General features: G+C 61.9%; 44 protein-coding genes and 1 riboswitch (1 of these 45 running past the window's edge). Of the genes, 19 read left to right on the top strand and 25 right to left on the bottom strand.

Features of this window, described 5'->3' with window-relative positions; genetic code table 11:
- Positions 1-739, top strand: the 3' portion of a protein-coding gene (locus P3T22_RS28865; protein ID WP_429326803.1) for a hypothetical protein. The gene continues 233 nt to the left of window position 1, outside the view; 739 of the gene's 972 nt are visible here — the last part of the coding sequence; its start codon lies beyond the left edge, outside the window; the stop codon is at positions 737-739.
- A 586-nt stretch (positions 740-1,325) separates the two neighbouring features.
- Here P3T22_RS28865 and P3T22_RS28860 read toward each other — a convergent pair.
- The 5 genes from P3T22_RS28860 to P3T22_RS28840 form a co-directional block, all read right to left on the bottom strand.
- Complete coding sequence (locus P3T22_RS28860) at positions 1,326-2,648, bottom strand: tyrosine-type recombinase/integrase (RefSeq protein WP_429326802.1); 1,323 nt, start codon at positions 2,646-2,648, stop codon at positions 1,326-1,328.
- A 254-nt stretch (positions 2,649-2,902) separates the two neighbouring features.
- Positions 2,903-4,501, bottom strand: coding sequence for a methyl-accepting chemotaxis protein (locus P3T22_RS28855; RefSeq protein ID WP_429326801.1), 1,599 nt, complete (start codon positions 4,499-4,501; stop codon positions 2,903-2,905).
- Positions 4,502-5,142: 641 nt separating this feature from the next.
- A complete protein-coding gene (locus P3T22_RS28850) occupies positions 5,143-6,273 on the bottom strand; it encodes an acyl-CoA dehydrogenase family protein (RefSeq protein ID WP_063496726.1) in 1,131 nt (376 codons plus the stop codon).
- A gap of 12 nt (positions 6,274-6,285) precedes the next feature.
- Complete coding sequence (locus tag P3T22_RS28845; RefSeq protein WP_063496725.1) at positions 6,286-7,494, bottom strand: acyl-CoA dehydrogenase family protein; 1,209 nt, start codon at positions 7,492-7,494, stop codon at positions 6,286-6,288.
- Positions 7,495-7,600: 106 nt separating this feature from the next.
- Complete coding sequence (locus P3T22_RS28840; RefSeq protein WP_063496724.1) at positions 7,601-9,721, bottom strand: 3-hydroxyacyl-CoA dehydrogenase NAD-binding domain-containing protein; 2,121 nt, start codon at positions 9,719-9,721, stop codon at positions 7,601-7,603.
- 156 nt (positions 9,722-9,877) lie between these two features.
- Here P3T22_RS28840 and P3T22_RS28835 point away from each other — a divergent pair, with 156 nt between their 5' ends.
- Positions 9,878-10,786 (top strand): LysR family transcriptional regulator, encoded by a 909-nt coding sequence (locus tag P3T22_RS28835; RefSeq protein ID WP_063496723.1) that lies wholly within the window; start codon positions 9,878-9,880, stop codon positions 10,784-10,786.
- A gap of 150 nt (positions 10,787-10,936) precedes the next feature.
- A complete protein-coding gene (locus tag P3T22_RS28830) occupies positions 10,937-11,317 on the top strand; it encodes a DUF5594 family protein (protein WP_429326800.1) in 381 nt (126 codons plus the stop codon).
- A gap of 60 nt (positions 11,318-11,377) precedes the next feature.
- Here P3T22_RS28830 and P3T22_RS28825 read toward each other — a convergent pair whose 3' ends face one another.
- The 5 genes from P3T22_RS28825 to P3T22_RS28805 all read right to left on the bottom strand — a co-directional run bounded on the left by P3T22_RS28825 (position 11,378) and on the right by P3T22_RS28805 (position 17,865).
- Positions 11,378-12,958, bottom strand: a complete 1,581-nt coding sequence (locus P3T22_RS28825; protein WP_063496721.1) for a methyl-accepting chemotaxis protein — start codon at positions 12,956-12,958, stop codon at positions 11,378-11,380.
- A gap of 21 nt (positions 12,959-12,979) precedes the next feature.
- Complete coding sequence (locus tag P3T22_RS28820) at positions 12,980-14,779, bottom strand: methyl-accepting chemotaxis protein (protein ID WP_429326799.1); 1,800 nt, start codon at positions 14,777-14,779, stop codon at positions 12,980-12,982.
- Between the two features lie 347 nt (positions 14,780-15,126).
- Positions 15,127-15,960: an alpha/beta fold hydrolase gene (locus P3T22_RS28815; RefSeq protein ID WP_063496719.1), complete on the bottom strand. Its 834-nt coding sequence runs from the start codon at positions 15,958-15,960 to the stop codon at positions 15,127-15,129.
- Between the two features lie 8 nt (positions 15,961-15,968).
- Positions 15,969-17,570 (bottom strand): benzoate-CoA ligase family protein, encoded by a 1,602-nt coding sequence (locus tag P3T22_RS28810; protein ID WP_429326798.1) that lies wholly within the window; start codon positions 17,568-17,570, stop codon positions 15,969-15,971.
- A 94-nt stretch (positions 17,571-17,664) separates the two neighbouring features.
- Positions 17,665-17,865 (bottom strand): hypothetical protein, encoded by a 201-nt coding sequence (locus P3T22_RS28805; protein WP_429326814.1) that lies wholly within the window; start codon positions 17,863-17,865, stop codon positions 17,665-17,667.
- 197 nt (positions 17,866-18,062) lie between these two features.
- Here P3T22_RS28805 and P3T22_RS28800 point away from each other — a divergent pair, with 197 nt between their 5' ends.
- The 4 genes from P3T22_RS28800 to boxA all read left to right on the top strand — a co-directional run bounded on the left by P3T22_RS28800 (position 18,063) and on the right by boxA (position 23,697).
- Positions 18,063-19,082 (top strand): helix-turn-helix transcriptional regulator, encoded by a 1,020-nt coding sequence (locus P3T22_RS28800; RefSeq protein ID WP_429326797.1) that lies wholly within the window; start codon positions 18,063-18,065, stop codon positions 19,080-19,082.
- Between the two features lie 117 nt (positions 19,083-19,199).
- The gene (gene boxC, locus P3T22_RS28795) at positions 19,200-20,870 is read left to right on the top strand and encodes a 2,3-epoxybenzoyl-CoA dihydrolase (protein ID WP_063496715.1); all 1,671 of its coding nucleotides are present in this window, start codon (positions 19,200-19,202) and stop codon (positions 20,868-20,870) included.
- A gap of 96 nt (positions 20,871-20,966) precedes the next feature.
- On the top strand, positions 20,967-22,394 hold the full coding sequence (gene boxB / locus P3T22_RS28790; RefSeq protein ID WP_429326796.1) for a benzoyl-CoA 2,3-epoxidase subunit BoxB: 1,428 nt from the start codon (positions 20,967-20,969) through the stop codon (positions 22,392-22,394).
- Between the two features lie 58 nt (positions 22,395-22,452).
- Complete coding sequence (boxA, locus tag P3T22_RS28785; RefSeq protein WP_429326795.1) at positions 22,453-23,697, top strand: benzoyl-CoA 2,3-epoxidase subunit BoxA; 1,245 nt, start codon at positions 22,453-22,455, stop codon at positions 23,695-23,697.
- Positions 23,698-23,751: 54 nt separating this feature from the next.
- Here boxA and P3T22_RS28780 read toward each other — a convergent pair whose 3' ends face one another.
- The 3 genes from P3T22_RS28780 to P3T22_RS28770 form a co-directional block, all read right to left on the bottom strand.
- Positions 23,752-24,147 carry a type II toxin-antitoxin system VapC family toxin gene (locus P3T22_RS28780; RefSeq protein ID WP_429326794.1) on the bottom strand — a complete coding sequence of 132 codons (396 nt, stop codon included), beginning with the start codon at positions 24,145-24,147 and terminating at the stop codon, positions 23,752-23,754.
- Positions 24,144-24,380 carry a type II toxin-antitoxin system Phd/YefM family antitoxin gene (locus tag P3T22_RS28775; RefSeq protein ID WP_063496711.1) on the bottom strand — a complete coding sequence of 79 codons (237 nt, stop codon included), beginning with the start codon at positions 24,378-24,380 and terminating at the stop codon, positions 24,144-24,146. The genes P3T22_RS28780 and P3T22_RS28775 overlap by 4 nt, the downstream gene beginning before the upstream one ends.
- A gap of 64 nt (positions 24,381-24,444) precedes the next feature.
- A complete protein-coding gene (locus P3T22_RS28770) occupies positions 24,445-25,203 on the bottom strand; it encodes a TetR/AcrR family transcriptional regulator (protein WP_082855083.1) in 759 nt (252 codons plus the stop codon).
- 301 nt (positions 25,204-25,504) lie between these two features.
- Here P3T22_RS28770 and P3T22_RS28765 point away from each other — a divergent pair, with 301 nt between their 5' ends.
- From P3T22_RS28765 to P3T22_RS28720, 10 genes are all read left to right on the top strand, one after another.
- Positions 25,505-26,785, top strand: coding sequence for a Zn-dependent hydrolase (locus tag P3T22_RS28765; RefSeq protein WP_063496710.1), 1,281 nt, complete (start codon positions 25,505-25,507; stop codon positions 26,783-26,785).
- A gap of 136 nt (positions 26,786-26,921) precedes the next feature.
- Complete coding sequence (locus P3T22_RS28760) at positions 26,922-28,271, top strand: NAD(P)-dependent oxidoreductase (RefSeq protein WP_429326793.1); 1,350 nt, start codon at positions 26,922-26,924, stop codon at positions 28,269-28,271.
- Positions 28,272-28,337: 66 nt separating this feature from the next.
- A complete protein-coding gene (gene preA / locus P3T22_RS28755) occupies positions 28,338-29,672 on the top strand; it encodes an NAD-dependent dihydropyrimidine dehydrogenase subunit PreA (RefSeq protein WP_429326792.1) in 1,335 nt (444 codons plus the stop codon).
- A gap of 123 nt (positions 29,673-29,795) precedes the next feature.
- A complete protein-coding gene (locus P3T22_RS28750) occupies positions 29,796-31,307 on the top strand; it encodes an NCS1 family nucleobase:cation symporter-1 (RefSeq protein ID WP_063496707.1) in 1,512 nt (503 codons plus the stop codon).
- 107 nt (positions 31,308-31,414) lie between these two features.
- Complete coding sequence (gene hydA, locus P3T22_RS28745) at positions 31,415-32,866, top strand: dihydropyrimidinase (RefSeq protein ID WP_063496706.1); 1,452 nt, start codon at positions 31,415-31,417, stop codon at positions 32,864-32,866.
- A gap of 429 nt (positions 32,867-33,295) precedes the next feature.
- Positions 33,296-35,104 (top strand): S8 family serine peptidase, encoded by a 1,809-nt coding sequence (locus tag P3T22_RS28740; RefSeq protein ID WP_158515279.1) that lies wholly within the window; start codon positions 33,296-33,298, stop codon positions 35,102-35,104.
- Positions 35,105-35,130: 26 nt separating this feature from the next.
- Positions 35,131-35,619, top strand: coding sequence for a hypothetical protein (locus P3T22_RS28735; protein ID WP_063496704.1), 489 nt, complete (start codon positions 35,131-35,133; stop codon positions 35,617-35,619).
- Positions 35,620-35,995: 376 nt separating this feature from the next.
- Entirely contained in the window at positions 35,996-36,778 is a 783-nt protein-coding gene (locus tag P3T22_RS28730; protein ID WP_429326791.1) for an amino acid ABC transporter substrate-binding protein, read from the top strand.
- 22 nt (positions 36,779-36,800) lie between these two features.
- The gene (locus P3T22_RS28725) at positions 36,801-37,478 is read left to right on the top strand and encodes an amino acid ABC transporter permease (RefSeq protein ID WP_063496702.1); all 678 of its coding nucleotides are present in this window, start codon (positions 36,801-36,803) and stop codon (positions 37,476-37,478) included.
- Positions 37,478-38,251: an amino acid ABC transporter ATP-binding protein gene (locus P3T22_RS28720; protein ID WP_429326790.1), complete on the top strand. Its 774-nt coding sequence runs from the start codon at positions 37,478-37,480 to the stop codon at positions 38,249-38,251. Before P3T22_RS28725 ends, P3T22_RS28720 begins: the two co-directional genes overlap by 1 nt.
- 222 nt (positions 38,252-38,473) lie before the next feature.
- Here P3T22_RS28720 and leuA read toward each other — a convergent pair whose 3' ends face one another.
- The 3 genes from leuA to P3T22_RS28705 form a co-directional block, all read right to left on the bottom strand.
- A complete protein-coding gene (gene leuA / locus P3T22_RS28715) occupies positions 38,474-40,192 on the bottom strand; it encodes a 2-isopropylmalate synthase (RefSeq protein ID WP_063498012.1) in 1,719 nt (572 codons plus the stop codon).
- Between the two features lie 321 nt (positions 40,193-40,513).
- Positions 40,514-41,392 carry a class I SAM-dependent methyltransferase gene (locus tag P3T22_RS28710; protein ID WP_429326789.1) on the bottom strand — a complete coding sequence of 293 codons (879 nt, stop codon included), beginning with the start codon at positions 41,390-41,392 and terminating at the stop codon, positions 40,514-40,516.
- Between the two features lie 165 nt (positions 41,393-41,557).
- Positions 41,558-42,193, bottom strand: coding sequence for a cadmium resistance transporter (locus P3T22_RS28705; RefSeq protein WP_429326788.1), 636 nt, complete (start codon positions 42,191-42,193; stop codon positions 41,558-41,560).
- A 316-nt stretch (positions 42,194-42,509) separates the two neighbouring features.
- Here P3T22_RS28705 and P3T22_RS28700 point away from each other — a divergent pair, with 316 nt between their 5' ends.
- Entirely contained in the window at positions 42,510-43,136 is a 627-nt protein-coding gene (locus P3T22_RS28700; RefSeq protein WP_429326787.1) for a hypothetical protein, read from the top strand.
- 97 nt (positions 43,137-43,233) lie between these two features.
- Here the strand turns inward: P3T22_RS28700 and P3T22_RS28695 are convergent, their stop codons facing one another.
- The 3 genes from P3T22_RS28695 to P3T22_RS28685 all read right to left on the bottom strand — a co-directional run bounded on the left by P3T22_RS28695 (position 43,234) and on the right by P3T22_RS28685 (position 47,184).
- Positions 43,234-45,105, bottom strand: a complete 1,872-nt coding sequence (locus P3T22_RS28695; protein ID WP_429326786.1) for a glycosyl transferase family 1 — start codon at positions 45,103-45,105, stop codon at positions 43,234-43,236.
- Positions 45,106-45,372: 267 nt separating this feature from the next.
- Positions 45,373-46,653, bottom strand: a complete 1,281-nt coding sequence (locus P3T22_RS28690) for a DUF3443 domain-containing protein (RefSeq protein ID WP_063496696.1) — start codon at positions 46,651-46,653, stop codon at positions 45,373-45,375.
- A gap of 66 nt (positions 46,654-46,719) precedes the next feature.
- On the bottom strand, positions 46,720-47,184 hold the full coding sequence (locus P3T22_RS28685; RefSeq protein ID WP_082855081.1) for a DUF2844 domain-containing protein: 465 nt from the start codon (positions 47,182-47,184) through the stop codon (positions 46,720-46,722).
- 458 nt (positions 47,185-47,642) lie between these two features.
- Between P3T22_RS28685 and bamC the strand changes: the two genes are divergently transcribed.
- Positions 47,643-48,875 carry an outer membrane protein assembly factor BamC gene (bamC, locus tag P3T22_RS28680; RefSeq protein WP_063496694.1) on the top strand — a complete coding sequence of 411 codons (1,233 nt, stop codon included), beginning with the start codon at positions 47,643-47,645 and terminating at the stop codon, positions 48,873-48,875.
- Between the two features lie 854 nt (positions 48,876-49,729).
- On the opposite strand, the gene P3T22_RS28675 is transcribed toward bamC, so the two are convergent.
- The 6 genes from P3T22_RS28675 to P3T22_RS28650 form a co-directional block, all read right to left on the bottom strand.
- Positions 49,730-50,656: a DMT family transporter gene (locus P3T22_RS28675; protein WP_063498011.1), complete on the bottom strand. Its 927-nt coding sequence runs from the start codon at positions 50,654-50,656 to the stop codon at positions 49,730-49,732.
- A gap of 382 nt (positions 50,657-51,038) precedes the next feature.
- The gene (locus P3T22_RS28670) at positions 51,039-52,637 is read right to left on the bottom strand and encodes an L-lactate permease (RefSeq protein ID WP_429326785.1); all 1,599 of its coding nucleotides are present in this window, start codon (positions 52,635-52,637) and stop codon (positions 51,039-51,041) included.
- A 420-nt stretch (positions 52,638-53,057) separates the two neighbouring features.
- Positions 53,058-53,582 (bottom strand): hypothetical protein, encoded by a 525-nt coding sequence (locus P3T22_RS28665; RefSeq protein WP_429326784.1) that lies wholly within the window; start codon positions 53,580-53,582, stop codon positions 53,058-53,060.
- Positions 53,583-53,823: 241 nt separating this feature from the next.
- Positions 53,824-54,036: a glycine zipper 2TM domain-containing protein gene (locus P3T22_RS28660; protein WP_429326783.1), complete on the bottom strand. Its 213-nt coding sequence runs from the start codon at positions 54,034-54,036 to the stop codon at positions 53,824-53,826.
- 282 nt (positions 54,037-54,318) lie between these two features.
- Positions 54,319-56,250 carry a phosphomethylpyrimidine synthase ThiC gene (thiC, locus tag P3T22_RS28655; RefSeq protein ID WP_429326782.1) on the bottom strand — a complete coding sequence of 644 codons (1,932 nt, stop codon included), beginning with the start codon at positions 56,248-56,250 and terminating at the stop codon, positions 54,319-54,321.
- A 276-nt stretch (positions 56,251-56,526) separates the two neighbouring features.
- Positions 56,527-56,645: riboswitch (TPP riboswitch) on the bottom strand.
- A gap of 154 nt (positions 56,646-56,799) precedes the next feature.
- Complete coding sequence (locus P3T22_RS28650) at positions 56,800-57,210, bottom strand: GreA/GreB family elongation factor (RefSeq protein WP_063496688.1); 411 nt, start codon at positions 57,208-57,210, stop codon at positions 56,800-56,802.
- Positions 57,211-57,671: the final 461 nt, after the last annotated feature.

The following is a 57,671-nucleotide window of genomic DNA, read 5'->3' as shown; positions in this document are numbered from 1 at the left end:
CTTCGCCGGCAAGGCGCTCGAAGATTTACAGTCGCTCGTTTCGAAGCGTTACTCTGGTCGTGAATTTGGCCGGCTGGCTCAACGCGGACCGGTGCCGGGTGGCGACACGTCACAGATGCTCGTAACAAACATCGTGCGCGGATCCGTGGGTTTTGTGCTTGAGGAATCGGGCAACGATGTGCAGCTAGTCGAAACGCCGCTGAAGGAAGCAGTCGACGAGGTGACTGACATTCTTTCGCGGGTTGGTGCCGACGATGAGGCCGTGTTTGAGGAAGCGGCCTCTGAACTGGATGAGCGTCTTCTGGTCACGCTTCGGCAATTCTTCCAACGTCTCGACGACTTCGGTGCGACGATGCGTGTCGTCGATGGCACGCGGGATTTCCTGCTCGATCGCCATGCGGTGTCGCGTGCACGCGAGCGTACTCAGGCCATGGAAATCGTGGAGCGCGACGTCGAAATGACGGGCACGCTCTTCGTATTGCCCGAGTCGAAACGGTTCGATCTCATCACCATGGTCGAAGGCCAGCAGGCGATCCTAAAGGGAACCCTCAGCGCATCCGTTTTCCGTCAGATTCATGGCCAAGGCAACGACGAGCAGCAGCCAGTAGACCCGCGCGCCATCACTCGGACACCGTGGGTCGTCGAAATTAAGACCCGTGAGCTGCGCGAGCGGAACCGAGCGCCAAGGCAGGTACATACCCTGCAGCGGCTTGTGCGACCGGAACCGGGTGATAACTGAAGACTCGAAGCCGCCCATGAGGCGGTTTTTTCATTTCTCAGCCGGGAACAATTGAAGTAGGGGCGACCGTATGCCGACCCCAAGCGCGCTACTGCTGCCGACGCTGTTTTGTGGCCACGTCGGGGGTGAAGGAGGAAGTAGCCGTGTAATCTTCAGGCCTTCGGCGGTGTGCTTATCGGCGGTCTCGGCGGCGGAGTGTTTTTACGGCGGTTGATGGTGCCGTCGCGCAGGGCTATCGTCGAAAATGGCAGGTCAACTAAACGCCATTTCGAAAGCGCATGAAGTGCTGTTCGTCGTCGGCATCGGCCGAACCGCAGTCTTACGAGCGAAAACACCGGTATCCATATAACGCTGCCGGAGAACATCCCAAATGCATAAACCTCACTGCCTATCCGGTCTGAGCACCTGTGTTGCGCTGCTGCGGCAGAACAAGCTGGCCATCGCTACGGTGTCGAGAGCGGGACTGGCCGAGAGGGTGGGTCGAACGGCGGCTCACGTTCGATTACTGCCTTTCACTTTGTGGACGATGAAGCCGCCCAAGACCTGATCCGATTGTGGCCGTCAAATCGCGTTCAGACTTTAGGTCTTATGCCGCACACAAGTTGGCTTCTGGCCGCAGCGGCACAACGTTCGACGGATTGTCCACCAGGAGTTCTAGGCGTGCGCCGAGCACGCGCCATGCGTCTGCTTGCTCCTGCTGGCGGACGGCACGCTGGTATGTGCGCTTGATCTTGTTCTGTTCCAGATGGTTCAGGCACTTTTCGATTACATCGCCATGGACACCGAGTTCGCCCATGAGCGTCGCGCCCGTACGGCGCAGGTCATGCGGCGTCCAGCGCCCGCCTGGCAAGACAAGCGCGTCGATGTGCAGGCTGCGATGCTTCAACGGCGTGCCACTGGCCGCGCCCTGACGGTCATAGATCTGCTTCGTAATGGACTTCGAAGATACAGATCCGTTCTTGCGAGCTGCCGGGAAAAGCCACACCTCGTCGTAGTTCAGTTCGAGCAGCGCGCGGAGGTGGGTTTTGGCAAATTCGCTCAGGTAGATTGTGTGCTCCTTGGCATTTTTTGAGTGGCTGGCCGGAATAATCCAGGTGCCCGCCACCAGATCGATGTCGGCACGGCGTGCCTGGGTCAGTTCGCCAATCCGTGCGAGTGTTGCGAGCATTACCCACACAGCATGCTGCGTCGTTTTCAGGAGGTTCGCGTCCGCAAGTTTCGCCGGCAGGCTGCGGATTTCGGCCTCGGAGAGGACGCGTTCGCGCTCCTGCTCCTGACCGCCAACATGTTTTTTCTCGATGCCGGACGTCGGGTCTGCCGCGACTATCTCGCGCACCAGAGCAAAGCCGAACATCTGGCGCAGTTCGGCAAGCAGCCGGTTCGCGAGGCGTGCAGCGCCACGCGCCTTGACCGCGTCAAGCACGGACATGATGTCGGCGCGCCGGATTGTGTCGGCGTGACGGTCGCCGAGCTTCGGCAGTACATCCTTTTCGAGCCCGCGCTTGGTTTCTGCACCCTGGTCCTTACGGCGCACGAGATCGAGCGAGCTCCATTCGGTGAACAGCTGACGTACAGTCAGACGCTGCTGTTCGGCTTCGTGGCGCTTACGCTCGGCAGCCAGACGCTGTGCCTCTTCGGTACGATGATCGATGCCTTGACGTGCTTTCGCACGAATCGCGGTCGCCTCAAAGCGGGCATCCTCAAGCGACAGATGGCCATCATCGGTGCGGGCGCCATAGCGGCGCGCCAGCGTCACCGTTGTCTCCTTGCCGTTGGCGGTGTATTTGACCTGCCATGCCTTTGAGCCGTCGGTTGCGATCCGGAGCCGCAGGCCATCGCCATCGGCCAGATGATAGGCCGCCTTCTTCGGCTTCGCGCTTTCAATTCCCCGTACTGTGAGCTTTCCCATGTCGCTTCCCGTTACCGTCCGTTACCGGAATATCACCAGATTCAGCCGATCCTGACCGGACGTATCCGTGCAAACTGACTTCCGTACAGCCTTGATTATACAAGCTTTCCGGATATTTATGTAGGACTCCGGATCGTTATAAATCTTTATGGGGTGCAGGTGGTCGGAGGTTCAAATCCTCTCGCCCCGACCAAAGAAATCAAGGCCTTACAAGCAATGCTTGTGAGGCCTTTTTCTATTTCTGCGTCCGTATCCTACTCATGCACGACCGCGTCCGCTTCCTGCATATCGCCGATTCTGAAGACCGCCACTGAATCGCGCAGACCGCTTGCCCGGCTGGCCATGGATCGCGCTGCGGTGGAAACCTGTTCGACAAGTGCCGCATTCTGCTGGGTGACCTTATCCATTTCGGCAACGGCGTGGTTGACCTGCTCGATGCCCGTCGTTTGCGCGGTCGATGCGTGCGCGATCTTGCCCATGATGCCGGTGAGCTGATGCACCGATCGCATGACCTGGTCAATCGTCGCACCTGCCTCGGCAACGAGGTGGGCGCCGGCTACGACGTGCCCGGCCGACTGCTCGATCAATGTCTTGATTTCCTTGGCCGCTCCCGCGCTACGCTGAGCCAGCGTGCGCACCTCGCTCGCGACCACCGCAAATCCGCGTCCCTGGGCACCAGCGCGGGCCGCTTCGACGGCGGCGTTCAGCGCAAGGATGTTCGTCTGGAACGCGATGCCTTCGATCACGCTGATGATCTGCCCGACTTTCGACGAACTCGTGGAGATGTCCTTCATGGTCGTGACGACGCGTTCGACCACTTGGCCACCCTGGACGGCAGTGTCGGAAGCCATGTTTGCAATCGCGCTAGCTTGCGTGGCGTCCTCGCTGTTCTGCCTGACCGTGGAGGTCAATTCCGCCATGCTGGCAGCCGTCTGTTGCAGCGAGGCGGCTTGCTGCTCGGTACGTTGCGAAAGATCGGCGTTGCCTTCGGCCGTCTCGTCGGCACGCACTGCGATCGACTCTGCTGAAGTCTTGATTTGCGTGACGATGGATGTCAGTTGCACGCGCATCGTTTCGAGCGAGGCCATCAGGCTATGTGTGTCGCCTTTGTTCAGCTTGACTGCCACCGCAAGATTGCCGGCGGCGATCTCCCGTGCCATGCGCTGTGCCTCGGCGGGCTCCGCACCAAGCTGCCTGAGTATGCCGCGCGTAATCAGAAACGCCGCCGTCAAGCCGATCAGCAGCGCGGTTGCCACCGAGGCGGCGGTGACCACCTGCAAGGTCGCGTAGGTGGAAGCGGCGCCATTCGCTGCGGCCCGACTGCGGGTTTGTTCCAGCGTAAGCAGTTCGTCGAGGGTGGTCAGCCAGACGACCTGTTTCGGACGCACTTCGCTCACGAGGACCTTCACTGCCGCGTCCTGATCGGTCGACAGTGCCCAACTCCGTGCTTCCTTTTCGACGAGCGGCAAGGTTGCGGCTTCTTCCTGCCTTAGCATGGCGAATAGCCGGCGCTCGTCGTCGGTCGTCAGGGACGACGCGTTGAACAGGCGCCCAAGCGCCTGATAGTTCTCTGTATAAACCGCTTCTTGCCTGGCAATGGACGCCTGTTCGTTCGCGACGTCTTTCTCGTCCGTCAACAAAGCCACGTTGCGGATCGCAATGGCGATGCCGCTGACCGCGCCACGCAGGTTCGTAGCAAGTGCCGTCTCGGCGTCGTGGACTTTGACGATGTCGTCGAGTTTGCCGCGGATACTGGCTACGCCGCTCATCCCCATAGCGGAAATGGCCGTGAGCAATAGGAGTACGGTGCCGAAACCAAGCGCCAGTCGCGCGGAGACTTTAATTTGGGCCATGGCAGTTCTTTTTCTGGTCGATGGGCTGCGCGCCGATTGACGTATTTGAATGCGCGCGCTGGCCGGTTTATTGTTTGTGCCGGCAATGCTAGTGCACTCTCAGTAGCGGAAAAAACTATTTTTTTGGCGTTTGCAGCACGTAAATTCGGGCGATACGGGTTTAACCTGGCGCGATTGATATCTTCGGCATGGGACTTTAGTCCGATGCACGCCGCGCCGAATCTTCGTATGATTTGCAAACCGTATATCGAACGGGGTCGAGAGCGACGTGGAGATACTCATTTCCAGGTATGTTCCATCGCTGCGCTTTGCACTAACGTCATGGCAGACCGCATCGTTCAACGACCGACGAGAAAAATGAACGTACGGGTGGCACCCAAGGCGTGAATCTGCATATCGCGCGTCTACGTACTCCTTGCTCTAAAGCAGCGACCCCGCATGCGCGCTATGGCTGCGGGCACGTGATTTTCAGGCAACGCTGGACTTCCCGCGTCTTCTGGCACGGCGAAAGGGGATCTTGTACCGTGGATCTGGAGTTCGTTGGGACCGCCTGGGCGGCGAAAGAGCGGCTGCGGCTAAGCGGGTACGCGACGTGTTTCCCCACAACCCGGCAATCAGATCCACGGCCTTGAATCCAGCGCTCAACCCCTCCCGAGCGCGATATACCGCTCGAGGTGATGATCCTCGTCGCCCAGTTGATGGTCGATCATCACGAGGCGCTTCGCATAGTGAGCCAACGGCAACTCCCACGTCATGCCGATACCGCCATGCAGCTGAATACATTCCTCGGCGACTAGCGCCCCGATCCGGCCGATACTGTACTTCGCCGCCGAAACCGCCCGTTCCCGCACGGTGCGCTCAGCCCCAAGCGCCGCCGCAGCGTTGATCACCGCCGATCGCGCCTGCTCGATCTCGAGCAGCAGATCCGCCATCCGGTGCTGCAACGCCTGGAAGCTGCCGATCGGCATGCCAAACTGTTTGCGTGTACGCAGGTACTCAAGCGTGTAGTCCTTAGCGACATCCATCGCGCCGACCGCTTCGGAGCACAAGGCAAGCACGCCGCAACTGATCGCGTATTCGAGCGTCGCAAAACCTTCGCCGGGTGTGCCGAGCAATGCGTCGTCGCCCAGCGTGACGTTGTCGAACGCGACCTCGGCCGCGCGGCCGCCGTCGATCTTGCGATAGCCGCGCACGTTGACACCGGCGGCGTCGCGAGGGACGAGAAAGAGCGCGATGCCGGCTTCGTCATCGTCGGCGCCGTCCGTGCGCGCGGAGACGAGAAAGAGAGACGCGTTCTCGCCCTGCTGAACGACCGCTTTCGCGCCATTCAGCTTCCACGCGTTGCCGTTGCGTTCTGCACGCGTCGTCACGCGCGATAGTTCGTAGTGGCCGTCCGGCTCGCCATGCGCAAGCGCAACGAGCCGGGATCCGTCGATCAAATCGCCAAGCGCGGTCTTTTGCGTTTCATTGCCGCCACGCGCGATCGCCTGACCGACGATTAGCGTATCGAGAAACGGCTCGACCACGAGGCCGCGGCCCAGACTCTCGAAGACGACAGCGATATCGAAGCCGCCGCCGCCAAAGCCACCCTCGGCTTCATCGAACAAGGCGCCGATAATGCCGAGTTCCGCGAAACGATTCCACTGGTCGGCGCTGAAGCCCTCAGGCGAGCACGCGATCCGGTCGCGCGTTTCGAAGCCGTATTGCTCAGTGACAAAACGGTTGAGCGTATCCGCCAGCATGCGGCGATCTTCGGTGTGCTGGAAATTCATGGCGTGTGCCCCTTACAGTCCCAGGATCATTTTGGAAATGATGTTCTTCTGGATTTCATTGGAGCCGCCGAAGATCGACAGCTTGCGGTTGTTGAAGTAAAGCGCGGCAGCGCTCGCGGCTTCGTCGGGGCCGACTGGTGTGCCCTCGAAGCCATCGTGCAAGGCTTCCTCGACGAACGGCTGCGCATACGGTCCCATCGCGCGGCGTGTGAGCGAGGAGATTTCCTGGCGGATCTCAGTGCCGCGAATTTTCAGCATCGAACTCTCGGCGCCCGGTACGCCGCCGCCGGCCACCGCCGCGATCACGCGCAGGTTGGTGGTCTTCATGTTCTCCAGATCGATCTCGACGCGCGCCATGCGTGCGGCAAACGACGGATCATCCGCCAGTGGCCGGCCGTTGCGCTGCTGTTTCGCGGCGATCTTGCGCAGCCGATTGAAAGCGGCCACCGAGAAGCCGACGCCCGCGATATTGGTACGCTCATACGTGAGCAGGTATTTGGCGTAGGTCCAGCCCTTGTTCTCTTCGCCGACGAGGTTCTCGACGGGCACGCGTACGTCCGTGAAGAACACTTCGTTGACTTCGTGCTCGCCATCGAGCGTGATGATCGGGCGCACGTCGACGCCTGGCGTATTCATGTCGATCAGCAGGAAACTGATGCCTTCCTGCTTGCGCACGTCGGTGGCGGTGCGCACGAGGCAGAAGATCATGTTCGCGTAGTGGCCGAGCGTGGTCCAGGTCTTCTGGCCGTTGACGACGTAGTGCTCGCCTTGCGCGTCGCTGCCGCGTACCGCGGTGGTCTTGACCGAGGCGAGGTCCGAGCCCGCGCCCGGTTCCGAGTAGCCTTGGCACCACCAGTCCGAGCCGTCGAGAATGCGCGGCAACCAGTGGCGTTTTTGCGCCTCGTTGCCGTATTTGATCAACACCGGGCCGAGCATGTTGACGCCGAACGGCACGATACGCGGTGCGCCTGCCAATGCGCATTCATTCTCGAAGATAAATTTCTGCACGGCGTTCCAGCCCGGGCCGCCGTACTCCTTCGGCCAATGATTGGCGAGCCAGCCTTGCGCGTTGAGTATCGCTTGCCACTCGGCCATGTCGTCGCGCGTGAGGCGGCGGCCGCCATGGACCTTGCCGGCGAGACGCTGCGGGATCTTGTCGCGCAAAAAGCGCTGCACGTCGGTGCGAAATGCCTCTTCTTCAGGTGTGAAGTTCAGATTCATAGCGGGTTCTTTCCTCGATATTTATCGGACCGGCGGACCGGCGGACCGGCGGACCGGGGGCGATCAGGCCGCCACCGGTCGGGCATGTTCCAAATGACGTGCCGTCTCAAGCCGACTGGTTGAGGCTCGCGAAATCGGCGCCGCGCTCCACCAGTTCGACCAGCAGCGGCGACGCTTGCCAGAACAGCGGATCTTCTTTGGCGAACTCGCGGATGTCCGCGAGAACCGTGGCGAGGCCTACCGTATCGGCGTATTTCATCGGACCGCCGCGGTGACGCGGAAAGCCGTAGCCATAGAGGAAGGTTACGTCGACATCGAGCGGCCGCAGTGCGATGCCTTCATGCACGACGTTGGCCCCTTCGTTGATCATCGCGGCCATGTAGCGGCGCATGATTTCATCGTCGGTGAACGTGCGTGGCGTAATGCCGGCGCGTTCGCGCTCGGCGTCGATGATGGCCTCGACCTCAGCGTCCGGCACGCCGGCGCGCGAACCTTCGGGGTACAGATAAAATCCACGACCGGTTTTCTGGCCGAACCAGCCGCGTTCGCAAAGCCGATCGGCGATCTGCACATAGCGCGCCTGAGGGTTCCGCGTGGCCGCGCGCCGCTTGCGCGTGGCCCAGCCAATGTCGCCACCCGCGAGATCGGCCACCTGGAACGGACCCATTGGGAAGCCGAACGCACGCACGGCCGAATCGATCTGATAGGGTGACGCGCCGTCTTCCATCATCGCGTCCGCCGCGCTGCGATACACCGCCAGCACGCGATTGCCGATGAAGCCGTCGCACACGCCGGCACGCACCGGCGTCTTGCGCAGTTTCTTCGCGAGTTCGAACGCGGTGGCGACCACGTCCGCGCTGACCTGCTTCGGCACCACCACTTCCAGCAGCTTCATGATGTTGGCGGGGGAGAAGAAGTGCAGGCCGATCACGTCCGCGGGGCGCGAAATGCTGGCCGCGATCGCGTCGATGTCAAGATACGACGTGTTGGTGGCCAGCACTGCGCCGGCCTGGCAGACGCGATCGAGTTCGGCGAACACGGCTTTTTTCACCGCCAGGTCCTCGAATACCGCTTCGATCACCAGATCGGCGTCGGCGAGGGCGTCGTACGAGGTGCTGCCCTGCCAGCGCGTCATCACGTCGGCTTTTTTCTCCGCACTCATGCGGCCTTTGGCGATCAGACCGTCGTAGACCTTTTCGATGTGCGCGCGGCCGCGCGCGAGCGACGCGTCGTCGCGTTCGATCATCGTCACCGGCAAGCCTGCGTCGAGCACCGCGACGGCGATACCCGCACCCATCAGGCCGCCGCCCACCACGCCGATCCTGTTCAGCGCGCGTGGTTTTTCCTCGCGTGTTTCCGGCGCCTTGAGCACTTCGCGCTCGGCAAAGAACGCGTGAATCAGCCCGGCACGCTGCGGGCTGTCGATGCATTCCAGGAACAGTTTGCGTTCGAGCCGCAGGCCGTCTTCGAAAGGCTGTTCGACGGCGGCTTCCACGGCATCGACGATTTTGAGCGGGGAGAACAGGCCGCGCGATTTCTTCGCCGTTTCCGCGCGTGCGGTGGTGACGGCGGCGAGGCTCGCGGCGCGGTCGCCTAGCGCAGTGGCGTCGCGCGTGCGCCGCACTGGCGCGTGAGCGGCCAGCAGTTCGTGCACATAGGCGAGTCCTTCAGCGAGGATGTCGTCGCTGCTGCCGAGCCGGTCGACGAGGCCGAGCGCGAGCGCTTCTTTCGCGCTGGCATGGCGGCCGCTCAGGATCAGGTCGAGGGCGGCCTGCGCGCCGATCAGGCGCGGCGCACGCTGCGTGCCGCCTGCGCCCGGCAGCAGGCCGAGTTGCACTTCGGGCAAACCGAGCTTCGCGCCATTCACGGCGAGGCGGTAGTGCGCCGCGAGGGCCACTTCCAGGCCGCCGCCGAGCGCGGCGCCGTGAATGGCGGCCACCACCGGCTTCGCACACGCTTCGATGCGGTTGCAGACATCCGGCAGCGACGGCGGCACCGGCGGCTTGCCGAACTCGCGAAGGTCCGCACCTGCGATGAAGTTGCGCCCGGCGCCGACGATCAGCACGGCCTCGACGGCCTTGTCGGCATCCGCGGCTTCAATGGCGGCGAGCAGGCCGCGCCGCACGTCGGCGGACAAGGCGTTGACTGGCGCGTGGTCGATCGTGACTAGCAGGACTTTGCCGCGCAATTCGCGCGTCACAACGTCGGCGGAAGAGGTGAGGGTCATCGTGTCGTCTCCTGACGGTTGGTTACCGGGCCAGATCGAGGCAGATCGGGGCATACCGGGTCTGGCGAATTCTGCGATTGTCGGTTGGTCAAGGTTTATTGACAATTACATAGACCGTTGACAGACTGTCAAAACTATTTTGACAAAGGCCGTGTCATGGACGTCAATTCGCTGACCTTGCTGGTCGATATCCTCGATGCGGGCAACCTGAGCGAAGCCGCGCGGCGGCTGAAAATGAGCCGCGCGAACGTGAGCTACCACCTGAACCAGCTGGAGCGCTCCATCGGGCTGCAACTGGTGAGGCGCACCACGCGCCGGGTCGAGGCGACCGAAATCGGTCTGCAGTTATACGAGCACGGCCGCACGATCCAGAACGCGCTGCTGGCCGCGCGCGAGTCGGTCACCACGCTCGGACAGAGCTTGCAGGGGCGAGTGCGATTGAGTGTGCCGAGTGGCTATGGGCAACTGGTGATGTCGGATTGGCTGATCGCATTCAAGCGTCTTTATCCGGGCATCGTGCTGGATGTGATGTTCGAGAATCGCGTGGAGGATCTGATGCGCGACGAGGTCGACATCGCGGTGCGGGTGATGTCCGAGCCGCCGCAGAATCTCGTCGCGCGCGACATGGGGCCGGTGCGCTATGTTGCCTGTGCTTCGCCGGATTTTGCCGAAAGCCGCGGCATGCCGGTGCGGCTTGATGATCTGCGCACGGCGCCGTTGATTACGGCGGCGGTGGTCGGCAAGCAGTTGCGCGTGGCGGCTTATCTGCGCGACGAGCGCCACGAAGTGCTGCTGGAACCGACGATTATTTCCGAGAACTTTCTATTCTTGCGCCAGGCGGTGCTGGCCGGCCTGGGTGTCGGTCTGGTGCCCGATTACGTGGTGCAGGACGACTTGCGTCGTGGGGATGTGGTGACGGCGCTCGATGAATGGCGGTTAAGCATTTTCGGTACGAACATGTACCTGCTCTATATGCCGAATCGGCATCACACGCGCGCGGCGGCGAGTTTTATCGAGTTCATTCTGGAGCAGGTGAGGGGAAGTGGAAGAGGGGGCTCTGCTTGAGTTGCGAGCAAGCGGTTTTCCTTTGAGGAACGTGCGCATGACGCACGGAACCCTGCCGAACGGAATCCGCACACGCCGCGCCTTCCGCGACCGCGGCCAGCCCCACATGCTACGATGCTTCGCTCGTTGTGATGCCCGTCGGAGACCTGGATGCGCCAAGAGAGTGCCACTCGTTTCGATGAACAGTTTGCACCTCGCATCGCCGAGGCGCTCGCCGCGTGTTTCGGCACCACTGTGCACGCCGAAGTGCTGCCTTACGGCGGCCACGGCCACCCCACTCGCGTGCGGATCCACGCAGCGCCGATCGAAGGCCTCGGCCACTACCCGCATCCGTTGAATCTGTTTCTCACCTGGGACAGCGACGAGATCGAACGTCTGATGGGGGCGGAAGGGCAGGCGCGCTTCGCCGGCTATCTGGCCGCGTTGCCGCGCAAGCTCGAAGCCTGGCGCCATGTGCGCGAACTGGATTTTGTCTCGCACACCCAAGCCGAGCCGATGGCATTGATCGGCGGACTCGATTTTGAATCTTAAGCGGCGGTTCCAGGCGGCGTCGAAAAAATCACCCAACGCCGATCCGGCAGAAGATCACGATCAATCCGCCGCGCCAATCCGGAAGAAACGCACGCTTTGCACCAGACCCGATGCCTTGCTCTGCACCGCATCGGCCGCCGCGGCCGCCTGCTCGACCAACGCCGCGTTGCTCTGCGTCACCTGATCCATTTGCGTGACCGCATCGTTCACTTCCGCAATGCCCGCTGCCTGATCGACGCTGGCCGTCGCGATCGCCTCGACGATGCGCGTCACGCTGCCCGCGCTTTGCACCACGCCGTCCATCGTCTGACTCGCGTGATTGATTAACTGCGTGCCGGCGTCGATCGTGGCAGCCGACTCGCGAATCAGCGTCTTGATCTCTCGCGCGGCGTCGGCCGAGCGCTGGGCCAGGCTGCGCACTTCGCTCGCGACCACCGCGAAACCGCGCCCTTGTGTGCCGGCGCGCGCCGCTTCAACGGCGGCATTGAGCGCCAGAATATTGGTCTGCGCGGCGATCGCTTCGACCACCGCGATGATGTCGACGATACGCCTGGACGACGCGTGGATCTGGCCCATTGTGCGCACCGCGTCGGTCATCACGACGCCGCCGTCGCGTGCCGCTTGCGCAGCGGTTTGCGCGAGCGTGGTGGCCTCGCGTGCGTTGCTGGCATTGCGCTGAACCGAGTCGGTGAAATGCTGCATCGACGCGGCGGTTTCTTCGAGCGACGCGGCCTGTTGTTCGGTGCGTGCCGACAGATCGAGGTTGCCCGCGGCGATTTCCTGCGTTGCTGAAGAGATGGTGTTCGCGCCTTCACGAATCTCGCCGACGAAATGCCGCAAGCGCTGATTCATTTCGTTGAGTGCGGCCAGCAACTGACCGGTTTCGTCGCGGCTCACCACGGCGACATCGGTGCGCAGATCGCCTGCCGCAACCGCTTGCGCGACGCCCACCGCCTGCCTGACCGGCAACGTGATGCTGCGGCTCAGGAACCAGATCGCGAAGCTGCCCACGCCAAGCGAGCCGATCACGACCGACAGAAGCAGCACGCAGGCGAGCGTGTACGCGCGTTCTGCGGCCTCGCCCGTGCGCACGTTGGAGTCTTGCGCCTGCTGCATCACCGCGGCGACGATGCCGTCGATCGCGGCGGTCGGCGCGCGGTCGATCCCTTTGACCAGACCGTCGACAACGTGTGCCGTATTCGGATCGGCCGCGTCATAGTGCTTGAGCGCGTCGAGGTAACTGTCTTGCAGCGAGGCGTGCGTGGCGAGCGCCTTGTCGACGCCGTCAACGTTAGCGCCCAGTGCACTCAATTGATCTTTCAATCGCTGCAGGGCAGCCTGCGTCGCACCGCTCTCCTTGCTGAAGGCGTCGCGGTATTTGGCGAACGCAGCCGGATCAGCGCCGCGCAGCAACAGGTCTTTCCATTCCTGCACCTGCTTCTTGAATTCGACCTGCGCGACGCGTGCGATGTCGGCTGCCTGCGCATACTGGCTGAGCGTTTGCGCGGACCGAATTTGCAACGCATGCGTGTTCGACAATGCGTGCCAGCCTTCCAGGCCCACCACCATTGTCGCGGCGAGCAGCACGGCGCCGAGCAGCGCCAACTTAACAGCGATCTTCAGATTGCGATAAAACGTCACTGCGATTTCCTTTGGCGTACTTTAGTCCAGCTTGAACTGCGTGACGGCACTGGCAAGACTCACGGCCTGGCTTTGCAACGCGGCGGCGGCCGCCGTGGATTCCTCGACCAGTGCGGCGTTTTGCTGAACCATTTCGTCGAGCTGGCTGACCGCGCGGTTGACTTCCTGAATCCCACGCGTTTGCTCGTTGGCGGCCTGGGTGATTTCGGAAATGATGGTCGTCACGTTGGCGACGTTGCTGACGATCTCCGTCATCGTCTCGCCGGCCTGGCGCACCTGGCCCGAACCGGACGTCACGCTCGCCACGGTCGCTTCGATCAGCGCCTTGATTTCCTTCGCCGCCTGGGCGCTGCGTTGCGCGAGGCTGCGCACCTCGCCGGCCACCACCGCGAAGCCGCGGCCCTGTTCGCCGGCGCGCGCCGCTTCAACCGCCGCGTTCAACGCGAGGATGTTGGTCTGGAACGCAATGCCGTCGATCACGCCGATGATGTCGGATATCTTCACCGACGCCTGTTCGATCTCGCCCATCGTCGTGATCACGTCGGAGATTGCCACGCCGCCGCGCGAAGCGACCTGCGACGCGGACACGGCGCTATCGTCGGCCTGCTTCGCGGCGCTGGCCGACTGTGTGACCGTCGAAGTGATTTCCTCCATCGACGCAGCGGTCTGTTGCAGGCTGGCCGCGGCGGATTCGGTGCGGCCCGACAGATCGACGTTGCCCGCGGCGATTTCATTCGCGGCCACGCGCACCGATTCGCTGGTATCGCGAATCTGACGCATCACGTGGCTGAGTTTGTCGATGAAGGTATTGAACGAGCGCGCGATCTGCGCGACTTCGTCGTTGCCGGCGGCCGGCAGGCGCTGTGTCAGATCGCCTTCGCCCGAGCCGATCGCGTCCATCGCATCGCGTACTTTCGACAGGCGCTGGAACGACACGGCGGTGACCGCGGCTACGATGGCGGCGGCGATCGCGGCGATCACGAGCAAGGCGATGACCGAAGCGGTCAACAGCGATCGCATGCCCGCCGTCGCTTCCGATTTGTCGAGCGCGACGACTGCGTACCAATCGGTGCCGGGGATAGCCTCGGCGCGCAGCAGCTTCGTGCTGCCGTTCAGGTCGACTTCGACAGGGTGCTCGGCGCTGAAGAGCGCGGCCAGCTTGTCGCTGGTGAGAGCGGGGGCGAGCTCCGACACCGGCTTCAAGGTCAGCTTCGCATCCGGGTGCGCGACGATATGGCCGCTCGCGTCGATCAACATGCCGAAGCTCGCGGGGGTCGGATGAATCGCCTTGACGTTGGCAATCACGCTGTCCATCGCGACGTCGCCGGACACCACGCCTTTCACTACGCCATCGCGCACCACGGGCGCGGCGAACGCGACCACCAGCTTGCCCGTGCCCACATCCACATACGGCGGTGTCACCACCGGCTTGCCCGCTGCGGCGGCCTGCCTGTACCAGGGGCGGCCGGTCGGATCGTAGTCGGGCGGAATGCCGGTCGGGTCGGAGAACTTCGCGGTCTTGTCCGCGTAGCCGACGTACACGTTGGTGAACTTGCCGGCTGCGGCGATCTGCTTCAACGCGGCGGACGGGTCGGGTTGCAGCACCGCGTCCTGCAACGAGTTAATCATCTGACTATTGGCGGCGATCCAGTCGTCGATACCGTCTACATGACCGCTTTCGACTGCGTTCAAACTGCTTTCGATGGCATCGGCGTTATACGAGTTGGCGACGGCATAGTTGAGAACCGCGTTAGCAGCGAGCGCGACCACAACGATGGCGACGCACAGGGCGACGATGCGCGCGCGAATGGAGGAGAACATGTCGGGAGTCTTTCGGAGTAAGCAGTGAGCCGTAGTCGGTGAGGCGGGGGCCTCATACGCGGTATACGGCGTGGGCAGTTGGGACTTGAGCGGGTAATGCTTTCAGTTTCTGACGGCGGCCGGCAACGCCGCTTGTGGCGGCGCGCCGCGATGCTACACATTTTTTCGCGCGATGCGGGGTTTTCAATGGATGCCGAAACATCGCCCTGGAAATGGGTTGCGGGGCGCTGTATTCGTATGACAATAGCGGTGAGTATGACGCGCTACGACGCGAATGCATGAAAAAAACGGCCGCTGCTTTTTATCGCAGCGGCCGCTTCTTTTCGCACGGGCTGAATTGAACCTTGTTATCGTCGTTGCCGCGAGATAAACGCCGCGATTGCCTCGTTCAACGCGTCCGGCGCATCGCGATGAGGCGAGTGCCCACACGCATCGAGTTTGACCAGTTGCGCGTGCGGTACGCGCTCGCCGATCGTATCGATCTGCGCCATCGTGCCGTAGTTGTCGTCGTGGCCTTGCACCGCGAGCAAAGCTTGCTTGATGGCGGCCAGTTCATCGACGATGCGCCATTCCCTGAACGCCGCATTCAACCAGATATCGTTCCAGCCATAGAACGCGGAATCGACGTCCGAGTGATAGCGGCTGAGCTTGCTGCGCAGATCGGTGGTTTCGTAGAGCGCTTTGGTCTGCGCGATGCTTTCCACCGAGAGGTCTTCGACGAATATATGCGGTGCGATTACCACCGCGCCGGCCAATGCATCCGGATGCAGCGCTGCGTAGAGCAGCGCGATCGAGCCGCCGTCGCTATGCCCGATCACCCACATGCGCTTGCGCGCCTGCATATCGATATCGAGTACGCCGAACAAAGCAGGCAGGATATCGCGCGCTTGTGCGGTCATGAAATCGACTGGCCACTTGACGGCGTGTTCACGCGGTGTGGACAGTCCATACCCAGGCCGTGAATAGACAAGGCCACGCATGCCGAGACGCTCGCATAAGGCTTGCGGCCAGTCGCGCCACATCGCAACCGAGCCGAGTCCTTCATGCAGGAAAACGGCGATCGGTGCATTGCCTGCCGCTTCGTTCACCCAGCGGTATTCAATGCGCAACGGCCCATGCGACGCCGTGGCGGGCAGCTCTGCGAAGTCGCTGACAAAGGCCGTGGTTGCGGGGTTCTGCATGGATCACCTTATGACTGTTCGCGCAGTTTGAAGCGTTGAATCTTGCCGGTAGCGGTTTTTGGCAAATCGTCGACGAACACGATATCGCGCGGATACTTGTGCGGCGCGAGCCGTTCCTTGACGAAAGCCTTCAACTTATCCGCGAGTATCTCAGACGGCGCGAATTCGCGCTTCAACACCACGAAGGCGCGGATCTTGACGAGGCCGCCGTGATCGACGCCAACCACTGCGGCTTCCAGCACCGCTTCGTGCTGCACCAGGACCATTTCCACCTCGACGGGCGATACGTACTGACCGCTCACTTTCAACATGTCGTCGCTGCGGCCCGCATACACGTAGCAGCCGTTCGCGAGGCGTTGGTATTTATCGCCGCTGCGAATCCACTCGCCAAGGAAGGTCGCGCGCGACTTCTCCCGATTGCTCCAATACATCAACGCCGCGCTCGGCCCTTTGATAAATAGATCACCGACTTCGCCATCGGGCACCGCATGCCCGGCTTCGTCGCGCAGTTCCACTTCATAGCCGGGCACGGGGCGCCCCGTGGTGCCGTATTCGACTTCGCCCGCGCGATTCGACAGGAAGATATGCAGCATTTCGGTCGATCCGATACCGTCGAGAATCTCGCAGCCGAAATGTGCTGTAAAGCGCTCGCCGATTTCGCGCGGCAGCGCTTCGCCCGCCGACGTGCATATGCGCATCGCGACGTCGGCGCGTGGGGGCAGGTTGGGCGAGACGAGCATGCCCGCGTAGAGCGTCGGCACGCCGTAGAAAATGGTCGGGCGATGCCGCACGAGGCGCGTGAAAATGGCGTCAGCGGTGGGGCGCTCCGCCATCAATACGACCGTAGCGCCGACCGAAAGCGGGAACGTCAGGCCATTACCCAGACCATACGCAAAGAACAATTTGGCCGCCGAGAAAACCACATCGCTTTCGACGATGCCGAGAACCGGCTTTGCGTACAACTCCGCAGTCCAGTACAGATTCGCATGTGTGTGGACCGTGCCTTTCGGTTTGCCGGTCGAGCCTGACGAATACAGCCAGAACGCAATATCGTCGCAACCTGTCGCGCATGCTTTGACAGCCGGCGCGGCCGCGTCGATCAGATCTTTGAGTCGCGGTGCGGCTAAAGGCTCACTTGCGTCGCTTTCGGGCGGCTGTGAGACGATCAACTGGCAACCGTCGTGTTCGGCCGTATCCATCGCCTGCGTGACATTCGAGAGCAACGCATCCGATGCGATCACGGCGCGCGCGTGGCTGTGCGTCAGCATGTACACGTAGTCGGCTGCGGTGAGCAGCGTGTTCGCGACGACCGGCACGACGCCCGCATAGAGCGCACCGAGAAAGGCGATCGGCAGTTCGACGGTATCGAGCATCACCAGCAGCACGCGTTCTTCCGGATGCACGCCGCGTGTGCGCAGTGCGCTTGCGAAGCGCCGGGCCCGATCTTCGAGTTCGCCGTAAGAGGTGGCGCCGGTGTCGTCGATATACGCGGTCTTACCGGCGCGCGATTCATTCAGCCGAAACAGGTAGGCCGCGAAATTAAATGCCGCAGGCGGCGGTTCGACCGTCGCGGCGGGCTGACGCGCAGCCGGTTCCAGCAGGGCATCCATATGTCTCCTCCATCGGGTGAGGCGGTCCGGCGGTTATGTGCTTATGATCCGCTCGATGCGTACTGTCTGATTGCTCGATGCTTGTCTCGTGCCGCTACGCTGCGGGCAAATGCGTGATTTGCGTCAATGCGTCGATTGCAGTGTTCGATGCCTGAATCGCAGAGCGCCTGTGATAGAAACCCAATGCACGCAGGCCGCCGAGTGCTTCGCCGGTAATCGGGTCGGTCAGCGTCGTGCCTCCACCGCCGCCCGCGACCCACTGGCCTGCGACGTAGTTTTTCAATCGTTCGCGCATGGCGGGTCTCAGGCGAGCCTCCAGATCAGCGGGCGCACGCACGTTAACTCGTGCGTATCGTCTCGCCGTTTCCGAGACGCTGCCGAAAAACCTCGACAGCGTTGGTTATTGGATCAATATTTGGCGAAAATTAACTGTTCAACAAGTGCCCTGTCAAGCACTATAGTACATGTAATGTATTCAAGGGGCAGTTAAACATGAACCAAAATTACTCTTCCGCGCCGCCGGACGATCCAGCCGATGAGGACGCAAGCCGCGCGGGTCGGGCCAGGCGCGGGGCCGGCAAAGGGGCTAACCCAGAGGCCGACCCAGCGGCGGAGCGCGGCGGCGAGCGCGAGGAGCGCGATCCTTTTCTGACGGCGATGGGCGATCGCGTGCGCCTGCTGCGCGCGCGCCGCGGCATGACGCGCAAGGCGCTGGCGGCCGAAACCGGTTTGTCGGAGCGTCATCTGGCGAATCTGGAATCGGGCGTGGGCAATGCGTCGGTGCTGGTGCTGCGGCAGATCGCGGCGACGCTGAACTGCCCGCTGGCCGAAGTGATCGGCGACGAGACCACGGCTTCCGCCGAATGGCTGCTGATCCGCGAATTGCTGCAGGGGCGCGACCAGGCGGCGCTGCAGCGCGCCCGCGTGGCGCTTGCCGAGATGTTCGCGCAAGCGCCGCGCGACCCGCACCGCAAGGACCGGATCGCGCTGATCGGCTTGCGCGGGGCCGGCAAGTCGACCTTTGGACGGATGCTGGCGCAGGAGCGCAAGGTGCCGTTCGTCGAACTCACGCGTGTGATCGAGCAACTTGCCGGCTGCCCGCCATCGGAGATTCATTCCCTCTATGGCGCGAGCGCGTACCGGCGTTATGAACACCGGGCGCTCGAGGCGGTGATTCAGGAGCACGAGCGCGCGGTGATCGCGTCGCCGGGCGGGCTGGTGTCGGAGGCGGGCACCTTTAACGCGCTGCTGTCGCACTGCTTCACCGTGTGGCTGCAAGCCACGCCGGAAGAGCATATGCGCCGTGTCGTCGCGCAAGGCGATCTGCGCCCGATGTCCGGCAACAAGGAAGCGATGGATGACCTCAAGCGCATCCTGGCGGGGCGCGGCGAACTGTATGGCCGTGCCGACATGATCTTCGACACCAGCGAAAAAACCTTGGCCGACGCCTACTTGCAACTGCGCGACCGGCTTGCCGCAAGGCTCGCGGCCGAGTCGCCGGACGATGTCTGACGTGGTGTGGGATTCCAGGGTTTACTAGTCAACATGCATTAAAGTGCTTTACATGGGTATTGCGGTGCACTATTGTTCAAAAAACAAGTTTTGCATCGTCCAGTCAGGAGACGCCCCATGTCCACGCCAGAAACCGCAATCGCGCCAGTCGACTACCGCACCGATCCCTCGAAGTACAAGCATTGGAAGCTGAGTTTCAACGGTCCCGTCGCGACCCTCGGTATCGACATCGCCGAGGACGGCGGCATCCGTGACGGCTACAAGCTGAAGCTGAATTCATACGACCTCGGCGTCGATATCGAGCTGCACGACGCGATACAGCGCATCCGCTTCGAGCATCCCGAAGTCAAAACAGTGGTGCTGACGAGCCTGAAAGACCGCGTGTTCTGCTCAGGCGCGAACATCTTCATGCTGGGCCTGTCCACGCATGCCTGGAAGGTCAACTTCTGCAAGTTCACCAACGAAACGCGCAACGGTCTCGAAGATTCGTCGCGTCATTCGGGTCTGAAGTTTCTCGCTGCCGTGAACGGTGCGTGCGCCGGTGGCGGTTATGAACTCGCGCTCGCCTGCGACGAAATCTATCTGGTGGATGACCGCTCGTCGTCGGTATCGCTGCCGGAAGTGCCGCTGCTGGGCGTGCTGCCGGGCACGGGCGGCCTGACGCGCGTCACGGATAAACGCAAGGTGCGTCACGATCGTGCGGACATTTTCTGCACGGTGGTCGAAGGCATTCGCGGTGAGCGGGCGAAAGCATGGCGTCTCGTGGATGAAGTCGTGAAGCCGAATCAGTTCGACCAAACGATTCAGGCACGCGCGCTCGAACTCGCGGAACAAAGCGATCGTCCGGCGGACGCGCAAGGCGTGGTGCTCACGCGGATCGAACGCACCGACCGCGAAGACGGCCTGACTTATAAAACGCTCGACATCACGATCGATCGTGCGAAGCGGATCGCCACCTTCACGGCGAAAGCCCCGCAAGCCGGACAACCCACGGAGATCGACGCGATCGTCGCTGCCGGCACGAACTGGTGGCCGCTGCAGTTCGCACGCGAACTCGACGACGCGATCCTGTCGATGCGCACTAACGAACTCAACATCGGCACCTGGGTCTTCAAGACTGAAGGTGATGCCCGTAACGTGCTCGCTGCCGATGCCACGCTGATGCAGCACAAGGACCACTGGTTCGTGCGCGAAACCATCGGCCTGCTGCGCCGCACCTTGGCGCGTATCGACGTGTCGTCGCGGTCGCTGTTCGCGTTGATCGAACCGGGCTCGTGCTTTGCAGGCACCTTCGCGGAACTCGCGTTCGCCGCCGACCGGAGTTATATGGCGGCACTGCCGGGCAACGAAGACGAAGAACCGGCGATCACGCTGTCGGAAGTCAACTTCGGTCTCTATCCGATGGTCACGCATCAATCGCGGCTTGCCCGTCGCTTCTATGAAGAGGTCGAGCCGCTCGACGCGGTGCGCTCGAAGATCGGCGAGGCGCTCAAGCCTGTTGAAGCCGAGCGTCTTGGCCTCGTGACCGCGTCGCCCGACGATATCGATTGGGCCGACGAAATCCGCATCGCGCTCGAAGAGCGCGCGGCGATGTCGCCGGATGCCTTGACCGGTCTGGAAGCGAATCTGCGCTTCAACGGCCCGGAAACGATGGAGACCCGTATTTTCGGGCGTCTCACCGCCTGGCAGAACTGGATTTTCAATCGGCCGAACGCAGTGGGCGAGAAGGGCGCGCTCAAGGTGTATGGCAAGGGCAGCAAGGCGCAATTCGACGTCTCGCGCGTTTGATTCTTTCCGACGCGACGCAACGTAACTGAAAAAACGCCGCCTGCCTGATACGCGCCTCTCATCCGCAAGCTCTGTATTCCGACCAGGGAACCGACCATGTCATCGATCAACTACAGCGAAAAGATTCCGAACAACGTCAATCTCGCGGACGACCGCGCACTGCAACGCGCACTCGAACAGTGGCAGCCGAATTTTCTGTCGTGGTGGGGCGATATGGGCCCGGAAGGCTCGCACGGCTATGACGTGTATCTGCGCACGGCGGTGAGCGTCGACGCCGGCGGTTGGGCGCACTTCGATCACGTGAAGATGCCGGACTATCGCTGGGGCATTTTCCTCACGCCCGGCGAGCAGGACCGCAAGATTCACTTCGGCGAGCACAAGGGCGAGGCGGCATGGCAGGACGTGCCCGGCGAGCATCGCGCGAATCTGCGTCGCATCATCGTGACACAAGGCGATACGGAGCCAGCTTCGGTCGAGCAGCAGCGGCATCTGGGTTTGACCGCACCGTCGATGTACGACTTGCGCAACCTGTTTCAGGTGAACGTGGAAGAAGGCCGCCACCTTTGGGCGATGGTGTATCTGCTGCATCGCTACTTCGGCCGCGATGGACGTGAAGAAGCCGAAGCACTGCTCGGCCGCCGTTCGGGCGACGCAGACAATCCGCGCATTCTCGGTGCCTTCAACGAGAAAACGCCGGACTGGCTCGCGTTCTACATGTTCACGTACTTTACCGACCGCGACGGCAAGTTCCAGTTGTCGGCACTCGCCGAGTCGGGTTTCGATCCGCTGGCGCGCACCACCAGGTTCATGCTGACCGAAGAAGCGCATCACATGTTCGTCGGCGAATCGGGGGTGTCGCGCGTGATCCAGCGCACCGCGCAAGTGATGAACGAGCTGGGTACGGACGACGTCGCGAAGATTCGCGCGGCCGGCGTGATCGATCTGCCGACCATCCAGCGTTATCTGAATTTCCATTACTCGGTGACGATCGACCTGTTCGGCGCCGATCATTCTTCGAATGCGGCCACGTTCTATAGCTCGGGCCTGAAGGGCCGCTATGAAGAGAACAAGCGCGACGACGATCATCAACTGAACGGTCAAAGCTACAAGCTGCTCGACGTGCAGGACGGCAAACTCGTCGAGCGCGAAGTGCCGATGCTCAACGCCATGAATGAAGTGCTGCGCGACGACTACATTAAAGATTCGGTGGCGGGCGTTGGCCGCTGGAACAAGGTGCTCGAAAAGGCCGGCATCGATTTCCGCATGACGGTGCCGCATAAGGCGTTCAACCGGCAGATCGGCACGTTTGCCGGCACCCGTATATCGCCGGATGGCCGTGTGATCAGCGAGACCGAATGGGCCGCGAATGAAGCGAAGTGGCTCGCCTCGCCGGAAGACCGCGCGTATGTCGCTTCGCTGATGGGCCGCGTGACCGAGCCCGGCAAGTTCGCGAACTGGATTGCGCCGCCGGCAATGGGCGTGAACCGTCAGTCGGTCGATTTCGAATACGTGCGCTTTAACTGAGTACGGCGATTAACAACGTGCGGCGTCGTATTCGCACGAATATAGGGTGGAGGAAGTCATGAACGGCCCAGTATCGATCGAAGTTCTCAGGCAGCATCTGATCGATCCGGAAATCTGCATTCGCTGCAATACCTGCGAAGAGACTTGCCCGGTCGATGCGATCACGCACGACGAGAACAATTACGTGGTCAAGGCGGATGTCTGCAATGGCTGCATGGCGTGCGTGCCGCCGTGTCCGACCGGCGCGATCGATAACTGGCGCACCGTGTTGAAGGCCGATGCGTATTCCATCGACGAGCAGTTCAAATGGGACGTGCTGCCTGAGCAGAACACGATGGCCGTGCCGGCTGCTGAAGATGAATCGGTCGCGGCGGGAGCGTCAGTCGATGCGCCGACGGATGCAAGCGGTATTGAAGTCGATACCGTGCGCGGGTCGGTGGTCCCGCCATGGTCCGCGGCGAAACCGTACGTGAATCTTTATACGCACAAGGCGCCGACTACCGCGACGGTGGTCGGCAACTACCGGCTCACCGACGGATCGACCGATAGCGACATCCATCACATCGTGCTCGATTTCGGTTCGATGCCTTTCCCTGTGCTGGAGGGCCAGTCGATCGGTATCCTGCCGCCGGGAGCGGCCGCGGACGGCCGCACGCATCACGCGCGGCAGTACTCCATCGCGAGCCCGCGCGACGGCGAACGGCCCGGCTATAACAACGTGTCTCTCACCGTGAAGCGCGTTTCCCGGCAGCACGGCGACGCGCTCGATGGGATTTGCTCGAATTATCTGTGCGATCTGAAGAAGGGCGACGTGGTGAGCGTAATCGGACCGTTCGGCGGCACCTTCCTGATGCCGAATCATCCGAACTCGCATCTGCTGATGATTTGCACCGGCACCGGTTCAGCGCCGATGCGCGCGATGACCGAGTATCGCAGGCGGCGTCGTCTGAAAGGCGCAACCGGCAAGCTGATGCTGTTCTTCGGCGCGCGTACGAAAGAAGAGTTGCCGTACTTCGGGCCGCTGACGAATCTGCCGAAGGATTTCATCGACACGAATCTGGCGTTTTCGCGCACGCCGGGGCAGCCCAGGCGCTATGTGCAGGACGCGATGCGCGAGCGCGCGGCCGACGTCGCGCACATGCTCAAGGACGACAACACGCATATCTACGTGTGCGGGTTGAAGGGTATGGAAGACGGCGTGCTGCAGGCGCTGAAGGATATCGGCGAACAGCACCAGCTCGACTGGGAAGCGTTGTGGACGAAGTTGAAGCGGGAAGGGCGGTTGCATCTGGAGACGTATTGATCGGCTAGCGTCCGGCCGAGAGTGGGCCCGCATGCTTTGCGGGCCAAGCGGCTTTTACCAGATCGTTTTAACGTGCCGATACGCGCGAATTTTTTCGTCTTTTGTCACTAGCGGTACGGCAAACTTGCGTGCGGTTGCCACGATCATCCTGTCGGCTGGGTCCTTATGGAACTCACCGGGAAGATCGACGGACTTCGTTGCGATTTCCACATCGACAGGTATAAAGCGTACAGCTTCGATTGCCGAGACGGTGGCGAGCCAACTGCTGACATCCATCGAGAGTAGGAGCCTCTCTCGCTCCACCAGCATGGCTATTTCCCATGCGGAAATAGCCGACACAACGATTTCCCCGCCGGCCATTTCGTGCGCGATGGCAGTTTTTGCTTTCTTGCTTAACGTCGAATCGCCGGTGACCCACCAGACCAGAGTATGGGTGTCCAGAACGATCACTGCGCCGCCTCCCAGTCGTCTTCTCCAACGGGAGTGGTAGGGTTGTCGTAACGCACGACTGAGCCGCGTAGCACGTCTAGTGGACTGCGTTCTACGCCGCGATAGGGCCGCACTTCAAGCGCTGGCTTGCCGTGGTCGGTGACAATCAAGCTTTCGCCGGACGCCTCCACTTGCCGGAACAATTCGAGCGCCTTGGCCTTGAATTCAGACTTCGATACCAGATTGCCTTGCATGATAGCTCCTATAGTCATGTGCCTATAGTCACTATTGTACTCAAAAATGACTAGATGGATATAGTCATTGATCGACTGATCCTTTGCCTTGCGCCGGCGACACCGCCCCACACGCCCGAATCACCAACTGCACGACTTCCTCCGTCGTCGCTTCGAACGCTTTCTGCGTCAGCGCGCGCTTGCCTTTGAGCGCGCGAATCTGCGCGTCGAAGTCGGCGTAGTGCTGGGTAGTCGCCCAGATCATGTACATCAGAGTTTGTGCGTTGACCGGCGCCAGCAGCCCGCGTGCGATCCAGTCGTCGATGACCTTCACCCTGCTGTCCAGCCACGGCTTCACGCGCCCCGTGAGAATGTCCTCCATATGCTCCGCGCCGTGGATGATCTCGCTCGCCCATACCTTCGAACCTAATGGCCGGCGGCGCGACAACTCCATTTTCGCGCGTACGTATCCGCCGATCGCTTCGACAGGATCGTCGCTGCATTCGAACGTATCCGCCGCGCGGTGCCAGTCTTCGAACAGGTCTTCCAGCACACGCCGGTACAACGCGAGTTTTGTCGGGAAGTAGTAATGCAGGTTAGCTTTCGGTAAGCCTGCGCGTTCCGCGATCATCGCCGTGCTGGTTCCGTCGAGTCCTCGCTCGGCGAAAACCGCTTCGGCGCACGCCAATAAATGCGCTTCATTCGACTCGCGAATATGCGCCTTGCGCCGCCGCAAAGGTGCGCGCGTTTCGTCCAGTGTCTCGTCGTTTTCCGTGATGTCGGCAGCCACGCTGTTGTCTCTCATGTTGGCCTTCATCGGCATGTGTGCCGCGTCGCGCTTCATTCTAGTCGTTTGAGCGCGGATGGACACGCGCAATCGAGGCCGTCGAAAAATCCGTGCTGCAGTGCAATGGCACGCTTCTCGCTATGTTTCCCACCGTACGAAAGGTGTTGATTTGGCGGGCTTAATCGTCTACAACCTGTCCAACTGGACAGGATTGAGAGAGCGGGCGATGCCCTAGGGTTTGCCCTCTGTATAAGAGGCAGTCGAAGGGATCGAGTGTGCACCGCCGCCGTGCGGCCACGCCCCAAACCCGCCGCCCATGCACCAGTTTCATGTCGATTCACCGAAAGGAGCGAGACGAATGAACGCGGTATCCGAAGCGCTGAAGCAGGCAGAACCCGCTACGTCGATCAGGGTCGACGGCAAGCGGCTGTGGGACAGCTTGATGACGATGGCGAAGATCGGCGCGACGCCCAAAGGCGGTGTCTGCCGGCTGGCGCTGACCGACCTCGACAAGCAGGGGCGCGACCTGATCGTCAGTTGGGCGAAGGAAGCGGGTTGCACGGTCAGTGTCGATCAGATGGGCAATGTGTTCATGCGCCGCGCCGGGCGCAATCCCGATGCGCTGCCGGTCATGACCGGCTCGCACGCGGACTCGCAGCCGACCGGCGGCCGTTTCGACGGCATCTACGGCGTGCTCGGAGGACTCGAAGTGATCCGCAGTCTGAACGATCACGGCATCGAGACCGAGCATCCGGTCGAAGTGGTGATCTGGACCAACGAAGAAGGCTCGCGCTTCGCGCCCGCTATGGTTGCCTCGGGGGTGTTCGCCGGTGTCTTCACGCTGGACTATGGCCTCTCGCGCAAAGACGTGGACGGCAAGACCATCGGCGAGGAGCTCAAACGCATCGGCTATGCGGGCGATCTGCCTTGCGGTGGCCGTCCGTTGCATGCCGCGTTCGAATTGCACATCGAACAAGGGCCGATTCTCGAAGCCGAGCAAAAAACCATTGGCGTGGTGACCGATGCGCAAGGTCAGCGCTGGTACGAAATCACGCTGACGGGGCAAGAGGCGCATGCGGGTCCGACGCCGATGCCGCGCCGTCGCGATGCTTTGCTCGGAGCCGCGCGCGTGGTCGATCTGGTCAATCGCATCGGGCTGGATAACGCGCCATTCGGCTGCGCGACGGTCGGCATGATGCAGGTCTATCCGAACTCGCGCAATGTGATTCCGGGCCGCGTGTTCTTCACCGTTGACTTCCGTCATCCCGACGACGCGGTGCTCGCGAAGATGGATGCCGCGTTGCGGCAAGGCGTGGCGGATATCGCGGGCGGCATCGGTCTGGAAACCGAACTCGAGCAGATCTTTTACTACGCGCCGGTCGCTTTCGACGAAGCCTGCGTGAAGTCCGTGCGCGCCGCGGCCGAACGCTTCGGCTATTCGCATCGCAACATGGTGTCCGGTGCGGGACACGACGCCTGCTATCTGTCGCAAGTCGCGCCGACTTCAATGGTGTTCGTGCCGTGCGTCGACGGGATCAGTCACAACGAGATCGAGGACGCCACCTTCGAATGGATCGAAGCGGGCGCTAACGTCTTGCTGCACGCCATGCTCGGAAGAGCGTGCGAGCCGGTTTCATAACGCTTTCGCAGTAGCGGTTGCGGTTTGTGGTTGATTCACCAGCCTCACCGTAGTGCCCATAAAACATGCCGCCCCGGCTCCGCTTCAGCGCAGCCGGTGGGACCGGCTACGTCCTCACATCGAAGAAGGAACGTGTATGGCCATCAAGCAAACCGGCGATATTGCGGCTCAGCGCCTATCGGCCGATCAACTCTCGTGCGAGTTCTCCGATATCGCGCCGTTGCTCGACGCGAGTGCCGCGGCCGCGGCGGCGAGCCGCTGTCATTACTGTTACGACGCGCCGTGCGTGAACGCGTGTCCGACGCAGATCGACATTCCCAGTTTCATTCGCAAGATCAGCAACGGCAATCTGAAGGGAGCGGCCGTCGACATTCTGTCGGCGAATCCGATGGGCGGCATGTGCGCGCGCGTTTGCCCGACCGAGATTCTGTGCGAGGGTGCTTGCGTGCGCAACCATCAGGACGCGAAGCCGGTGGCGATCGGCGCGTTGCAACGTCATGCGACCGATTGGGCGATGGCGCGCGGCGAGGTGCTGTTCAAGCGCGCGGCTGAAACGGGGCGGCATGTCGCCGTGGTCGGGGCGGGACCGGCCGGACTTGCGTGTGCGCATCGGCTTGCGTTGGCGGGCCATAACGTGACCGTTTACGACGCCCACGAGAAAGCCGGCGGTCTGAACGAATACGGCATTGCTGCCTATAAAACCGTTGACGATTTTGCGCAGCGAGAAGTGGCGTGGCTGTGCTCGATCGGCGGCATCGAGATCAGGCACGGCGTAGCGCTGGGACGTGACGTGGATCTCGATGCGCTGCGCAAGCAATACGATGCGGTCTTCCTCGCGATCGGTCTCACGGGCGTGCGCGCATTGGCGATGGAGGGCGAGGACCTGAGTGGCGTGATGAACGCAGTGGATTTCATCGAACAGGTGCGCACCGCGGCTGACTTCGGCACGGTGCCGGTGGGCCGCCGGGTCGTCGTGATCGGCGGCGGCAATACGGCAGTGGATGCCGCCGTGCAAAGCCACAAGCTCGGCGCGACCTCGGTGACGATGGTGTATCGCCGCGGCGTCGAGTCGATGAGCGCGACGTGGGCCGAGCGCGATTTCGCGCAGACCAACGGCGTCACACTTGTCACGTACGCAACGCCGGTGCGTTTGATCGGAGCAGGCGGCGTGGTGACAGGTGTCGAATTCGAACGCAAGTCAAGCGATGGCGATCAGGAGCGCTTCGTGGTCGGGGCCGACATGGTGCTCAAGGCAATCGGCCAGACGCTGGTGCCGGTCGGTATCGAGCGCGAACTGTTGACGCTGGACGGCAGCCGTATCGCGGTCGATGCAAACGGACAAACCTCGCTGCCAGGCGTATGGGCGGGTGGCGATTGCGCGGCGACGGGTGGGATCGATCTGACGGTACAAGCGGTGCAGGACGGCAAGATCGCCGCCGCGGCGATTGACGCCCAGTTTGCCCGCACAGCCGTCAAAGCCGCCTGAGCCACTCAAGTCACTTAAGCCACGCATCCCATCAGACAAAAAACAGCAGTCCCCAAGGAGCCGAACATGGCCGATTTGCGCTGTACGATTGCCGGCATTACGTCGCCGAATCCTTTCTGGCTCGCCTCCGCGCCGCCGACCGACAAAGCCTATAACGTGAACCGCGCGTTCGAAGCGGGCTGGGGCGGGGTCGTGTGGAAGACGCTGGGCCTCGACCCACATGTAGTGAACGTCAGTTCGCGCTATGGCGCAGTGCAATGGAACGGCCAGCGCATCGCGGGCCTGAACAACATCGAACTGATCACCGACCGTCCGCTGGACGTCAACCTGAAAGAAATCGCCCAGGTCAAACGCGACTGGCCAGACCGCGCGATGATCGTCTCGCTCATGGTGCCGTGCAACGAGCGCGACTGGAAGTGGATTTTGCCGCTCGTCGAAGACACCGGCGCCGATGCGGTCGAACTGAATTTCGGCTGCCCGCACGGCATGAGCGAGCGCGGCATGGGTGCGGCGGTGGGGCAGGTGCCCGAGTACGTCGAGATGGTCACGCGCTGGGTCAAGGAGGGCTCGAAGCTGCCGTGCCTCGTCAAACTCACGCCGAATATCAGCGACATCCGCCTCGGTTCGCGCGCGGCCTATAAAGGCGGCGCGGACGGCGTGTCGCTGATCAACACGATCAACTCGATCGTCGCGGTCGATCTCGATGCGATGTCGCCGTTGCCGATGGTCGACGGCAAAGGCACGCACGGCGGCTATTGCGGACCGGCGGTCAAGCCGATCGCATTGAACATGGTGGCCGAAATCGCCCGCGACGTGGAAACGCCGAATCTGCCGATCTCCGGTATCGGCGGCATTTCGACATGGCGCGATGCGGCCGAATTCATGGTGCTCGGCGCGGGCAGCGTGCAGGTCTGCACGGCGGCGATGCACTATGGATTCCGCATCGTCTCCGATCTCGCGGACGGTCTTTCGAACTGGATGGACGAAAAAGGCTATGCGACGCTCGACGACATTCGCGGCCGCGCCGTGCCGAACGTCACCGACTGGAAGTACCTGAACCTCAAATACGACATCAAGGCGCGCATCGATCAGGACAAATGCATCCAGTGCGGCCTCTGCCATATCGCCTGTGAAGACACGGCTCACCAGGCGATCATGAAAGAAAAAGATGGCGTCCGGCATTTTGAAGTGATGGACTCCGAGTGTGTCGGCTGTAATCTGTGCATGCATGTGTGCCCGGTCGAGCAGTGCATCACGATGGAGCGTGTGGACAGCGGCGAGTACGCGAACTGGACCACGCATCCGAACAACCCTGCGCGGGTGAATGCCGGTGAAAGCGACACGTCGGACGCGGCTGAAACCGCAGAGCACGCCCATGCCCATGCAGCAAAAGCAGCCTGAAACATGAGCTACCTGTAGGAAACGAAACAAAGCGAAGCGCTTGTACTGAACCTGTAGTTTTCCCCAAGGCCTGACGCGCCGCCAGAAGCCGCGCAGGCCTCAACGATCAGTGGAGATCTTTCGATGAAGCAGACAGTGCAATCCGTCGATCCGCAGTTTGCGGCCGGCGCGCAGGGCAGCAGTCTTTATAACGATGACCTTGCGCCGACCGGCGTCGCACAGCGCACGTGGCGGTGGTATCACTTTGCCGCGCTCTGGGTCGGCATGGTGATGAACATCGCGTCGTACATGCTCGCGGCCGGCTTGACGGAGGAGGGCATGTCGCCGTGGCAGGCAGTGGCGACCGTGCTGCTCGGCAATCTGATCGTGCTGGTGCCGATGCTGCTGATCGGGCATGCGGGCGCGAAGCACGGCATTCCGTATGCAGTGCTGGTGCGCTCCTCCTTCGGCACACAAGGCGCGAAACTGCCGGCGATGCTGCGGGCGATCGTCGCGTGTGGCTGGTACGGCATTCAGACATGGCTTGGCGGCAGCGCGATCTACACGCTGCTGAACATTCTGACCGGCAACGCGCTGCACGGTGCGGCCTTGCCGTTCCTCGACATCTCGCTTGCGCAGCTCGCGTGTTTCCTCGTGTTCTGGGCATTGCAGATCTACTTCATCGTGCACGGCACCGATTCGATTCGCTGGCTCGAAAGCTGGTCCGCGCCGATCAAGATCGTGATGTGTATCGCGCTGGTGTGGTGGGCCACCTCGAAGGCGGGCGGCCTCGGCTCGATGCTGTCCGCACCGTCGCAGTTCGTGGCGGGTGGAAAGAAGGAAGGCCTGTTCTGGGCGACCTTCTGGCCCGGCCTCACGGCGATGGTGGGTTTCTGGGCGACGCTGGCGCTGAATATCCCCGACTTCACACGCTTTGCCAAAACACAGCGTGATCAGATCATTGGCCAGTCGGTGGGTCTGCCGATACCGATGGCGCTGCTCTCGGTGATTTCCGTGGTGGTGACGTCGGCGACCGTGGTGATCTATGGCAAGGCGATCTGGGACCCGATCGATCTGACGAGCCGCATGACCGGCATCGGCGTCGGCCTTGCGTTGATCATCCTGACGCTGGATACGATGTGCTGCAATCTGGCGGCGAATCTCGTCGGCCCGGCGTATGACTTTTCGAGCCTGTGGCCGAAAGGTATTTCGTATCGTGTCGGCGGCATGATTACCGCGACCATCGCCATTGTGATGATGCCGTGGAAGATTCTCGCCACCACGCAGGGCTATATTTTCACGTGGCTGGTCGGTTACTCGGCTTTGCTCGGTCCGGTGGCGGGCATTCTGATGGTCGACTACTTCCTGATTCGCGGCACACGGCTGGATCCGCGTGAACTGTTCGACGAGCATGGCGAGTACAGCTACACCGGCGGCTGGAATATCGGCGCGGTGGTGGCGCTCGTGATCGGCGTGCTGCCGAATCTGCCGGGCTTTTTGCACACCGCGTTTCCGGCATCGTTCCCGAATGTGCCGGCGATTTTCAACACGCTCTATACCTATGCCTGGTTTGTCGGACTGGCGTTGGCGTCGATCGTATACAGCGCGTGGATGAAGCTGAGCAAAGGACCGAGCGCGCGCGTGGCGAGTGCCTGAGTGTGTCTGAGTATGCGGGAGCGAGTGAATGAACGAGTGCACGAACTGTGCACCAGCAGAACGAAGTACGTAGCACCGAAACCAGCAGTTCATAAGGAGGCGGCAACATGACGACCCTGATTCGCGGCGGCACGATTATCGACGCGGACAACACGTATCGTGCGGACGTGTTGTGTGCGGACCCGCAGGACGGCGGTACGATCCTGCAGATCGGAGCGGACCTGGCGGCGCCGGCCGGCGCCACCATCGTCGATGCGGGCGGGCAGTACGTGATGCCCGGCGGCATCGATCCGCATACGCACATGGAGTTGCCGTTCATGGGTACCACGGCCAGCGACGATTTCTATACCGGTACCGCCGCGGGTTTATCCGGCGGCACGACCAGCATTATCGACTTCGTGATTCCGAGTCCGAAGCAACCGTTGATGGAGGCCTTCAAGGAATGGCGCGGTTGGGCTGAAAAGGCGTCGGCGGACTACGGCTTTCACGTCGCGGTGACGTGGTGGGACGATTCGGTCTATCGCGACATGGGCACGCTGGTGCACGAACACGGCGTGTCGAGTTTCAAGCATTTCATGGCCTACAAGAACGCGATCATGGCCGATGACGAAGTGCTGGTGAACAGTTTCTCGCGTTCGCTCGAACTCGGTGCGCTGCCTACCGTGCATGCGGAAAACGGTGAACTGGTGTTTCAGTTGCAGCGTCAGTTGCTGGCAAAAGGCTTTACGGGTCCTGAGGCGCACCCGCTGTCGCGGCCGCCGGAGGTGGAGGGCGAGGCTGCCAATCGGGCGATCCGCATCGCGCAGGTGTTGGGCGTGCCGGTGTATATCGTCCACGTGTCCTCGAAAGACGCGGTCGACGCGATCGCGCGTGCCCGCAGCGAGGGCCTTCGCGTGTTCGGCGAAGTGCTGCCGGGCCATCTGGTGATCGACGAAGCGGTGTATCGCGATCCCGACTGGACCCGCGCCGCAGCGCACGTGATGAGCCCGCCGTTCCGTTCCGCGGAGCATCGCGAGGCATTGTGGCGGGGTCTGCAAGCGGGCCAATTACACACTACCGCGACCGACCACTGCGTGTTCTGCGCGTCGCAGAAGGCGATGGGCCGTGAAGACTTTACGAAGATCCCGAACGGCTGTGGTGGCGTTGAAGATCGCATGGCGGTGCTTTGGCATCATGGTGTGAATTCGGGACGTCTCACGCCGAACGAATTCGTGCGTATCACGTCGACTAACGCCGCGCAGATTTTCAACCTGTATCCGCGCAAAGGTGCGGTACAGGTGGGCGCCGATGCCGACCTGGTCGTGTGGGATCCGCAGGCAAGTAAAACCATTTCGGTGAAGACGCATCATCAGAAGGTCGACTTCAACGTGTTCGAAGGGATGACGGTGCAGGGCGTGGCGATGCATACGCTCACGCGCGGCGCGCTGGCATGGACCGATGGCGAGCTGCGGGCAGTGCGGGGTGCAGGGCGTTATCTGAAACGCCCGCCGAATCCGGCTTACTTCGATGCGATCCGGGTGGCCAATAAGCGGAAGGAGCCGCATCCGGTGGAACGGTAAGCAGCATTCGGAACAGCCTGGCAAGTCTTTATCGATTCAACCTCATCCTGCACGAGCTGGCGCACTGCGCCGGTTCGTGCTGTCTCGCTTCCAAGTAGCGCCGGCTGTATGACGCGGCGCTTCATCCCGTTCGAATAGCGACTCGCGCGTTTGCCCGCTGACAGCGTCTGTGTTGCGCGTCGCAGGAGCGACTTCGTAGTCCGCCGTTCTAAGGGCGCGCATATATCCAGTCATCCTGCAGAAACCGGTAGGCTGAGACAAAACCACCCACGGGCGGGCATTGCCTCGTGCCATATCATTTAACTCAGGTATCCAAAGAATTATGTTGATCAATGGGTTGTCATGCTATGCGGCCCGATTGGGTACTTGTCATGGCCGCCGGCGTGCCGGCCATGCGTGTCGATTGCATGCCTTGCGGTGGAGACGAATATGAAGAGTATTAGAGCGGGTACGGTCGGTGTCGCGCTGGCGAGTGGCTTTATGGCGGCCTGTAATGGATCAGTCGAGGATGCGCCGTCGGGTGCGGCCCCGGTCGCGCACTCCGCGCAGAATTTAGCGCAGGCGCGGCCAATTGGCGATCCACTGGCGGAGTATCAGTGGCATTTGAAGAACACCGGTCAAAGCGCATTTTCCATGGGCGCAGGTTTGCCCGGCATGGATCTGAACGTCGACACAGCGTTTGGCGCAGGATGGACCGGCAAGGACGTAAAGGTGCTCGTGCTGGATGACGGTCTTGAGATCGCCCACGAGGATCTTGCAGCCAATGTCGCTCCGGACATGCTCTACAATTTCGATCCCGCCGCGCCGGATGCACACGATCCGACGCCCGTCCAGGAGAATGGACATGGCACGTCGGTCGCCGGCATCATCGGTGCGATCGCCGACAATCAGGTGGGCGGTCGAGGGGTGGCGCCCGGTGTGCGTCTGGGGGGCGCCCGCTTCATCGGATACACAGGCTCGCGCAATTCGTGGGCGAGGGACACATTCGACGCGTTCGGCGGAGCGCCGTTTTCGAGTCGAGCGGATGTGCTCAACGGGTCGTTCGGGCGTGTGACGATCTATCCGCTCGAGCTGGTACCGGGCCAATCAGTCGAGTCTCTTGCAGCCGAGGGACTGGAACAATTGCGCAAGGGTAAGGGCGCTGTTTTTGTCAAATCGGCGGGCAATTCCTATGCCAGCGTTGCTGGCAGCGCGAGCTATTGCGCCCATGCGGTTGCGGCTGGTGTGACGTGCTCGAATGCCAATTCCGATCCGCTTGGAACAGTGCCGCAAGCAGTCATTGTCGGCGCAATCAACGCCCGTGGCGTTCGTTCGAGCTACTCGAGTGCCGGATCGAATTTGCTCGTGTCCGCGTTCGGCGGCGAATATGGCGGGGTGAGCGGTCCCACGATCGTGACATCCGACCTGATGGGATGTGTTCGCGGCTACGCCAAACGTGCCGTGAATAACAGGCCCGCCAACGACTTCGACAAACCGGATTCCGCGACTGGCAAAGCGTTTAATCCAACGTGCAACTACACCTCGCTATTCAATGGCACGTCCTCCGCGGCCCCGATGGTGAGCGCGGTGGTGGCCCTGATGCTCGAGGCCAATGCGAACCTCACATGGCGTGATATCAGGTACATCTTGATGAAAACGGCCAGGATCGTTGACGCGGATCGCAAGCCGGGAGAGGTTACTTTGCCATCGGGAGAAAAATATGCGCCGCAGCCCGCGTGGACGCGCAATGCTGCGGGACTGTGGTTCGACAATTTCTACGGATTCGGTCTCGTGGACTCGGCACGCGCGGTGGCATTGGCGAAAACCTATACGAACCATCTGACCGGACGCATGACCAGCACGGGTGACGCACTGCGCTACGCGGCGGCACAAGACGAGCCGGGCGTGGTGGTGCCAGTCGGCTCCGCGAGCGGCGTCGACACGTCGCTGGTCTACAGCAGCAACAACATCGGCAGGATCGAGGCCGTGCAACTCACGCTTTCGCTCAGGGACGCCAGCATGCGGGATCTGGCGGTGGAACTGATATCGCCGGCGGGTACCCGTAGTGTGTTGTCGAACGCCTATAACGCATTCTGGAATGAAAGTCGTGATGTCAGCGCGTTGACGTTGGCCTCCAACGCCTTCAATGAAGAGTCGGCAAAGGGTGTCTGGAAGGTTCGATTGATTGATACGAACTCCCGGAAAGGCATGCTCCCGACGCGACTTGCCAGTGCGCAATTGCGCGTGTATGGCCGCTGACCTACTTTTGTGATCGAGAAGCTGAGATGAAGACACAACACACTGTTGTATTAGCAGGTTTCGTGTTTATCGGGCATGCGCTCACGGCTCACGCTCAGGACGCTACCGATTTGACGCCCGGCCGGATAGCGCCGGCGAATGTCGTCCAGCAAATGCAATATGAGGCGCCTGTGCGGATCGGGGCGGTTTCGGTCCGGCCTTTGCCTCAAGGCGGCCAACACCCGCTTTCGACCGACGCCAGCCAATCGACACTGGTTGCGCGCACAACGGACAACCTCATCGGCGTCAGTGCCAATGAAATGGTCGTGATCGAGCCCAACGCATCGGCGGTGCAAAAGAAGATCGCGGAACTGGCGGCCGATGCCGCCGTAAGATTGTATGCGGGCAGAGGCATCACCGTGGTGCGGGTGAAACGGTTCTCCGATCTGCCGGCGCTTCAGCAACGACTCGCGGAAGCCTTTCCCACCGCGCGGTTCGATTTACCGGTCATGTACATCGAGAACGAGCCGCACTAGTTGCACGACACCTTCGTTGTTCACGCGGCGGTGAATTGGGCAGTTGCTTTCATTGGGCTTGCTCATCATCGCCGCGCATCGTTCCACTCCCTCCCGCGTTTTCCCCGATGGCGTCGGACAAGCGTTCCGTGTTGCCATGCATGCTACCTTCTCCTATCTGCTGTAAAGTTAAATCCGACGTTGCACCAGATATTCTTGCTGTCCGCTTAGCACGCAGGCGCATATGGATCGGAAACCTGATCCTTTGTAAAAACGCAGGCCTTTTGCTACAGTCCGCCCACTTCGCCTGGTCCATCCGGGCCGGCGGACACCATGGAATACAAGATCCAGCCACCGACGTTGCAAACTGACGTAGCAAACATTACGGAGTCACCTGATGAAGTCGATTCGTTCCATTCTGCTGATCGCGCTGCTGCAAGCGGTGACCATGAGCCCGGCCTTCGCTGCTGACGAGCTCGCGCAGATCAAGTCCGCGGGCGTGCTCAAGATCGGCACCGAAGGCACCTACGCACCGTTCACGTACCATGACGAATCCGGCAAGCTGACCGGCTTCGACGTCGAGCTCGGCACGGCGATCGCGCAACGCCTGGGCGTCAAGCCGCAATTCGTCGAAGGTAAATGGGACGGTTTGATTGCCGGTCTCGATGTGAACCGCTACGACGCGGTGATCAATGAAGTCGCTGTTACCGACGCGCGCAAAGCGAAATACGATTTCTCGGACCCGTACATCACGTCGCATGCGGCGCTGATTGTGCGTTCGGACAACACCACGATCAGGACGTTCGACGACCTGAAGGGCAAGAAGTCGGCGAATACGCTGACCAGCAACTTCGGCAAGATCGCGGCTGCGCATGGCGCGGAGGTGATTCCCGTGCAGGGCTTCAACGAATCGGTCGACCTGTTGACCTCGGGCCGCGTCGACGCGACCGTCAACGATTCGCTGTCGTTCCTCGACTTCAAGAAGCACAAGCCGGATGCGAAGGTAAAGATCGCCGCGCTCGATACGGCGGCGGACAGCAGCGACAAGTCCGCGGTGCTGATCCGCAAGGGCAACCCCGAGTTGCAGGCGGCGATCAACAAGGCCCTCGCCGACATCAGGAAAGACGGCACGTATTTGAAGATCTCGCAGAAGTACTTCGGTAAAGACGTTTCCCAATAAGCGTCACGTGCGAGTCTGAATCATGCCGGCATGGTTGCATCTGATGGCGCAGTCGCTATGGCCCCTGCTGTATGCGGGGCTCGTCTTTACCGTGCCGCTCACATTGGCATCGTTTGGCATTGGGATTGTCGTGGCGTTTATCGTCGCGCTGGTCCGGCTATTCGGGCCGCGCTGGGCGGTAGCGTGCGTGCGCTTCTACGTATGGCTGTTTCGCGGCTCGCCCTTACTGGTGCAACTGTTCGTGATTTTCTACGGACTACCGAACGTGGGCATCGTGCTCGATCCGTTGACGGCGGCGATCATTGGTTTTTCGCTGAATGTCGGTGCGTATAACTCGGAAGTGATACGCGGCGTGATCGAGTCGATTCCGAAGGGGCAGTGGGAAGCGGCGTACTCGATGGGCATGACGCGTGAGCAGGCGCTGCGCCGCGCGATTCTGCCGCAAGCGGCGCGCGTGGCGCTGCCGCCGCTGTCGAACTCGTTCATCGCGTTGGTGAAGGACACATCGCTCGCCGCGGTACTGACGGTGCCTGAGGTGTTTCAGGCGGCGCAGCGAATCGCGTCGGTGACCTATGAACCGTTGATTCTGTACACCGAGGCGGCACTGGTTTATCTCGTGTTCAGTTCGGTATTGTCGTCGGCGCAAGTCCGGCTCGAGCGCAAGTTCGGCCGCCACGCACTTTTTCAGGCGAGCAACTGATGATTCGACTGGAAAAAATCGACAAGCACTTCGGCGAGAATCGGGTGCTGAATTCAGTGGACCTGCAACTCGCGCCGGGCAATGTCACCGCGCTGATTGGCCCATCCGGCAGTGGCAAGAGTACGCTTTTGCGTTGCGTGAACCTGCTGGAAATCCCGGAGGCCGGATCACTTGAAGTTGGTGACCAGCGCCTCGAATTCAGCCGTGACCACAAGCCATCGCGCGAGGCGGTGCTGACGATACGCCGCCGCACCGGCATGGTGTTCCAGAATTTTCAGTTGTTTCCGCACCTGACGGTGCGCCAGAACGTCATGGAAGGATTGCTGACCGTACTGAAGTGGGACAAGGAGAGAGCGCGCATACGTGCGGACGAATTGCTTGAGAAAGTCGGCATCGCGCACAAAGCGGACGCATGGCCCTCGACGCTTTCCGGCGGCCAGCAGCAGCGCGTAGCAATCGCGCGGGCGCTGGCACCGTCGCCGGAAGTCTTGTTATGCGACGAGCCCACCTCGGCACTGGATCCCGGACTGGCTGCGGAGGTGGTGGACGTACTCAAGCAGCTCGCCACGGAAGGCATGACGATGTTGATGGCGACCCATGATTTGCGTCTTGCCGCGACGATTGCGCGAGACGTGGTATTTCTGAATAACGGCGTGGTGGTGGAGGCGGGCCCATCGCGCGACATTTTCATGAATCCGCGCGAACCGGAGACAGAGCGCTTCGTGTCGACGCTTACGCATAGCTTGCCGGACGCATGGACGGAGCGGAGCTGACCTGAGAGAGGACAAGACGGGAAGAAAGCCAGTCTGTCGACAGCCAGTGGCGCAGCAAAAAAGAAGAGGGGCGCCGAAGCGCCCCTCAAAAAAATTAACGATAGACAAACAATAGACCACTGGTTTGCTAGCGGACTCTTCCGGCGAGCACGAAGTGCGAGTCGGGAGGTATGACGCCTTTGTCACATGCGCCGAATTCCAGATCAAGAACCCCCAAAAACCTCAAATCGCCACACGCTCCGCGTCATCACTCAACGCCACCTCAAAAAACCGTTCCCGCGCAGCGGCATTAGCCCGTGCGTAAGCCCGATTAACCCCACTAATCACAGCCCGAATAGAAGCCGTCACCAGATTGGCATCAATCCCAACCCCAAACGCACTTCCAACCACATCGGCCCCGGCCATCTCAGCCACAGCAACAGCGCGAGCATCGGCGCCTTGAGTCAGCGCCCGCTCTTCATAGTGCTGAATCCGCACAGGCGCCCCAATCGCATGCATCAACGCATCAAGCGGCCCATTCCCTTCCCCGCTCAAGACGCGCCGCGAGCCATGAATATCGACAGTGAGCTTGATATGTTCACGCCCGTCGCGCTCAGACAAACTATGTCCAACATAATGAATCGGCGCAGCACTGTGCACATACTCCTGCTGGAACAATTCCCAGATCTGCGAAGGCGTCACTTCTTGCCCGCTGTCATCGGTATAACGTTGCACGGCGGAGCTAAAATCGACCTGCAAGCGCCGCGGCAACACCACCCCGTAACCCTGCTCGAGCAAATAAGCAATCCCACCCTTACCAGACTGACTATTCACGCGAATCACCGAATCATAAGTCCGCCCAAGATCGCTCGGATCAATCGGCATATAAGGCACCTCCCAGACCGCATCCGGTTTCTGCACAGCAAAGCCTTTCTTGATCGCATCCTGATGCGAGCCGGAGAACGCGGTAAACACCAGATCGCCAACATACGGATGACGCGGATGCACCGGTAACTGCGTGCATTCCTCGGCGGTTCGCGCGACTTCATTGATATTCGAAAAGTCGAGCTCAGGATCGACACCCTGCGTGTACAGATTCAACGCGAGCGTCACGAGATCGACATTGCCGGTACGTTCACCATTGCCGAACAAACACCCTTCGATACGATCCGCACCCGCCATCACCGCCAGTTCCGCGGCCGCCACCGCGGTGCCCCGATCGTTATGCGGATGCACCGAAATGATCAACGAATCGCGACGCGCGAGATTGCGATGCATCCATTCGATCTGGTCGGCGTAGACATTCGGCGTAGCCATTTCCACGGTAGCGGGCAAGTTGACGATCGCTTTGTGCTCGGGCGTCGGTTGCCAGATATCGAACACGGCGTCGCATACTTCCTTGGCGAATTCGAGTTCGGTGCCGCTGAACACTTCCGGGCTGTATTGCAGCGTGAACTGCGTTTCCGGTGTGGCATCGACGAGACGCTTCATCGTACGCGCGGCGTTTTGCGCGAGTTCCTTGACGCCGCTTTTTTCGAGTCCGAACACGATGCGGCGGAATTCCGGCGCGGTGGCGTTGTACAGGTGGACGATGGCGCGCGGCACGCCACGCAAGGATTCGAAAGTGCGTTCGATCAGATCGTCGCGGGCTTGCGTCAACACTTCGATGGTGACGTCGTCAGGGATATGGCCGCCTTCGATCAGCTCGCGCACGAAATTGAAGTCGGTCTGCGAGGCGGACGGAAACGCGACTTCGATTTCCTTGAAGCCAATTTGCACCAGCGTCTTGAACATGCGCATCTTGCGCTCGGCGTTCATCGGTTCGAACAGCGACTGGTTACCGTCACGCAGGTCGGTACTCATCCAGATCGGCGCGCGCGTGATGGTGCGCGACGGCCACTGGCGGTCCGTCAAGTTGATCGGCTTGAACGAGCGATACTTGGTAGCAGGGTTCTTCAACATTTTCATCATCCTTGGGATCGATCAACCTGGTGTCGACCGGACGACGAAAAAACAAAGCATGGCCGCCGGTCGGAAACCGGGGCTGGGTCAGTTACTGGGGAATTGAGCGGTGCTTCGGGTGTTTCAGATGGAAGCGCGCAGCAGCAGACCTAGCCCGGTAGAGCGGGCTAGTAGTAGCGATAGGATGGTCTGGGCGCGGTACATGGTGCGCAATGGGAACATATTATTGGGACCGCGTCAAGCGCGGCGCAGTGAAGGACGCGCCGACCGGTGGGGCTTATCGCTGCCGGGGCGCGCTGGGACCCGAGCCGGTCATGCCAGTCACCTGGGTTTCACGAAACGCAATGTCATGCGATCCGATTCGCCGATCGCCGCGTATTTCGCCCGATCGACGTCGTGGCCTTCATATGTGGGCGGCAGCGACCACACGCCGTTCGGATAATTTTTCGTGTCGCGGGGATTGCTGTTCGCCTCGCTTTGGCCAGCCAATTCGAAACCGGCCGCGCGCGCGTGTTCGATGACATAGGCTTCGGTCACATAGCCGGTGTCGATGGTCTGTTGCAGGGAGGTGCCCGGCGCCGCGCGATGTTCCTCGACACCGAGAATCCCGCCCGGCTTAAGTGCCGCGTAGAAGGCGCGCAGGTTCGCGTCGATCTCGCCGTCCTTGATCCAGTTGTGGATATTGCGGAAAGTCAGCACCTGGTCGACGCTGCCATCGGCCGGAAAGCCGCTGAACCGGCCCGCTCGCAGCGTGCCGACCACCACATTGCCGTAGATGGCCGGCGTGGCCGCCAGCTTGCGCGCGAATGACGCCCGGCCAGTCTGCTCCTCTGCTGCCGATGCGGCGTCCGGGCTGTCGTATTGCGCCTCGTACAGTTTTCCGTGGTCGTGCAGATAGGGCGCGAGTATCTCCGTGTACCAGCCGCCACCGGGCGCGATCTCCAGCACGGTTTGCGACGACGTCACGCCGAAGAATTGCAGCGTTGCTTTCGGATGGCGGTAGACGTCGCGTGTGCGGTTCTTGTCGCTGCGCTGCGGCCCGGAAATTGCGGCGTCGAGCGAGGCTGAATCAGCCGCCGCGGAGGAGGTCGACGCCGTCGGGGCGGCGCAGGCGGCGAGCAGCAGCGCCGCGCTCAGTGCCGCGAGCGTGAAACGCAGCGCGCGGGCTTGGGGAGTGGGGTGGGTGTTCATGGCATCCATTATCGGGCGCGATCCGTCTGGAAAGAAATCGCCAATCGGCATAACGATATGCACCGGCGGTATTTGCCATGTCGTGGGGGCTTCGGTTCAAGCTTTCAGGCTTCGGCGCGACCACCCACACGCCGCCCATGACCCGGCGACCGGATCGCCGGCCCCACGTCTGGCTCAGAGACCGAACACGATCCGCAACGTATCGTTCTGCACGATCACAGAGACGCCGATGACCAGCAGGATCAGCGGCAGCAATGCGGTGCCGTAACGCCGCATCGGCGCGCCCAGCAACGGATGCTCCACCAGCCATACCGCGCCCGCGCACCAGAGGCCGATCATCGCGACGAACACCAGCGAGATGAACACACTCTCGCTGTGCGAATGGCCCGCGTACAAGGGTACGTAGACGGCGAGATTGTCCGAGCCGTTGGCGACCGCCACACACGCGACTGTCCACCATGACGAGCCTGCGCCGGCCGTAGCCGGTGGGGACGGTACACTCGAGCGCGCCGCGGCCGGCCCCTGTTTCTCCCGATCGGCGTTGCCTGGGCGAAAGCGCGTCCACGCTTTGCCCAGACCCACCCCGATCGGCAAAATGCCGAGCAGGCCGACATAGCCGGTGGGTAAGCGCGTCAACAAGGCGGCGAGCAGTATCGCCCCCACGATCAGGGCCAGCGAACCGGCAAACTGCCCGGCGATCACGCGATGCCGCTGACCGCCCGCTTCCGCAAGGAAGGCGAGCAGCACGAAAAGGTTGTCGATATTGGTGGCGGCGTAAGCCGCAACGGCGAGCAGGGCAAGGCTGAACATGCGGGAAAGCCGGTTAATGCACAATGGGAAAACGGATCTGCACCCGTGAAGCAGGTCCAGCCGAAGAGGCTGGCAGCGCGCTGGAGGCATGGCGGCCGGTCAACACGATGCCGATGCAAGGCGTCGCGGTCAAGCCGTCTCTTGAGCCTGTGCGATGCGTGCGTTCTGCGGTTCAGTATGTGGGTTTATCCGCTTCACGTGCAGAGCGGTGTCATGCTGTCCTGTCCTGTCCGCATCCCTGTCCTTGTGGCCCGCGCGATGCCGATCCGGCAGCCTGTAAGCTACAATTGCCGACGGCTTGAAAAACGGAACATCAATGAAGATTCGGATTCTCTCTATCGCCTGCGTCACGATTGCCGCCACGCTGCTGGCGGCCTGCACGGCCGTCTATAAGAACTCGGATGCATGCGAGCAGTTGATGCGAAGCAAGCTGGCTGAAACGTCGTCGGCGGATACGCTGAAGATCGCTCATACGGGCGCCGGTATCGACGGTTCGCGGGTGGTCGTCGAAGGATCGATCGAGCATGTGACGACGGCGTCGGAGGTTGCGGCTGCTTCGGCGGCGTCCGCGGCCGCTTCCGCGGCGCAGGTGGCGAATGCGCCACGCCCGGCCTCGGGCGTGCGCGCGGCGTCCGCAGTGTCGGCGGCGGCCTCGGCTTCGGACGCTGCGGCTACCCCCGGCGTGACGGCTGCCTCGGCTTCGGACGCTGCGGCTACCTCCGGCGTGACGGCTGCCCCGGCTTCGGGTGCTACGGCCGCTTCGGCGAGCCTCGCTGCGTCGGGGGCTGACGCAGCCTCGCTTAAATCGGCCAAGCCGAAGAAGACCCGCACGGCGGCTGCCGCCGAGTGCACGTTCCACGGCTCGGCGCTGAGTGTATTCAGCTGGTTGGCGCCGGCAAAGCTTGCCACGCCGCCTGGTCACGACAACGAAGCCACCGAGTAGCAATTTCGGTTGCGCCTGTTGCCGCGCGGCTGACGCCACGAGTACCTCATGCCGTGCTCAACGAACACGGCATGATCCGGCTAGCGCCAGACGAATCTCAAGCCGCCCCATTCGCGAGGCGGCTTTTGTTTTGGTGCATCAGTTCAAGCACGCATTCGCCGAACGCCTGCGGCCGCCCTTCGAAGCAGCGCTGGACCGCCTGCGTATCGATCAGGCGCTGCCGCAGCGCCGTGCGCTCGTCGTGCTGGTCGATCATGCGCACAGCCGCAGTGATATACGCCTCAAGGCTGTCCGTGGTGGTCCACGACGGCATGCCCACGCGCTCGAACAGCGCGCCGTCGATCCGCTCGAACACTTCCGGTCCGCGTTTGCATACGCCGGGCAAGCCGAGCGTCAATGCATCGACAATACCGTTGGTGTTGCCGAACGGAAACGGGCTGAGGAACAGGTCGGATTGATTGACGCGCGCCAGATACGCCGCGTAGTCGTGAAAGTCGTGCACGACGGCGCCCGGCACCGCTCGCGCGATGACCTCACGCAGACGGTCGAACGGCAGACCGGATGGCGCACCGCTCATAAAGTGAAACTCCACGGGTGTCGCGGCACGCGCGCCGATTGCGCGGCATGCATCGAGAAAGCCGGGATTGAGCTTCATCGCGCTGGCGGTAATGATGATCTGCAGCGTCTCGCGCGGCGACGGAATCTGCGCGACGATGTCCGGCAGCGCAACGGACGGGCGGTACGGTTGCCCGTCTTTCGGCAGCTTCATGAGTTGTTCGCTGAAGCAGGCCGGGTCGCCGACATAATCCTCCTCGACGCTGACGTAGTCGATCCTGTCGGAATGCGTGGTGGCGGGATGGCCGAGCGCCGCGATCTGCAACGGCGCGATGCGCAGGTTGGACATGAACACCGTCAGCACGAACATGCCGACGCTCGGCATGTACAACACGTCCGGTTGTTCGGCCTCGGCAAACTCGCGAATCGTCTTCAGGCACTCGCCGATGTAGTCCGGCTGCTCCAGTTCGATGAAGCGGTCGAAGACGTTCCGTCCCACTTCGTCGAGAGCGTAACCGAAGCCGAAGCCCACCACCTCGAAGTGCTCGCGCGCGGCTTCGAGCGTACGCGAGTGCGTGCGGTAGATCGAATGGGCGCCGCTGAACCACTCCAGCACGACCACCATCAGGGGCTTCTTGCCGCGCCGCGGTTTGCCTTTGGCAGGCACGCGCTTTGGCGCGGGCAGGTCGGTCAGGCCGAGTTGCGCGAGCTTGCGGCGCACCAGCACATTGATGTCCTGCTTGATCGCATGCCGGCGCGGCGTATCGGCATAGCTGCAGAACATATAGGCGTTGTGCAGCACGGTCGAGGGCAGATCGTCGAGGTCGTCGATCTGCTGCAGCTTGCCGGGTAGCCATTCCAGCAGCGCCTCACGCTTGAGGTGCGCGCTCGGCGAGCCTTTGAAGACGGGTGCCAGCAAAACGAGGGCGAGACAGGCTGCGATGGTTTTGTCGTACGCCCAGAGCGCCGCGAAGTCGAGTTCCAGTTCGGACTCGGTCGAATAGAGCACGCATAGCTTCTCGACGAAGCTGTCACCCGGCAGAAACTGGGCATCTTCCGGGCCGCGGGGATTCAGGTAACGGGCGATGTGGTCCGCATTGCCGGACGCCGTGGCCGAAAATAGTGCGCCGATCCACTCGTGCAGGGTGAGAAACAGTCTGTAGCACTCGGTGGGTGGCCGGAAATCCGGGTCGGCGAACAAGGTCGACACGGCGCTTGTCAGGCGCGTGCAGAAACGCTGGCGTTGTTCTTCGGGAGACAGGTCGGTCATGCCCGAGGCTTTGAAGCTCGCGTTCAATTCGCCGCGCGTTTGTTGAAGGAGTGCGAGCGCGGCGATGAGCTGGATTGAAGCTTGTGCATGCTGCCGCGTGTAGACGAGTTGCTCGAAATGGTCGAGTGAAAAGGTGACTTCCATCGTTTTGACTATTGTTAGATATGCAGGACTAACGATAACGAGATGACGCTAGCCGGAAACGACGATTATTGCAGTCAGGGTGTATCAAATAAGCTGGGGATGAGAATTTGGGAATTTTCCGCGCGGTAAAATCCGATCGGCTTGTAGGATTTTTTCTGTTTTGGCACGGGAGTTTGACCCATGGCAGGGGAAACCTGCTCAGGCGCTCAATCGAACCCGCCTGACGCCGCTGTCTTGCGCCAAGGCGACCCCCCCGACATTGAGCGCTCAGAACGCGTAATACGGACCCGGCCCGGCCGAGGTGGCGCGCGACGCGATCGCCGTATAGACCCGCCGTCCGAAAAAGAACGGCAGGCCCCAGCCGAAGCTGTTGCTGGCGATGCCGGCAAGATTGTTGAACGCATTATTCGACGACGCGAACAACGCGCGCGAATTGCCGATCGCAAACGACACGGTGTTCGACGCGCCATCGGTACCCACGATCGAGGCGCTCGCTGTTTGCGTCGAGCTCGGACAGTACCAGAAGCCGCATTGCGGGAATTGGCTGCTGCTGAAGAACAGACCGTTTGAACCGCTGTCCACGTAGCTCGTTGCATATGTCTGGCCAGCGCTGCTGGTGACAACATAGCCCGTCTGCGCATTCGCCTTGACCACGCTCGCGCCGCCGAGCGTGTTGTTCGCCTGGGTGCCGATGCCGAAGATCAGCGAGCCTGACACGCTGGCCGCGCCCGCATCGGCGATGGCCGGCAGGTCGATCACCACGCCGTTGTTGTCGAGCGCGAATCGGCTGACTGGATTGGTGACCTGTTGCGCGAGCGCTTGCGTGCTCGCGAGGCAGGCGCCACTGGCGTCGCAGCGGTAATACCAGCGGGGCAAAGCGGTATTGACGCAACCACTGCCGCAGTCGGCTGCGAACAGGCCGACGCCGAGAATGCCGTTGGCCCTCAAGGTCGCGACGGTTAGCATCGACGGGCCGGAGCCGGCGCAGTCGGCCGGCACATTGGGCAGCGTGGGGTCGGCGATCAGCTGGATCGGAAGTGAGGCGGCCAGTTGGCCGGCCATCCGCACGTCCGCGCTACGCACCGCGCCCCACGCATACCCGCCGCCGAAAACCGCGCACTCGCCAGCCACCCCGCTGCCCGAGTTCACCGCCGCGAGCGAAAGGCTGGCCGGCAGCGCCGACGCGAGAATCCGCAGGCCGTGCGAGCCGGTGTCGACCTGAATATTGTCGATCGTCGCGCAGTTGCTGGTGCCGGGCTGGCAGACGGTGACGCTGGTCGTCAGCATGTTGCGCGTCAGACCCGGTGCGGTGTTGACCGCAATGGGCTGGACGTTCGGGGTGCTCGATTGCGGCACGGACGTGGCTGTGCTGGAGACGCCGCTCCCGGATGGTGCGCTGTTGCCTGGCGAGTTCGCTGCGCCCGGACTGCTGGCCGGGCTCGCCGCCCCTGCCTGTGACGAGGCGGCGGTGCCGCCGCTGCCGCCGCCGCAACCGGCGAGTGCCGCGCTGAGGAGGAGCAGGGCGTGGAGATGGGAAGGGGTCTTCATGAGTTTGCCGGCATTCGGATCGTCGAGTTGTTTTTTTGATGGCGTGCGCGCGGTGTCGGCGGAAATTCAGCGGAAATCGCCGGTCGTGACGCCGGGCGGCAAGGCTGCTGGCAGCCACGCGCGTCCTGCATAGCCGCGCATCGGACCGCCGGATTCGACGATCACGTCCGGGCGAACCACCCGCGACGCATGCAGATTGCCGTCCGGCGCCGACGCTGCGGCGCCCGTCCGGTAAGAGTCGGCGTACGGTCCCAGCAGCGCGCGCAGATCCGGCATGGTCGGGCCTTGCCACGTGTAAGCGATGATCTGGCCGGTATTGGTTGCGTACTCGTTGATGGTGGTATTGCCCGCATCGGTCAGCGTGCGCAGGCGTAAGGCGCCGTTCAGCAGGGTTTGGGGCGGCGCGAGCGCCGAATCCGCCTGGCTGGGCATCGTGCCGCCCAATTCGGCATGCCCGTCGGTGCTGACACACAGCAGGGCAGCCACCATGGCTGGGACGGCGAGGGCCGGCGAAAAAGAAGGATTTGGCATGGCAACCTGTCTCGCTATTGAAACGCTCAAGTTTTATTGAGATGTCCAATTCAAGATAACACTCAGGTTTCCTGATCGTTGCCAGGAACGGCGCACGGCGCGTCAGCCAATCTCGAAAATAGCGTGCGACGAGGGTGGAAAGTGCCTTTTAAAACAATGATCTGACAATGAGGTAGGGGATGCCTTGCAGACTCTTGGGAAGTGTTGTGAATTGTTAAATCTGCGACTGCGGGAGAGGATCGCCGCCACCAGGCGAGACGTTTTTCTGCAACGGGAGGCTCGCACCGCGCAGCGCTTTGCCGGTATCCAGGCCATTCGCCGCAGTGCGTGTTTTGCGCGCAGTGAACTGCTCAATTCATGGGCAAGCCCCGGTTTTTGCACATGTCTCGCCGGGACCGGTAAAATGTTGGGTTGATCCACGGAAACTTGCCGTGGCGTAGCGGAAGGATTCCCCGAACATGACTGATCTTCGTCTTACCAAGCGGTTTGCAGTAATGCTGATGGCAGGCGGTCTGGTCGCCGGCTGCGGCACCTCGTCGCCGACCAAAATCGACTACAGAAGCGACTCAAAGTCGAAGCAAGTGTCACTTGCCATCCCGCCGAACATGATCGATGAGACGGCCGATCAGCGTTCGTTGCCCCCGCAAGGCGGCGAAACCTCGCTGTCCACGCTCCAGCAGGTCCAGGCGCAAGCACCGGTCGCCAATACCCTGACGGTGGTGCCGCCGGTGAGCGGCATGCACATCCAGCGCGACGGCAAGGAAAGCTGGCTCGTGATCGACGACAAGGCACCCGACCAGGCATGGGCGCAAATCCGCCGTTTCTGGCAGGAACAGGGTTTCCTGCTGGTGGTCGACCAGCGCGACAAGGGCGTGATGGAAACGGACTGGAACGAAACGCACGCGCAGATCAACGAGGGCCTGATCCGCGACACGCTGTCCAAGGCAATGGGCAACAGCTATGTGAGTTCCGAGCGCAACAAGTATCGCACGCGTCTCGAAACGGCGCCGAACGGCGGCACCTATGTGTTCATCAGCCAGAAGGGCATGCGCGAGGCGATTACCGGCACGAACAACGATTCCACCAAGTGGGAACCCAAGGCGAACGATCCGGGTCTCGAACAGGAATACCTGAAGCGGCTGATGGCAGCGCTGGCGCTGGCCGATTCGCGCACGAAGTCGAGCGATACGCAAAGCGCCGAGCTTTCGCCGGCGGGTGCGCAAGCGGCGCCGAACGCGGCTACGGCGGGTGCGAAGTCGGCGGCTGCGGCCACGGCGGCGCAAAACGTCGCACTGTCGGCGCAAGCGCCCATGTCGGATGACGCGGCGAACAACACGCCGGCACAGTTCTCGTCCACCGAGCTGACGCTCGGCGAGCCGTATGACCGCGCGTGGCTGCGTGTGGGTCTTGCGCTGGACCGCAGCAACTTCACCGTTGACGATCGCGACGCAAGCCGCGGTTTGTACTTCGTGCGCTACGTCGATCCGAAGGATCTGACGTCGGCGGAGCAGGGCTTCTGGAGCCAGGTGTTCCACGGCAAGAAGGAAAAGGTCGCCAAGCAGTATCTCGTGAACGTCCGCGCGGTGACGCCTGACCAGACCCGTGTCGCCGTGGTCGACGACAAGGGCGCTATCGATCAGAGCCCACAGGCCAGGCAGATCATGAGTCTGATGGTCGACCAGTTGCACTGAACGAAGCTGTAGCAAGCAGCGAACGCTGTCTGAAAACCCGCCCGGCATGCAGTCCGGGCGGGTTTTTTTATGTCCACTTTTTTCCCCGGCGCCGCAAGCCGTTACGCAGCCGTCATGGCGCGCATGTGTTTTGCTTACCGTCTGAAACACCGGTATGAACCGGCGCTCAACGGGAGATGGCTATGTTCGACGTGATTCCTTACTGGATGTGGGCGGCGAGCTTGCTCGTCCTGGCGCTCATATGCGGTGCCGCCTTGGCGCCACGCGAGCCGCGCCGGCCAACGGGTCTGCGAGTCAGGCAGCCGGCTTCGCAACGCACGAAATGGCCGGCGCCTTGATGTTTGATTCGCTTCAAACGCATGAAGCGGGACGGCGCGGCCGCCACTGTGCGGCCGCATGTAACGTGACGTTACCCCGGTGACGTAACTCGCAAATCCCCTTTCGCCAATCCTGTCAACATGCTTTCGTTGCAAAAAATGACAATAAAAATCAAGGGCTTACGAATAATTTCTAGTGTAGTCGCATAGCTGGCACACAAGCTGCTTTTAAAGACTCATGGGGCCAGATTCGTAACATCCGACGTGAGTTTGCGGCGAGTTTCAAATCGGCGATTCCCAGACCCTTTCAGCACCGGCGGCCGAGCCGGTGCTTAGCCCGATGATGGCCTGCGCGCGTGGCGCGCGGTCTCGGTGGCCCCGTCGCCTATCCTCGTAGGGCGACGGTTTCGCCCGCACTCCAATGGAGTGCGGGCTATTTTTTGGGGTTCTCGGAATGGGTTGCCAGGCCGCCGAGGCCGTGAGCGGTGCAGGACGGGAAAGCGGCGACGCTGAAGGAGGCGTCGCGCGACGCGGTTTTCAGGTGTCGGCGCGGCGCGGTCCGACCCACGGCAGACGTTTGATCGCGCCGGTGGCAAGCGCGGTGCCGACGAGAATCACGCCGCAGCCTTCCAGCATGCCCGGCGACACAGTTTCGCCGAGAAACAGCGCACCCCACAGAATGCCGAAGATCGGAATCACGAAGGTCACCGTAATCGCGCGTGCCGGCCCGACCACCGCGATCAGATGGAAGAACAGCATGTAGGCCACGCCGGTACACGCAACACCCAGCGCGATGACCGCGCCCCAGGCGTGCAGCGAGATCGGCGCAGCCGGCCAGTAGATGGCGGCGAGCGGCAGCAGCACGATGGTGGCGCCGATCATCGTGCCGGTCGCGACGGTCAAGGCGTCCACGCCGGTCAAGTGGCGCTTCGTGTAATTGGCGGCGATGCCGTACAGCAGCGTGGCGCCGAGCGCGGCAGCCGCCGCGAGCGCGGTGGACAGCGGCGTGGCGGCTGACCCGTTCGGTGCGGCGATCTGGTCCCACACCAGCATCAGGACGCCGAGGAAGCCGATCACGAGACCGACCGTGCGCAGCGCGCTCAGGCGGTCGCGCAGCCATAGAAAGCCGACGAGTCCGCCCCACAGCGGCGTGGTCGCATTGATCACGGACGTCACGCCCGCCGACAGCGTCAGCTCGGCATACGCGAACAGGCAGAACGGCGCCGCCGAATTCAGAATGCCGACCACGAGGAGTGGGAAGGCACGCGTGCGCAGGATCGTTGCGGACTGGCGCCACGGCCGCCGCGCGATCAGCACGATGGCGAGGAAGACTGCGCCGATGCCGACACGCAACGCCATCAGCGGCGCAACGCCGAAGTCGGTCACGCCGACGCGGATAAACAGGAACGAAGCGCCCCATAGGGCGGCCAGGATCAGCAACTGGAGCAGGTTTTTGGCATTCATTTTGATGGCGCCGCGCGCGGTTGAGTCGAGACGCATGCGCATCGTAGCAGCGCGATCGCGCGAAACGTTTCAGGCTGGAATGAAACGGCAAGATTCGGGAGATGAAGGGCGTCTGCCAGCCGTCATCGTAAGCGCAGTCGAGCCGGCTGCAAAACGAGCAATTCTCACGCTTATGTGAGAAAAATTGCGATGAGATTGGCGCGATGAGGATGCAATTGCGGGCCTGGTGGGGTGTGCGCCTGCAGAGCGTGAATTATTTTGCGGCAGCGCACCAGCCGATCCACCCATGCCGAGGTCAACTGGCTGACCGGACCCATCGCGCGCTCCGCCGCTTCAAGGCATTGGCAAGCGCACGCAGCTACGCCGACGGGCAAAGCACACCTTAGTGCGGAATCATCCCTTGCAGGAAGTTTTGCTGCAGCCACACCAGCACGCCGAGGATCACCGTCAACAGAATCGAATGCTTGAAGGTCTTGGCGAACACCACGCCTTCCTTGCCTTTGAGGTCGGTCGTCGCCACGCCGGTCGAGATGTTCTGCGGCGAGATCATCTTGCCCATCACGCCGCCCGACGAATTGGTCGCCGCCATCAGGATCGGGTTCAGATTCAACTGATGGGCCGCCACCACCTGCAGGTTGCCGAATAGCGCGTTGCCCGAGGTGTCGCTGCCTGACAGGAACACCGCGACCCAGCCGAGGAACGCCGACACCAGCGGGAAGAACGGTCCGACCGACGCGGCGCCGAGCCCGAGCGTGTAGGTGAGCCCCGAATAGTTCATCAGATAGGCGAGTGCGACGATGGTCGCCACCGTCAGAATGGCGATGCGCGTCTGGACCCACGTGTCGGCAATAGCCTTGCCAAATTCGCGCACCCCCAGACCTGTCACGAACGACGTGATGATGGCGGCCACCAGAATCGCCGTGCCGGTGGCGAGCGGCTGGAAGTCCCACACCGCGCCGTACGGCGTGTTGTACAGGGTGATGAACACGGCCTTGTCGAGGCCCGGCCACGGTAGCTTGACGTCGCCGATCAGGAAGATTTTGGCGATGGTCCAGACGATCACCACCGCCGAGACGATGATCCACGGATACCAGCCCTGGCCGCCGCTGATCGTGCCGCGCACCTCGCCCACGCGATCGATGTTGATCGCGAACTTTGGATCGGCGACGGGCTTCCAGACACGCAGGAACGCGATCGTCAGGATCAGCGAGACCAGCGACGACAACACGTCGGTCAAGCTGTAGTTGACGTAGTTCGCCGTGACGAACTGGGTCAGCGCGAAGCTCGCGCCCGACACCAGCAGCACCGGCCACACGCGCAACATGTTACGAAAGCCCGCATATACGCCGATCACGTAGAACGGCAGCAGCAAGGCGAAAAACGGCAACTGCCGTCCGACCATTTTGGCGAGCGAGTCGGCCGGCAGGTGCGTGACCGCGCCGAGCACCGTGATCGGTACGCCCAGCGCGCCGAACGCGACCGGCGCGGTATTGAAGATCAGCGTAAAGGTGAGCGCTTCGAGCGTGGGGAAACCGAGCAGGATCAACAGCGAACTGGTGATTGCGACTGGCGTGCCGAAGCCGGAAATCCCTTCGAATAGTGCACCGAAAGAAAAACCGATCACGACCAGCACGACGCGACGGTCGTTCGGCAGGTTATCGATCATCCACATGCGGAAGGCTGCGAAGCGGCCCGAGCGTTGTGAGATGTTGTAGAGCAGAATCGCAGTGAACACGATCCACATCACCGGCCAGCAGGCGAACACCGCGCCGTTGGCCACCGAAGCGGCCGCGAGTCCGACAGGGAACTGCCAAACGAAGATCGCCACGATCAGCCCGACAATCAGGCCTGCGAGCGACGCCTGCCAGGCCGGCCGGCGCGCCCAGCCGAGCAACAGCAACACGACAATGATCGGCAAGGCGGCGACGAGAAACGACGGCAATAGCGAATTGCCGACGGGAGTGAGTAGTTGGTGAAACATCACGTCTCCTTAGTTGTTGTTTGATTCGACGCGGGACTACGCACTACGCGGGGCGCGTCGCTCTGGCAGGACGGCTGGGCGCCGGCGGCGCGTGCAGGACGCGCCGGGTCGCTTAATTAAACGGATACTGCGTGTGGCTTTCCCAAGCATAAGTCGCGGTTGGGGCGCGTCAAGAAGGGAAAGTACGGGCAAAGGAGAGAATGAGACGCCGCGCCTTGCGTGCCGAAATCGCCGCGGCATGATGCGCGCGAGGCCAGTCCGGCGTGTACTGGCGCGTGCTGGCGGGCATGCCGATTTTTGGGCAACACACGGGGAGTGCACGTTGTGCGGCATAGGTCGGTCCAGTGCCCGGTTAGCCGCAGGCACTGGACCCGTCAAAGCAGGTCAGCGAGATTCAGCTGTGGGGTTCAGCTGTGAGGTTCAGTGCCAGTGACCGTGGCCCCCCCAACCGCCATGGCCCCCCCAACCGCCGTGGCCGCCCCCCCAATAGCCGAAGCCGATCGAGACCGACGGCCCGTACCAGCCGGGGTAGCCGTAATAAGCAGGGTAGGCCGGGTAGACCGGCGGCGGATAGTAGGCGGGATAAGCGGGATAGGCAGGAGCAGCATACACGGGCAGTGGCGGCTGAGCGACCGCATAGGTTGGCGGCTGGGATTGTGAATCGGCCTGCGCGTGCTGCGCCGCTTGAGCCTGCTGTTGTTGCGCGGTGGCCGGATCGCCGGCAGTCCCGACGGCACCATCCTGCTGCACGCCATTGGCCGGGACAGTGCCGTATGCGTAATACGGGTAGTAGCCTGGGTAGTAGCCGTAAGGGTAATAGCAGCCGGATAGCGTTAGCACGCAGGCTGCGCCGGCAAGCGCGATGCCAGTGTGGGAAAGACGGGGCAAGCCGGGCGGCAAGCGCCGGCTGATTGTGCAGAGAGAGTTGATGACGCGGGACTTCATGACGCGCTCCTGTTTACATCGGACGCCGCCATCCGGGGCGTAATGTCTTGAGCTTACGCCCCTGTCGCGCCGGCAGGATTGCAAAACCGTAACGGCTTATTTCACGTCATTGCGAAGCAACCGGCATGGCGCCGGTCGCCTTTGTTTTGCCCGCACGCTCGTCAGCGCGGGCATCTTCGTTGTTCATCGTTGAGACGGTTGGCCTATTGCACCACCTTCCCAAGGGACGTGTCGCCAGCGTTTACTTGCCGACCTGGTTACCGATGATGCCGCCTGCCGCCGCACCACCAATCGTCGACAGTGCATTGCCGCCGAGCACCGCGCCTGCGGCGCCGCCCACGCCCGCGCCGATTGCCGTATCGCGTTGCCGCGTGGTCATGCCGTCACACGCGGAAAGACTGGCGACAACCGCGACGATCACCGCGAGCGTACCGAGTTGACGAATCGATTTCATGATGCTGACTCCGTTCATTGTGTCTGGAAATGGTTGTGTGGAAATGGACAGATCACCACCCGTCCTTGCATTTGATCTTAGCGCCGCAGCCCGTATCCAGATGTGTGAGCTTGTCAGCAGACTGTCGGTTTCGTAATCAAATGTTTCCTTTCAGCGAGCATGCAGCGTGCCCGCCCGCGCAGAAACGCGAAAGCCCGCCAGTGGCGGGCTTCGGTGCTGCTATGCCGTGATGCGAAAGGCTCGAACAGCGGGCGCGTACTCATGCGCCCACGTTTCCGACCCTTACTGCCGCTGATAAATCTCAGCGCCTTTCTTCATGAACTCGATCGACTTCACTTCCATGCCTTTCTTCAGCGCTTCGTCGTCGGAGACGCCTTGTTGGGCGGCGAATTCGCGCACGTCCTGGGTGATTTTCATCGAGCAGAAGTGCGGGCCGCACATTGAACAGAAGTGCGCGACCTTGGCCGAGTCCTTCGGCAGCGTTTCGTCGTGGAATTCGCGTGCCTTGTCCGGATCGAGACCGAGATTGAACTGGTCTTCCCAACGGAATTCGAAACGCGCCTTCGACAACGCATTGTCACGCACCTGCGCGCCCGGATGGCCCTTCGCCAGATCGGCGGCGTGCGCGGCGAGCTTGTACGTGATGATGCCGGTCTTGACGTCGTCCTTGTTCGGCAGGCCCAGGTGTTCCTTCGGCGTGACGTAGCAGAGCATTGCCGTGCCGAACCAGCCGATCATCGCCGCGCCAATGCCCGACGTGATGTGGTCGTAGCCCGGAGCGATATCGGTCGTCAACGGTCCCAGCGTGTAGAACGGTGCTTCGTCACACCATTCCAGCTGCAGGTCCATGTTTTCCTTGATCAGCTGCATCGGCACGTGGCCCGGACCTTCGATCATCGTCTGCACGTCATGCTTCCACGCGATCTGCGTGAGTTCGCCGAGCGTCTTCAACTCGCCGAGTTGTGCTTCGTCGTTGGCATCGTAGATCGAGCCGGGACGCAGGCCGTCGCCAAGCGAGAAGGCTACGTCATACGCCTTCATGATTTCGCAGATGTCCTCGAAGTGCTCGTACAGGAAGCTTTCCTTGTGGTGAGCCAGGCACCACTTCGCCATGATCGAGCCGCCGCGCGAGACGATACCGGTCATGCGCCTGGCCGTCAGCGGCACGTATTGCAGACGCACGCCCGCGTGAATCGTGAAGTAGTCGACGCCTTGCTCCGCCTGTTCGATCAGCGTGTCGCGGAAGATTTCCCACGTCAGGTCTTCCGCCTTGCCGTTGACCTTTTCGAGCGCCTGATAGATCGGCACCGTGCCGATCGGCACCGGCGAATTGCGGATGATCCATTCGCGCGTTTCGTGAATGTGCTTGCCGGTGGACAGATCCATCACCGTGTCGCCGCCCCAGCGGATCGCCCACGTCATCTTGTCGACTTCTTCGCCGATGGAGGAGGTCACCGCCGAGTTGCCGATGTTCGCGTTCACCTTCACGAGGAAATTTCGGCCGATGATCATCGGCTCGCTTTCCGGGTGGTTGATGTTGTTCGGGATGATCGCGCGGCCGCGGGCGACTTCTTCGCGCACGAATTCCGCGGTGATTTCCTTCAGACCGTCCGGACCGAAAGCGCTCGCACCGAATGCCTGGCCCGGATGCTGGCGGCCCATCATCGCGGCGAGTTTTTCGCCGTTCGGACCGCTCGTCTTCAGGCTTTCCAGATACGCGGCGCGTTGCTGGTTCTCGCGAATCGCGATGTATTCCATTTCCGGCGTGATGATGCCGCGACGCGCGTAGTGCATCTGCGAGACGTTCTTGCCGGCGATCGCGCGGCGCGGCGTGCGGTGCAGGCCCTGGAAGCGCAGATCGGCGGTGGCGGTATCGGCGGCGCGTTCGCGGCTGAAGTCGCTCGACAGGCCCGTCAGCGCTTCGGTGTCGCCGCGCTCTTCGATCCAGGCTTGACGCAGCGCGGGCAGACCGGCGCGGATGTCGATTTTGGCTTCCGGATCGGAGTACGGTCCCGATGTATCGTAGACATAGACCGGCGGATTCTTCTCGCCGCCGAAGCTATCCGGCGTATCCGCCTGGGATATTTCGCGCATCGGCACGCGAATATCGGGGCGCGAGCCAGTCACGTAGACCTTGCGGGAATTCGGCAGCGGCGCGACAGCGGCGGCATCGACGTGGGCGTCGGCGGAAAGGAACTTCGGGTTGGCGTTCATGCGGATCTCCTCTGTCGACCGGAGTTGGCGCGTTAGCGCCTTACTCCGGTCCCATGCAACTTGTTGCGGTCGACGAGAGTGGGTGCCTTAGCTGTCGACAGGAGTTAGCACTTCAGCTGTCGGCTAGAGTTGGCGCTTTAGCGCTTACTCTAGCCCCATGCAAAGCACTTACTCCGGTCCCATGCAAAGCACGCACTCCGGTCCCATGTGTGGGGCCGCTAAGCAGGAGACGAGACGGAAGTTGGCGGATTCGCGAGGGATGAAACAGTAGGTCAGGTGCGAAATCCGTACGCTTCCCTGCGCTGGCATTATCCAGATCAGGTTCAAAGGGTATTTCTCACCCACGCAACACGGACCTCCGACCTCCGTGCGACGCAGGACCCCCGCGTTAGCAGCGCACACGATACACCGCCCGGGCGGTGCTTGGCAACCCGTCTTGAAAAAGTCAGATGTCGGAGATAACGCCCGTCAGCTACGCACTATTCTTATTGTGATAGGGCTGCCGGGGATGGTGCGGCGCAGCAGTTCCGCGTCGCGAATGTGCTGCGCTTACAGCGTGAAATCGTCGGCGGCTTCGGGCTGGAACAGGATCTTTTCGAGCTTCAGCACTTTTTCCGTGCCGCTCGGCGGTGTGAAGCGAATGCGTTCGCCGCGTTTGGCGCCGAGCAGCGCAAGGCCGACCGGCGAAAACACGTTCAGGCGGCCGTGCGCGAAGTCCGCGTTGGGCGGATAGACAACGATCCAGGTCATCTGCTCGCCGCTGGTTTCGTCGACCAGGGTGGCTTGCGAATTCATCGTGACGATATTCGCCGGGATGTCGCGCGATTCGACGATCACAGCGCGTTCGAGGACGTCGTCGAGCATGTCTTGCAATTTGGCGTCGGCGCCGGGCGCGGCTGCGTGCTTTTCAAGACGGGCGACGTCGAGTTCGGTGAGGTAACAGGGTTTCGTCTTTTTCATGATGGGTTCTCCATTTCGATCTGCATGTAAGGGGACTGCGTGCGGATGAGATCGGCCCGGAGCCCGACGACGCGGCTCCGGCAAAGGAAGGAGCAACGTCAGATCGGGCGCCGGGCGGCGAGAAGCGGGAGCGTTCGGGACGGTTGGCCGGCGTGAGGCGGGGCAATGTCCGCGCGTGCGCAACCGGTTGCGCGGCGGGGGCGCAAGCGGGTGAGGGCACGGGAGAACGGAAAGCGCATCGGGGTAGCCGGCAGATAACGGAAGGTGTTGGGGGCGCGCCGGACAGAAAGCTTGACCGACGCAATCGAAAGGTGAATGTTAGCACGGCCCGGGTGTCTCCTTAATCGTTCATGGAACGGTCGAGACCCTAGCAGGCTGTTGAATTTGGATCCCGTGTAAACGGGGTTTGAGGGACGGGCGTTATGGATATCGTGTTCATGATTTTTGGCAGCGGATGCGAT

It is taken from the genome of Paraburkholderia sp. GAS348, assembly GCF_050434205.1.
Classification (GTDB): domain Bacteria; phylum Pseudomonadota; class Gammaproteobacteria; order Burkholderiales; family Burkholderiaceae; genus Paraburkholderia.
Note: the sequence above shows the minus strand (reverse complement) of the source record. Positions and strands in the feature narration are given on the sequence as shown.

Excerpts from the sequence above, each read along its gene's own strand:
- P3T22_RS28740 (WP_158515279.1), top strand. The coding sequence starts at position 33,296 with ATGAAGAGTATTAGAGCGGGTACGGTCGGTGTCGCGCTGGCGAGTGGC.
- P3T22_RS28675 (WP_063498011.1), bottom strand. The coding sequence starts at position 50,656 with ATGAATGCCAAAAACCTGCTCCAGTTGCTGATCCTGGCCGCCCTATGG.
- P3T22_RS28650 (WP_063496688.1), bottom strand. The coding sequence starts at position 57,210 with ATGAAAAAGACGAAACCCTGTTACCTCACCGAACTCGACGTCGCCCGT.
- boxC (WP_063496715.1), top strand. The coding sequence starts at position 19,200 with ATGTCCACGCCAGAAACCGCAATCGCGCCAGTCGACTACCGCACCGAT.
- P3T22_RS28810 (WP_429326798.1), bottom strand. The coding sequence starts at position 17,570 with ATGGATGCCCTGCTGGAACCGGCTGCGCGTCAGCCCGCCGCGACGGTC.
- P3T22_RS28765 (WP_063496710.1), top strand. The coding sequence starts at position 25,505 with ATGAACGCGGTATCCGAAGCGCTGAAGCAGGCAGAACCCGCTACGTCG.
- P3T22_RS28800 (WP_429326797.1), top strand. The coding sequence starts at position 18,063 with ATGAACCAAAATTACTCTTCCGCGCCGCCGGACGATCCAGCCGATGAG.
- P3T22_RS28840 (WP_063496724.1), bottom strand. The coding sequence starts at position 9,721 with ATGACCCTCACCTCTTCCGCCGACGTTGTGACGCGCGAATTGCGCGGC.
- P3T22_RS28860 (WP_429326802.1), bottom strand. The coding sequence starts at position 2,648 with ATGGGAAAGCTCACAGTACGGGGAATTGAAAGCGCGAAGCCGAAGAAG.
- P3T22_RS28830 (WP_429326800.1), top strand. The coding sequence starts at position 10,937 with ATGCGCCAAGAGAGTGCCACTCGTTTCGATGAACAGTTTGCACCTCGC.
- thiC (WP_429326782.1), bottom strand. The coding sequence starts at position 56,250 with ATGAACGCCAACCCGAAGTTCCTTTCCGCCGACGCCCACGTCGATGCC.
- P3T22_RS28815 (WP_063496719.1), bottom strand. The coding sequence starts at position 15,960 with ATGCAGAACCCCGCAACCACGGCCTTTGTCAGCGACTTCGCAGAGCTG.
- P3T22_RS28845 (WP_063496725.1), bottom strand. The coding sequence starts at position 7,494 with ATGAATCTGAACTTCACACCTGAAGAAGAGGCATTTCGCACCGACGTG.
- P3T22_RS28710 (WP_429326789.1), bottom strand. The coding sequence starts at position 41,392 with ATGGATGCCATGAACACCCACCCCACTCCCCAAGCCCGCGCGCTGCGT.
- P3T22_RS28805 (WP_429326814.1), bottom strand. The coding sequence starts at position 17,865 with ATGCGCGAACGATTGAAAAACTACGTCGCAGGCCAGTGGGTCGCGGGC.
- P3T22_RS28670 (WP_429326785.1), bottom strand. The coding sequence starts at position 52,637 with ATGTTTCACCAACTACTCACTCCCGTCGGCAATTCGCTATTGCCGTCG.
- P3T22_RS28775 (WP_063496711.1), bottom strand. The coding sequence starts at position 24,380 with ATGCAAGGCAATCTGGTATCGAAGTCTGAATTCAAGGCCAAGGCGCTC.
- hydA (WP_063496706.1), top strand. The coding sequence starts at position 31,415 with ATGACGACCCTGATTCGCGGCGGCACGATTATCGACGCGGACAACACG.
- P3T22_RS28690 (WP_063496696.1), bottom strand. The coding sequence starts at position 46,653 with ATGAAGACCCCTTCCCATCTCCACGCCCTGCTCCTCCTCAGCGCGGCA.
- P3T22_RS28720 (WP_429326790.1), top strand. The coding sequence starts at position 37,478 with ATGATTCGACTGGAAAAAATCGACAAGCACTTCGGCGAGAATCGGGTG.
- P3T22_RS28725 (WP_063496702.1), top strand. The coding sequence starts at position 36,801 with ATGCCGGCATGGTTGCATCTGATGGCGCAGTCGCTATGGCCCCTGCTG.
- P3T22_RS28820 (WP_429326799.1), bottom strand. The coding sequence starts at position 14,779 with ATGTTCTCCTCCATTCGCGCGCGCATCGTCGCCCTGTGCGTCGCCATC.
- P3T22_RS28660 (WP_429326783.1), bottom strand. The coding sequence starts at position 54,036 with ATGAAATCGATTCGTCAACTCGGTACGCTCGCGGTGATCGTCGCGGTT.
- P3T22_RS28700 (WP_429326787.1), top strand. The coding sequence starts at position 42,510 with ATGAAGATTCGGATTCTCTCTATCGCCTGCGTCACGATTGCCGCCACG.
- P3T22_RS28750 (WP_063496707.1), top strand. The coding sequence starts at position 29,796 with ATGAAGCAGACAGTGCAATCCGTCGATCCGCAGTTTGCGGCCGGCGCG.
- P3T22_RS28730 (WP_429326791.1), top strand. The coding sequence starts at position 35,996 with ATGAAGTCGATTCGTTCCATTCTGCTGATCGCGCTGCTGCAAGCGGTG.
- P3T22_RS28850 (WP_063496726.1), bottom strand. The coding sequence starts at position 6,273 with ATGAATTTCCAGCACACCGAAGATCGCCGCATGCTGGCGGATACGCTC.
- P3T22_RS28665 (WP_429326784.1), bottom strand. The coding sequence starts at position 53,582 with ATGAAGTCCCGCGTCATCAACTCTCTCTGCACAATCAGCCGGCGCTTG.
- P3T22_RS28735 (WP_063496704.1), top strand. The coding sequence starts at position 35,131 with ATGAAGACACAACACACTGTTGTATTAGCAGGTTTCGTGTTTATCGGG.
- P3T22_RS28685 (WP_082855081.1), bottom strand. The coding sequence starts at position 47,184 with ATGCCAAATCCTTCTTTTTCGCCGGCCCTCGCCGTCCCAGCCATGGTG.
- preA (WP_429326792.1), top strand. The coding sequence starts at position 28,338 with ATGGCCGATTTGCGCTGTACGATTGCCGGCATTACGTCGCCGAATCCT.
- P3T22_RS28695 (WP_429326786.1), bottom strand. The coding sequence starts at position 45,105 with ATGGAAGTCACCTTTTCACTCGACCATTTCGAGCAACTCGTCTACACG.
- P3T22_RS28760 (WP_429326793.1), top strand. The coding sequence starts at position 26,922 with ATGGCCATCAAGCAAACCGGCGATATTGCGGCTCAGCGCCTATCGGCC.
- bamC (WP_063496694.1), top strand. The coding sequence starts at position 47,643 with ATGACTGATCTTCGTCTTACCAAGCGGTTTGCAGTAATGCTGATGGCA.
- P3T22_RS28705 (WP_429326788.1), bottom strand. The coding sequence starts at position 42,193 with ATGTTCAGCCTTGCCCTGCTCGCCGTTGCGGCTTACGCCGCCACCAAT.
- P3T22_RS28770 (WP_082855083.1), bottom strand. The coding sequence starts at position 25,203 with ATGAAGCGCGACGCGGCACACATGCCGATGAAGGCCAACATGAGAGAC.
- leuA (WP_063498012.1), bottom strand. The coding sequence starts at position 40,192 with ATGTTGAAGAACCCTGCTACCAAGTATCGCTCGTTCAAGCCGATCAAC.
- P3T22_RS28855 (WP_429326801.1), bottom strand. The coding sequence starts at position 4,501 with ATGGCCCAAATTAAAGTCTCCGCGCGACTGGCGCTTGGTTTCGGCACC.
- P3T22_RS28835 (WP_063496723.1), top strand. The coding sequence starts at position 9,878 with ATGGACGTCAATTCGCTGACCTTGCTGGTCGATATCCTCGATGCGGGC.
- boxA (WP_429326795.1), top strand. The coding sequence starts at position 22,453 with ATGAACGGCCCAGTATCGATCGAAGTTCTCAGGCAGCATCTGATCGAT.
- boxB (WP_429326796.1), top strand. The coding sequence starts at position 20,967 with ATGTCATCGATCAACTACAGCGAAAAGATTCCGAACAACGTCAATCTC.